Annotated in this window: 48 protein-coding genes (1 of these 48 running past the window's edge); 32 read left to right on the top strand and 16 right to left on the bottom strand. The window is 68.0% G+C overall.

Annotated features, from left to right (window positions below; translation table 11 throughout):
• From OQ789_RS15290 to mptB, 4 genes are all read right to left on the bottom strand, one after another.
• Positions 1-823, bottom strand: the 5' portion of a protein-coding gene (locus tag OQ789_RS15290) for a COX15/CtaA family protein (protein ID WP_420716121.1). It extends 152 nt beyond the left edge of the window; 823 of the gene's 975 nt are visible here — the first part of the coding sequence; the start codon lies at positions 821-823; its stop codon lies beyond the left edge, outside the window.
• A gap of 95 nt (positions 824-918) precedes the next feature.
• On the bottom strand, positions 919-1,698 hold the full coding sequence (locus tag OQ789_RS15285) for an ABC transporter permease (protein ID WP_324686800.1): 780 nt from the start codon (positions 1,696-1,698) through the stop codon (positions 919-921).
• Entirely contained in the window at positions 1,695-2,618 is a 924-nt protein-coding gene (locus OQ789_RS15280) for an ABC transporter ATP-binding protein (RefSeq protein WP_324686924.1), read from the bottom strand. The genes OQ789_RS15285 and OQ789_RS15280 overlap by 4 nt, the downstream gene beginning before the upstream one ends.
• Positions 2,619-2,653: 35 nt before the next feature.
• A complete protein-coding gene (gene mptB, locus OQ789_RS15275) occupies positions 2,654-4,351 on the bottom strand; it encodes a polyprenol phosphomannose-dependent alpha 1,6 mannosyltransferase MptB (RefSeq protein WP_324686799.1) in 1,698 nt (565 codons plus the stop codon).
• Positions 4,352-4,426: 75 nt separating this feature from the next.
• On the opposite strand from mptB, the gene OQ789_RS15270 reads away from it, so the two are divergent.
• The 7 genes from OQ789_RS15270 to OQ789_RS15240 are packed head-to-tail and all read left to right on the top strand — an operon-like array spanning position 4,427 to position 10,779.
• On the top strand, positions 4,427-5,233 hold the full coding sequence (locus OQ789_RS15270; protein WP_324686798.1) for a metalloregulator ArsR/SmtB family transcription factor: 807 nt from the start codon (positions 4,427-4,429) through the stop codon (positions 5,231-5,233).
• A complete protein-coding gene (sufB, locus tag OQ789_RS15265) occupies positions 5,230-6,678 on the top strand; it encodes a Fe-S cluster assembly protein SufB (protein ID WP_324686797.1) in 1,449 nt (482 codons plus the stop codon). Before OQ789_RS15270 ends, sufB begins: the two co-directional genes overlap by 4 nt.
• Positions 6,678-7,871 (top strand): Fe-S cluster assembly protein SufD, encoded by a 1,194-nt coding sequence (gene sufD, locus OQ789_RS15260; RefSeq protein WP_324686796.1) that lies wholly within the window; start codon positions 6,678-6,680, stop codon positions 7,869-7,871. Before sufB ends, sufD begins: the two co-directional genes overlap by 1 nt.
• Entirely contained in the window at positions 7,868-8,704 is an 837-nt protein-coding gene (gene sufC, locus OQ789_RS15255) for a Fe-S cluster assembly ATPase SufC (RefSeq protein ID WP_324686794.1), read from the top strand. The genes sufD and sufC overlap by 4 nt, the downstream gene beginning before the upstream one ends.
• 2 nt (positions 8,705-8,706) lie before the next feature.
• The gene (locus tag OQ789_RS15250; RefSeq protein WP_324686793.1) at positions 8,707-9,960 is read left to right on the top strand and encodes a cysteine desulfurase; all 1,254 of its coding nucleotides are present in this window, start codon (positions 8,707-8,709) and stop codon (positions 9,958-9,960) included.
• Complete coding sequence (sufU, locus tag OQ789_RS15245) at positions 9,957-10,457, top strand: Fe-S cluster assembly sulfur transfer protein SufU (RefSeq protein WP_324686923.1); 501 nt, start codon at positions 9,957-9,959, stop codon at positions 10,455-10,457. Before OQ789_RS15250 ends, sufU begins: the two co-directional genes overlap by 4 nt.
• Entirely contained in the window at positions 10,432-10,779 is a 348-nt protein-coding gene (locus tag OQ789_RS15240; protein WP_324686792.1) for a metal-sulfur cluster assembly factor, read from the top strand. The genes sufU and OQ789_RS15240 overlap by 26 nt, the downstream gene beginning before the upstream one ends.
• A 51-nt stretch (positions 10,780-10,830) precedes the next feature.
• Here OQ789_RS15240 and OQ789_RS15235 read toward each other — a convergent pair whose 3' ends face one another.
• The 3 genes from OQ789_RS15235 to OQ789_RS15225 form a co-directional block, all read right to left on the bottom strand.
• A complete protein-coding gene (locus OQ789_RS15235; protein ID WP_324686791.1) occupies positions 10,831-11,553 on the bottom strand; it encodes a DUF5666 domain-containing protein in 723 nt (240 codons plus the stop codon).
• A gap of 123 nt (positions 11,554-11,676) precedes the next feature.
• The gene (locus OQ789_RS15230; RefSeq protein ID WP_324686790.1) at positions 11,677-12,459 is read right to left on the bottom strand and encodes a DUF5666 domain-containing protein; all 783 of its coding nucleotides are present in this window, start codon (positions 12,457-12,459) and stop codon (positions 11,677-11,679) included.
• An 81-nt stretch (positions 12,460-12,540) separates the two neighbouring features.
• Positions 12,541-14,367 (bottom strand): acyl-CoA dehydrogenase, encoded by a 1,827-nt coding sequence (locus tag OQ789_RS15225; protein WP_324686789.1) that lies wholly within the window; start codon positions 14,365-14,367, stop codon positions 12,541-12,543.
• Between the two features lie 145 nt (positions 14,368-14,512).
• On the opposite strand from OQ789_RS15225, the gene trxA reads away from it, so the two are divergent.
• From trxA to OQ789_RS15205, 4 genes are all read left to right on the top strand, one after another.
• On the top strand, positions 14,513-14,848 hold the full coding sequence (gene trxA / locus OQ789_RS15220) for a thioredoxin (protein ID WP_324686788.1): 336 nt from the start codon (positions 14,513-14,515) through the stop codon (positions 14,846-14,848).
• Positions 14,849-14,929: 81 nt separating this feature from the next.
• The gene (locus OQ789_RS15215; RefSeq protein ID WP_324686787.1) at positions 14,930-15,739 is read left to right on the top strand and encodes an enoyl-CoA hydratase; all 810 of its coding nucleotides are present in this window, start codon (positions 14,930-14,932) and stop codon (positions 15,737-15,739) included.
• A gap of 36 nt (positions 15,740-15,775) precedes the next feature.
• Positions 15,776-17,413: an ABC-F family ATP-binding cassette domain-containing protein gene (locus OQ789_RS15210; protein ID WP_324686786.1), complete on the top strand. Its 1,638-nt coding sequence runs from the start codon at positions 15,776-15,778 to the stop codon at positions 17,411-17,413.
• Positions 17,414-17,517: 104 nt separating this feature from the next.
• Entirely contained in the window at positions 17,518-17,727 is a 210-nt protein-coding gene (locus OQ789_RS15205; RefSeq protein ID WP_324686785.1) for a helix-turn-helix domain-containing protein, read from the top strand.
• 13 nt (positions 17,728-17,740) lie between these two features.
• On the opposite strand, the gene OQ789_RS15200 is transcribed toward OQ789_RS15205, so the two are convergent.
• The gene (locus OQ789_RS15200) at positions 17,741-18,322 is read right to left on the bottom strand and encodes a helix-turn-helix domain-containing protein (protein WP_324686784.1); all 582 of its coding nucleotides are present in this window, start codon (positions 18,320-18,322) and stop codon (positions 17,741-17,743) included.
• An 8-nt stretch (positions 18,323-18,330) separates the two neighbouring features.
• Complete coding sequence (locus OQ789_RS15195) at positions 18,331-21,141, bottom strand: aconitate hydratase (protein ID WP_324686783.1); 2,811 nt, start codon at positions 21,139-21,141, stop codon at positions 18,331-18,333.
• A gap of 259 nt (positions 21,142-21,400) precedes the next feature.
• On the opposite strand from OQ789_RS15195, the gene OQ789_RS15190 reads away from it, so the two are divergent.
• The 10 genes from OQ789_RS15190 to OQ789_RS15145 all read left to right on the top strand — a co-directional run bounded on the left by OQ789_RS15190 (position 21,401) and on the right by OQ789_RS15145 (position 30,814).
• Positions 21,401-21,988, top strand: coding sequence for a DUF6676 family protein (locus tag OQ789_RS15190; RefSeq protein ID WP_324686782.1), 588 nt, complete (start codon positions 21,401-21,403; stop codon positions 21,986-21,988).
• A 240-nt stretch (positions 21,989-22,228) separates the two neighbouring features.
• The gene (gene ripA, locus OQ789_RS15185) at positions 22,229-23,662 is read left to right on the top strand and encodes an NlpC/P60 family peptidoglycan endopeptidase RipA (RefSeq protein WP_324686781.1); all 1,434 of its coding nucleotides are present in this window, start codon (positions 22,229-22,231) and stop codon (positions 23,660-23,662) included.
• Positions 23,663-23,687: 25 nt separating this feature from the next.
• Positions 23,688-24,434: an NlpC/P60 family peptidoglycan endopeptidase RipB gene (gene ripB, locus OQ789_RS15180; protein ID WP_324686780.1), complete on the top strand. Its 747-nt coding sequence runs from the start codon at positions 23,688-23,690 to the stop codon at positions 24,432-24,434.
• Positions 24,435-24,593: 159 nt separating this feature from the next.
• Complete coding sequence (locus OQ789_RS15175; protein ID WP_324686779.1) at positions 24,594-25,724, top strand: MoxR family ATPase; 1,131 nt, start codon at positions 24,594-24,596, stop codon at positions 25,722-25,724.
• Between the two features lie 53 nt (positions 25,725-25,777).
• Positions 25,778-26,689, top strand: a complete 912-nt coding sequence (locus OQ789_RS15170) for a DUF58 domain-containing protein (RefSeq protein WP_324686778.1) — start codon at positions 25,778-25,780, stop codon at positions 26,687-26,689.
• Positions 26,686-27,693: a VWA domain-containing protein gene (locus tag OQ789_RS15165; RefSeq protein ID WP_324686776.1), complete on the top strand. Its 1,008-nt coding sequence runs from the start codon at positions 26,686-26,688 to the stop codon at positions 27,691-27,693. Before OQ789_RS15170 ends, OQ789_RS15165 begins: the two co-directional genes overlap by 4 nt.
• A gap of 58 nt (positions 27,694-27,751) precedes the next feature.
• A complete protein-coding gene (fabG1, locus tag OQ789_RS15160; RefSeq protein ID WP_324686775.1) occupies positions 27,752-28,507 on the top strand; it encodes a 3-oxoacyl-ACP reductase FabG1 in 756 nt (251 codons plus the stop codon).
• A 35-nt stretch (positions 28,508-28,542) separates the two neighbouring features.
• Positions 28,543-29,352: an NADH-dependent enoyl-ACP reductase InhA gene (gene inhA, locus OQ789_RS15155; RefSeq protein ID WP_324686774.1), complete on the top strand. Its 810-nt coding sequence runs from the start codon at positions 28,543-28,545 to the stop codon at positions 29,350-29,352.
• 6 nt (positions 29,353-29,358) lie between these two features.
• Positions 29,359-30,372 (top strand): ferrochelatase, encoded by a 1,014-nt coding sequence (locus tag OQ789_RS15150; protein WP_324686773.1) that lies wholly within the window; start codon positions 29,359-29,361, stop codon positions 30,370-30,372.
• Positions 30,373-30,493: 121 nt separating this feature from the next.
• Entirely contained in the window at positions 30,494-30,814 is a 321-nt protein-coding gene (locus OQ789_RS15145) for a hypothetical protein (protein WP_324686772.1), read from the top strand.
• Here the strand turns inward: OQ789_RS15145 and OQ789_RS15140 are convergent.
• Positions 30,780-31,697 carry a hypothetical protein gene (locus OQ789_RS15140; RefSeq protein WP_324686771.1) on the bottom strand — a complete coding sequence of 306 codons (918 nt, stop codon included), beginning with the start codon at positions 31,695-31,697 and terminating at the stop codon, positions 30,780-30,782. The two genes, OQ789_RS15145 and OQ789_RS15140, sit on opposite strands and share 35 nt — an antisense overlap.
• A 57-nt stretch (positions 31,698-31,754) precedes the next feature.
• Here OQ789_RS15140 and OQ789_RS15135 point away from each other — a divergent pair, with 57 nt between their 5' ends.
• From OQ789_RS15135 to OQ789_RS15125, 3 genes are read left to right on the top strand one after another with little or no spacing between them, the layout of a single operon-like run.
• Positions 31,755-32,192, top strand: coding sequence for an NfeD family protein (locus tag OQ789_RS15135; protein ID WP_324686770.1), 438 nt, complete (start codon positions 31,755-31,757; stop codon positions 32,190-32,192).
• 44 nt (positions 32,193-32,236) lie between these two features.
• Positions 32,237-33,370 carry an SPFH domain-containing protein gene (locus tag OQ789_RS15130; RefSeq protein WP_324686769.1) on the top strand — a complete coding sequence of 378 codons (1,134 nt, stop codon included), beginning with the start codon at positions 32,237-32,239 and terminating at the stop codon, positions 33,368-33,370.
• 9 nt (positions 33,371-33,379) lie between these two features.
• Entirely contained in the window at positions 33,380-33,733 is a 354-nt protein-coding gene (locus OQ789_RS15125; protein ID WP_324686768.1) for a DoxX family protein, read from the top strand.
• Here the strand turns inward: OQ789_RS15125 and OQ789_RS15120 are convergent.
• Both OQ789_RS15120 and OQ789_RS15115 read right to left on the bottom strand, forming a co-directional pair.
• Positions 33,730-34,224 carry a nitroreductase family deazaflavin-dependent oxidoreductase gene (locus OQ789_RS15120; protein ID WP_324686767.1) on the bottom strand — a complete coding sequence of 165 codons (495 nt, stop codon included), beginning with the start codon at positions 34,222-34,224 and terminating at the stop codon, positions 33,730-33,732. The two genes, OQ789_RS15125 and OQ789_RS15120, sit on opposite strands and share 4 nt — an antisense overlap.
• Before the next feature lie 81 nt (positions 34,225-34,305).
• Entirely contained in the window at positions 34,306-34,698 is a 393-nt protein-coding gene (locus OQ789_RS15115) for a hypothetical protein (protein WP_324686766.1), read from the bottom strand.
• A 269-nt stretch (positions 34,699-34,967) separates the two neighbouring features.
• Here OQ789_RS15115 and OQ789_RS15110 point away from each other — a divergent pair, with 269 nt between their 5' ends.
• Positions 34,968-35,675: a response regulator transcription factor gene (locus OQ789_RS15110; RefSeq protein ID WP_324686765.1), complete on the top strand. Its 708-nt coding sequence runs from the start codon at positions 34,968-34,970 to the stop codon at positions 35,673-35,675.
• Positions 35,672-37,132, top strand: coding sequence for a HAMP domain-containing sensor histidine kinase (locus OQ789_RS15105; RefSeq protein ID WP_324686763.1), 1,461 nt, complete (start codon positions 35,672-35,674; stop codon positions 37,130-37,132). Before OQ789_RS15110 ends, OQ789_RS15105 begins: the two co-directional genes overlap by 4 nt.
• Before the next feature lie 515 nt (positions 37,133-37,647).
• Here the strand turns inward: OQ789_RS15105 and OQ789_RS15100 are convergent.
• Positions 37,648-38,415 carry a TVP38/TMEM64 family protein gene (locus OQ789_RS15100; RefSeq protein WP_324686762.1) on the bottom strand — a complete coding sequence of 256 codons (768 nt, stop codon included), beginning with the start codon at positions 38,413-38,415 and terminating at the stop codon, positions 37,648-37,650.
• A 180-nt stretch (positions 38,416-38,595) separates the two neighbouring features.
• Here OQ789_RS15100 and mutA point away from each other — a divergent pair, with 180 nt between their 5' ends.
• The 4 genes from mutA (at position 38,596) to OQ789_RS15080 (ending at position 45,150) form a co-directional block, all read left to right on the top strand.
• Entirely contained in the window at positions 38,596-40,473 is a 1,878-nt protein-coding gene (gene mutA / locus OQ789_RS15095) for a methylmalonyl-CoA mutase small subunit (protein WP_324686761.1), read from the top strand.
• Positions 40,474-40,478: 5 nt separating this feature from the next.
• On the top strand, positions 40,479-42,731 hold the full coding sequence (gene scpA / locus OQ789_RS15090) for a methylmalonyl-CoA mutase (protein WP_324686760.1): 2,253 nt from the start codon (positions 40,479-40,481) through the stop codon (positions 42,729-42,731).
• A 77-nt stretch (positions 42,732-42,808) separates the two neighbouring features.
• The gene (gene meaB, locus OQ789_RS15085) at positions 42,809-43,816 is read left to right on the top strand and encodes a methylmalonyl Co-A mutase-associated GTPase MeaB (protein WP_324686759.1); all 1,008 of its coding nucleotides are present in this window, start codon (positions 42,809-42,811) and stop codon (positions 43,814-43,816) included.
• Positions 43,817-43,863: 47 nt separating this feature from the next.
• Positions 43,864-45,150 carry a serine hydrolase domain-containing protein gene (locus tag OQ789_RS15080; RefSeq protein WP_324686758.1) on the top strand — a complete coding sequence of 429 codons (1,287 nt, stop codon included), beginning with the start codon at positions 43,864-43,866 and terminating at the stop codon, positions 45,148-45,150.
• 12 nt (positions 45,151-45,162) lie between these two features.
• Here OQ789_RS15080 and OQ789_RS15075 read toward each other — a convergent pair whose 3' ends face one another.
• From OQ789_RS15075 to OQ789_RS15065, 3 genes are all read right to left on the bottom strand, one after another.
• Entirely contained in the window at positions 45,163-48,090 is a 2,928-nt protein-coding gene (locus OQ789_RS15075) for an RND family transporter (protein WP_324686757.1), read from the bottom strand.
• A gap of 120 nt (positions 48,091-48,210) precedes the next feature.
• Positions 48,211-51,102: an RND family transporter gene (locus OQ789_RS15070; RefSeq protein ID WP_324686756.1), complete on the bottom strand. Its 2,892-nt coding sequence runs from the start codon at positions 51,100-51,102 to the stop codon at positions 48,211-48,213.
• The gene (locus OQ789_RS15065; RefSeq protein WP_420716125.1) at positions 51,099-51,485 is read right to left on the bottom strand and encodes an MmpS family protein; all 387 of its coding nucleotides are present in this window, start codon (positions 51,483-51,485) and stop codon (positions 51,099-51,101) included. Before OQ789_RS15065 ends, OQ789_RS15070 begins: the two co-directional genes overlap by 4 nt.
• 943 nt (positions 51,486-52,428) lie before the next feature.
• On the opposite strand from OQ789_RS15065, the gene OQ789_RS15060 reads away from it, so the two are divergent.
• Positions 52,429-52,659: an MbtH family protein gene (locus OQ789_RS15060; protein WP_324686755.1), complete on the top strand. Its 231-nt coding sequence runs from the start codon at positions 52,429-52,431 to the stop codon at positions 52,657-52,659.
• A 22-nt stretch (positions 52,660-52,681) separates the two neighbouring features.
• Positions 52,682-57,671: non-ribosomal peptide synthetase (locus tag OQ789_RS15055; RefSeq protein ID WP_324686754.1), on the top strand; the 4,990-nt coding region annotated here is incomplete at its 3' end.

Genomic DNA, 57,671 nt, shown 5'->3' with positions numbered 1-57,671 from the left:
GGGCGAACACCAGCACCAGCAGTGCCGCGAGCCGCGACAGCACGGGTCGCGCGGCGCGCACGGCCAGCAGCCCGAATCCCAGCCCTACCAGCAGCGCCAGGTAGGCGATCAACAGCGACGAGTGCAGGTGCACCAGGGTGTCGACCTCGACCCTGAGCCGCGGGACCGTCCGGGTGGGGCTGCGATCACCCGCATGCGGGCCTGCGGCCGTCACCAGCGTGCCGGTGACCAGCACCGCGGCCAGGTTCAGCGCGGACAGCGCGGTCAGCGCGCGCAGCGGCCCGACCACGCGACGGCCCGGTACTCCGTCGTCGGGCTCGCCGACCTTCACGTAGAGCAGCACCGACAGCCACACCATCGTCATCGACGTGAGCAGGTGGATGGCCACCGTCCACCACAGCAGCCCGGTGCGCACGGTGATGCCGCCGATCACCGCCTGCACGACCGTGGACACCGGCATCAGCCAGGCGTAGACCAGCACCTCGCGCCGACGCCGCGCCCGGGTCACGGCCAGCACGGCCAGCGCGGCCGTGACCACCACGGCGAAGGTGATCATCCGATTGCCGAACTCGACGGCCTGATGGATGCGTGGCACCTCGGCGTGGGCCACCGGAACGAAGCTGCCCGGGAAGCACTGCGGCCAGGTGGGGCAACCCAGGCCCGACGCGGTGACGCGGACGACCGCGCCGGTGACGGCGATGCCGCCCTGGGTGATGATCACCAGCGCCGCGATGGCCCGCTGCACGCCCACGCTGGGCTTGGGAAGCAGGTCCACCACCCGCATCAGCATCCGTCCGACGGCCACCGCCCGATCGTAGGCCAATGAAAACTACGGTCTGTAGTACGGGCCGGGCGCCGGCCGTGGAGGCTGCGGTCGAGGCGCCGACCACGCCCATGGCGGCGATCTCGCCGCATCGACTACGTGAAGCGGAACCAGCGCAGCGCGCCCAGCGCGCCGATAGCGCCCCATGCCGTCAGGACGGCCACCCCGAACCAGTCCACCGACATCGTCATCGCCTGCGAGAGCGCCTCGGTAAGCGCGCCGGACGGGGTCAGCCGGGCGGCCAGCTTGACCGCCGTCGGGGTTATCCCGGTTTCCAGGGTGAGCGCGCCCAGGCCGGCGAAGACGAACCACATCAGGTTGGCGACAGCGAGGACGATCTCGGCGCGCAGCGTCCCGCCCAACAGCAGTCCCAGCGCCGCAAAAACGACGGTGCCCAGCGCGATCACCGCCGCGCCCATCGCCAGGGCCGCGGGAGTAGGTCGCCAGCCCAGCGCAAAACCGATGGCGCCCAACAGAATTGCTTGCAAAAACACCACGGTGACCACGGCCAGCGACTTCCCCGCGATGATGCCCCACACCGGCAGCGGGGTGGCCCCGAGCCGCTTGAGCGCGCCGTAGCGCCGATCGAAGGCGACTGCGATCGCCTGCCCGGTGAACGCCGTCGAAATCACCGCCAGCGCCATGATGACCGGGGTGAAGGTCGCCGCGCGGTGCTGGCCGAACGAGCCGAGCGGCAACAGGGTGAGCCCGACCAGCAGCGTGATTGGGATGAACATGGTCAGCAGCAACTGTTCGCCGTTGCGTAGCAACAGCTTGAGCTCCAAGCCGAATTGAGCGGCAAGCATTTTCGGCACCGCGCTCGGCCGCGGATCCGGAGCGAAGGTGCCCGCGGGGAACAGCGTTTTGTCCGTCAAGGCCGTAACTTCCTGCCGGTGAGGTCGAGGAACACATCCTCGAGACTGCGTTGCTCGACGCGCATGTCGGTGGCCAGTACGTCGATCCGCGCGCACCACGCCGTGACGGTGGCCAGCACCTGCGGGTCGACGTGCCCCTCCACCAGGTACTCGCCCGGCGTCACTTCGGTGGCCTTGTAGTCCTCCGGCAGAGCGGCGGACAACAGCGACAGATCGAGGCGTGGCGGCGCGCTGAACCGCAGCTGGTCCTTCGCCCCGCTGCGCATCAGCTCCGTCGGCGTGCCGGAGGCCACGGTGGCCCCGTGGTCGATGATCACCAGCCGGTCGGCCAGCTCCTCGGCCTCCTTGAGCTGGTGCGTGGTCAGCAGCACCGTAACGCCGTCGCGGCGCAGGGCGTCGATCAGCTCCCAGACCAGCAGCCGGGCGTGGGCGTCCATGCCCGCGGTGGGCTCGTCGAGGAACACCAGTTCGGGGCGACCGACCAGGGCGCAGGCGAGCGCCAGCCGCTGCTGCTGGCCGCCGGACAGGCGCCGGTAGGTGGTGCGGGCGGCGTCGGTGAGGCCCAGCGTGTCCAGCAGCCACGCCGGGTCCAGCGGGTCGGCGGCGTAGGAGGCGACCAGGCCGAGCATCTCTCCCGCCCGGGCCGCGGGGTAACCACCGCCGCCCTGCAGCATCACCCCGATGCGCGCCCGCAGCCGCGCGTTGTCGGCGATCGGGTCCAGGCCGAGCACCTCGATCGAGCCGGCGTCCGGGCGCACGAAGCCCTCGCACATCTCAACCGTCGTGGTTTTCCCGGCGCCGTTGGGGCCGAGCAGCGCCAGCACCTCGGCGGCGTGCACCTCGAGGTCGAGGTTGGCGACGGCCTCGACGGCCGTCGCACCGGATCCGTATTTCTTGGTGACCCCGCGCAGGCGCACCACTGCGCCGGAGGATTCGCGGACGGGAAAGGCCGAGCTCACGTGGAATCAGCGTAGGCGTCACGCGCCGGCGCCGGCCTAGGGGTCGACGGCGGCGCCGTCGCATCGGCGGCGGGTTGGCCGTCGGCGTCGGCGCCCAGGCGCGGCGTGCGGCGCCACGGCAGGCGGGGGTAGGTCAGCGCGATGAGCGCGACAACGATGACGGTGCTGGCCAGCGTGGCGTCGATGATCTGGAACAGCGCGAACCGGTCGCCGTTGGCGGTCGGGCCGAAGATCCCGACGACCAGGCTGACCACGATGGCCGCCACCCGGAATCCGGTGCGGGTCGCCCAGGCGGCCAGCGGGACGATGGCCCACAGCAGATACCAGGGCTGCACGACGGGGAACAGCAGCACGGTGATGCCCAGCGCGACGCCGAGCCCGCCGATCGGGTGCAGGCGGCCGCGGAAGACGGCCAGTAGCAACCAGGCCACCAGGACCGTGATGATCAGCACGCCGATCGCGCGGGTCAGCCCCAGCACCGCGGTGGTGTGATCACCCAGGCCCAGCAGGATGCCGACCTGTCCGGTGCCGAGCGCCAGCAGCGTCGGCGGCGACATCCAGCTGCGCACCACGTTGGCCGTGCCAAGCGTGTAGACCCAGCCGAAGCCCAGGCCGCTGGCCCAGCCCACCAGCGCCATCACCGCCAGCGACAACGCCGCCATGCCGCCGCCCGCCAGCAGCAGGGCGCGCAGCGTGCCGCCGCAGCGGTAGGCCAGCGCCATCGTGACGAAGCCCAGCGCCAGCAGCGACGGCAGCTTCACCTGCGACGACAGCACGATCAGCACGGCGCCGGCCATCAGCATCCCCAGCGGTTCCCAGTCCGGGCCCAGCCGCCGCCACGACGCGGGCAGCAGTTGCGGCGCGTCGATGCCGCGCAACGCGAATTCGGCCCCGGCCAGCATCAGGCCCAGCATCAGCGCCTCGTTGTGCACGCCGGCCACCAGATGCATGATCAGCAGCGGGTTGGCGGCCCCCAGCCACAGCGCGCTGACCTCGGCGACGCCGCAGCGCCGGGCCAGCCGCGGTGTCGCCCAGACGATCAGTGCCACGCCCAGCAGCTCCACCAGCCGGTGGCACAGCACGGCGGCGACGATGTTTTCCCCGGTGATCGCCGAGATGCCGCGCCCGATCCACAAGAACAGCGGTCCATAGGGTGCGGGTGTCTCGCGCCACAGCGTCGGCACCGACAGCGTGAAGATGTGGGACAGGCCCAGCCCCGAGGCCGGGCCCACCCGGTAGGGGTCCAGGCCCTGCAGCGAGATCTGGCTCTGCGCCAGGTAGGAGTAGACGTCCTTGCTGTACATCGGCGGGGCGATCAACAGGGGCAGCACCCACAGCAGCAAGGTGCGGTCCAGCTCGCCGCGCGACATCCGGCGGCGTCCCAGCGCGAACCGGCCCAGCATCAGCCAGGCCAGCGCCATGATGACCGCGCCGGTGGTCGTCATGGTCAAGGACACCGTCTGGATCCGCGACGGCAGGTTGAGCAGCCGGACCCCGAAGGTGGGGTCCTGTACCACGGGCCGGGCGCCGGCGCCGAGCGCGCCGATCGCCATCACCATGGTGCCGGTCGCGCCGAAGAGGCGGGTGCGGCGCAGCGCGGTGAGCTCGGTATTGTTCAGCGGCGAGCCCACTGCCTGCTCGTCGCCGTGCAGACTCGCGATCGATGAGCTCAGCGTGTGGTGGCGGGCTGCCATCAGAGCAGCGTAGCCCCCGCGAGGTGACGCGCAGCGCGCCCGCTGTGAGCAGCGCAACGCCAGCACAGGGCACCCTTGGTAGACCGATCCCAGGAATTGCGTCACACTGGTGTTGTGAAAATCCGAACCAGCCTTGATGGCGCCGCCGTGGGCGGAGTCGTCGCGGACGTCGGCGCGCCGGTGCCGGATGGTCACACCCGCCGCGCGATCGTGCGCCTGCTGCTGGAATCCGGATCTATCACCGCCGGCGAGATCGGTGACCGGCTGGGCCTGGCCGCCGCCGGCGTGCGCCGCCACCTCGACGCCCTGGTCGAGGCCGGTGACGCCGAGTCCGCGGCGGCCGCGGCGTGGCAGCAGGCGGGACGCGGGCGTCCCGCCAAGCGCTATCGGCTGACCGCGGCCGGGCGGGCCAAGCTCGACCACGCCTACGACGACCTGGCGGCGGCGGCCATGCGCCAGCTGCGCGAGATCGGGGGTGACGAGGCGGTGCAGGCCTTCGCCCGGCAGCGCATCGACGCCATCCTGGCCGACGTTCCGGCGGCCGACAGCGCGGCGGATACCGACGTCGAGGCGACGGCGGGCCGGATCGCCGCCGCCCTGACCAAAGCCGGCTACGTCACCACCACCACGCAGGTCGGCGGGCCGATCCACGGCGTGCAGATCTGCCAGCACCACTGCCCGGTATCGCATGTCGCCGAGGAATTCCCCGAGTTGTGCGACGCCGAACAGCAGGCCATGGCCGAGGTGCTGGGCACCCACGTCCAGCGGTTGGCGACCATCGTCAACGGCGACTGCGCCTGCACCACCCACGTACCCCTGACCCAGGCGCCCAGCCCGCGCCACATGACCGACACCACGAGCACCGAAGGAGCGTCTCGATGACACTCACCCCCGAGGCCAGCACGACGGCCACCGCGCCGCTGACTCAGGAAGAGGCGATCGCCTCCCTGGGGCGGTACGGCTACGGCTGGTCCGACTCCGACGTCGCCGGGGCCAGCGCCCAGCGTGGCCTGTCCGAGGCCGTCGTCCGCGACATCTCGGCGAAGAAGAACGAGCCCGAGTGGATGCTGCGGACCCGGCTCAAGGCGCTGCGCATCTTCGATCGCAAGCCGATGCCGAACTGGGGCTCGAACCTGAAGGGCATCGACTTCGACAACATCAAGTACTTCGTGCGCTCCACCGAGAAGCAGGCCGCCACCTGGGATGACCTGCCCGAGGACATCCGCAACACCTATGACCGGCTGGGTATCCCGGAGGCCGAGAAGCAGCGGTTGGTCGCCGGCGTCGCCGCGCAGTACGAATCCGAGGTGGTCTACCACCAGATCCGCGAGGACCTGGAGGCCCAGGGCGTCATCTTCCTGGACACCGACACCGGCCTGCGCGAACACCCCGAGATCTTCCAGGAGTACTTCGGCACCGTGATCCCGGCCGGGGACAACAAGTTCTCGGCGCTGAACACCGCGGTGTGGAGCGGCGGCTCGTTCATCTACGTCCCGAAGGGCGTGCACGTCGACATCCCGCTGCAGGCCTACTTCCGGATCAACACCGAGAACATGGGCCAGTTCGAGCGGACGCTGATCATCGCCGACGAGGGCTCCTACGTGCACTACGTCGAAGGCTGTACCGCGCCCATCTACAAGTCGGATTCGCTGCACTCGGCGGTGGTCGAGATCATCGTGAAACCCCATGCGCGCGTTCGCTACACGACGATCCAGAACTGGTCGAGCAACGTCTACAACCTGGTCACCAAGCGGGCCCGCGCCGAGGCAGGCGCCACCATGGAGTGGGTCGACGGGAACATCGGATCGAAGGTCACGATGAAGTATCCGGCGGTCTGGATGACCGGCGAGCACGCCAAGGGCGAGGTGCTCTCGGTGGCGTTCGCCGGCGAGGACCAGCACCAGGACACCGGCGCGAAGATGCTGCACCTGGCGCCCAACACGTCGAGCAACATCGTGTCCAAGTCGGTGGCGCGCGGCGGTGGCCGCACTTCCTACCGCGGCCTGGTGCAGGTGAACAAGGGCGCGCACGGGTCGCGGTCGTCCGTGAAATGCGATGCGCTGCTTGTGGATACGATCAGCCGCAGCGACACCTACCCCTACGTCGACATCCGCGAGGACGACGTCACCATGGGCCACGAGGCCACCGTGTCCAAGGTCAGCGAGAACCAGTTGTTCTACCTGATGAGCCGTGGCCTGACCGAGGACGAGGCGATGGCCATGGTGGTGCGCGGCTTCGTCGAGCCGATCGCCAAAGAGCTGCCGATGGAGTACGCGCTGGAGCTCAACCGGCTGATCGAGCTGCAGATGGAAGGCGCGGTCGGCTAGTGACAAACCTGACCGAGGCGGTCGAGGGCTCGTCCCTCACCGCCGCCAACAAGGGGGAGCTGTTCGCCTCGTTCGACGTGGAGGCGTTCGAGGTCCCGCACGGCCGCGACGAGATCTGGCGGTTCACCCCGCTGCGCCGGCTGCGCGGCCTGCATGACGGCTCCGCGCCCGCCACCGGCACGGCCGAGATCAGCGTCAGCGACCACCCCGGCGTGCGCGTCGAGACCGTGCGCCGCGGCGACGAGCGCCTGGGGCGGGGTGGTGCCCCCACCGATCGGGTTGCGGCCCAAGCATTTTCGTCGTTCAACTCGGCGACCGTGATCACCGTCGAGCGTGAGACCCGCATCGACGGGCCGATCGGTGTCAGCGTCACCGGCCCCGGTAAGGGCGCGGTGGCTTACGGGCACTTGCAGATTCGGGTGTCCGAGCTCGCCGAGGCGGTCGTCGTCATCGACCACCGGGGCAGCGGAACCCTGGCCGACAACGTCGAATTCGTCGTCGACGACGCGGCCCGCCTCACCGTGGTGTGGCTCGCCGACTGGGCCGACGACGCCGTGCACGTCAGCATGCACCACGCCAAGCTGGGCAAGGACGCGGTGCTGCGCCACGTCGCCGTCACGCTCGGCGGCGAGGTGGTGCGCATGACGGCCAACGTGCGCTACCTGGGCCCCGGCGGCGACGCCGAGCTGCTCGGCCTGTACTTCGCCGACGACGGGCAGCACCTGGAGTCGCGGCTGCTGGTGGATCACGCCCAGCCCAACTGCACGTCGAACGTGCTGTACAAGGGTGCGCTGCAAGGGGATCCGGACTCCGCGCTGCCCGATGCACACACCGTGTGGATCGGCGACGTGTTGATCCGGGCGGAAGCCACCGACACCGACACCTTCGAAGTGAACCGCAACCTGGTGCTCACCGACGGTGCGCGCGCCGACTCGGTGCCCAACCTGGAGATCGAGACGGGCGAGATCATCGGTGCCGGGCACGCCAGTGCCACCGGGCGTTTCGACGACGAGCAACTGTTCTACCTACGCTCCCGCGGCATCCCCGAGGAGCAGGCGCGCCGCCTGGTGATCCGCGGCTTCTTCGCCGAAATCATCTCCAAGATCGCGGTGCCCGAGATACGGGAACGCCTGACCGCTGCCATCGAACACGAACTGGCCTTCACGGAAAAGACGGAAACCACAGCATCATGACCACTCTGGAAATCAAGGACCTGCACGTCAGCGTCGTCAACCCGAACGCCGCCGAGTCCGAGCGCGAAATCCCCATCCTCAACGGCGTCGACCTGACGGTGAAATCCGGTGAGACACATGCCTTGATGGGCCCCAACGGGTCGGGCAAGTCGACGCTGTCCTACGCCATCGCCGGCCATCCGAAGTACACGGTGACCTCGGGCTCGATCACGCTGGACGGTCAGGACGTGCTGTCGATGAGCATCGACGAGCGCGCCCGGGCCGGAATCTTCTTGGCCATGCAGTATCCCGTCGAGGTGCCCGGCGTCTCGGTGTCGAACTTCTTGCGTTCGGCGGCGACCGCGGTGCGCGGCGAGGCCCCGAAACTGCGGCACTGGGTCAAAGAGGTCAAGGCCGCGATGGGCTCGCTGGAGATCGACTCGGCGTTCGCCGAGCGCAGCGTCAACGAGGGCTTCTCCGGCGGCGAGAAGAAGCGCCACGAGATTTTGCAGCTGGAACTGCTCAGGCCCAAGATCGCCATCCTCGACGAGACCGACTCCGGCCTCGACGTCGACGCGCTGCGGGTGGTCAGCGAGGGCGTCAACCGCTACGCCGAATCCGAGCACGGGGGCATCCTGCTGATCACGCACTACACCCGCATCCTGCGCTACATCCACCCGGAATACGTGCACGTGTTCGTCGGCGGGCGGATCGCCGAGTCCGGTGGCCCGGAGCTGGCCGACGAGCTCGAGCAGAACGGCTACGTCCGCTTCTCCCAGACCAATGGCGGCGACCCGCAGCACCTGGCCTCGCCGCACTCGCGATCGCCGCGAGCGGCCGCCGCAGGAGCGTAAGCATGACCGGCTCCGTGACACCCCTGGATGTCGCGGCCATCCGTGCCGACTTCCCGATCCTCAAGCGCGTCATGCGCAGCGGAAACCCGTTGGCGTACCTGGACTCCGGCGCGACGTCGCAGCGGCCGCTGCAGGTCCTCGACGCCGAGCGGGAGTTCCTGCTGACCTCCAACGGCGCCGTGCACCGCGGCGCGCACCAGCTGATGGAGGAGGCCACCGACGCCTACGAGCAGGGCCGCGCCGACATCGCCGCGTTCGTCGGCGCGGACGCGCACGAACTGGTATTCACCAAGAACGCCACCGAGGCACTCAATCTGGTGTCATATGTGTTGGGGGACAGGCGTTTCGATCGAGCCGTCGGGCCCGGCGACATCATCGTCACCACCGAGCTCGAGCACCACGCCAACCTGGTCCCGTGGCAAGAGCTCGCCCGGCGCACCGGGGCTACCCTGCGCTGGTACGGCGCGACGGACGACGGGCGCATCGACCTCGACTCGCTCGAGCTCGACGAACGCGTCAAAGTTGTGGCCTTCACCCATCATTCGAACGTAACCGGCGCGCTGGCCCCGGTGGCAGAGCTGGTGAGCCGGGCCCGGGCAGTGGGCGCGCTGACCGTGCTGGACGCCTGCCAGTCGGTGCCGCACCAGCCCGCCGACTTCCACGCGCTGGACGTGGACTTCGCCGCGTTCTCCGGCCATAAGATGCTTGGCCCCAACGGCATCGGCGTCCTGTATGCACGCTACGAGGTGCTGTCGGCCCTGCCGCCGTTTCTGACCGGCGGCTCGATGATCGAGGCCGTGACCATGGAGGCGTCCAGCTACGCGGCGCCCCCGCAGCGGTTCGAGGCCGGCACCCCGATGACGTCGCAGGTGGTCGGCTTGGGCGCGGCCACCCGCTACCTCGGTGCCCTCGGCATGGCGGCCGTGCAGGCGCACGAGCACCAACTGGTCGCCGCGACCATCGAGGGCCTGTCCGGCATCGAGGCGGTGCGTCTCATCGGGCCGGTGACCATGGAGAACCGCGCCTCGCCGGTGTCGTTCGTCGTCGACGGCGTGCACGCGCACGACGTCGGGCAGGTGCTCGACGACGAGGGCGTCGCGGTGCGCGTGGGGCATCACTGCGCCATGCCGCTGCACCGCCGGTTCGGCGTGGCGGCCACGGCTCGGGCGTCCTTCGGGGTGTACAACACCGCCGAGGAGGTCGAGCGTTTGGTGGCCGGCGTGCGACGCGCCCTGGATTTCTTTGGAAGAGGCTGACATTGCGTCTCGAGCAGATGTATCAGGACGTGATCCTGGATCACTACAAGCGCCCGCAGCACCGCGGGCTGCGGGAGCCGTTCGGCGCCGAGGTCTACCACGTCAACCCCGTCTGCGGTGACGAGGTCACGCTGCGCGTCGCGCTGTCCGAGGACGGCGAAACGGTCGCCGACGTGTCCTACGACGGACAGGGCTGCTCGATCAGCCAGGCGGCCACGTCGGTGCTCACCGACCAGGTGATCGGGCACAGCGTGGGCGACGCGCTCAAGACGGTCACCGCCTTCACCGAGATGGTGTCCTCGCGCGGCGCCGTCGAGGGCGACGAGGAAGTGCTGGGCGACGGGATCGCGTTCGCCGGGGTGGCCAAGTACCCGGCGCGGGTGAAATGCGCGCTGTTGGGGTGGATGGCGTTCAAAGATGCTTTGGCCAAGGCATATTCAGGCCAGGAAGTGGACTTCGAGGAGGCTGCAGATGAGCGAAACCACCGCGCGGGATGACGAATTCCTCGCCGACCTCGAGGAGGCGATGCGTGACGTCGTCGACCCCGAACTCGGTATCAACGTCGTCGACCTGGGCCTCGTCTACGGGCTGAACGTCGAGGCGGGCGACGAGGGCACCGTGGCCCTGATCGACATGACGTTGACGTCGGCGGCCTGTCCGCTGACCGATGTCATCGAAGACCAGTCCCGCAGCGCCCTGGTGGGGGCCGGCCTCGTCGACGACCTGCGGATCAACTGGGTGTGGAACCCGCCGTGGGGTCCGGACAAGATCACCGAGGACGGCCGCGAACAGCTGCGTGCCCTCGGCTTCACCGTCTGAGTCGGGCTTTCCGCTGGCCGTGCGCCGCGTCCCCTGGCCTAAAGGTGGAGCCTAAAGGTGGATGTGCGGGAGGTGCGGCAGGTGCAGGTGGTGCGGGTGCCCCATCGGCGGGCACGTCTCGACACTGATCATCGCCGCGTGTAAGACGACGCCATCCTGATTCCCTTGGGCCCCAATGCATCTGCCGTTTGTGATCGCCTGGGCGTCCGAGGGCGTCTGGCGCTGATATGAGGTCGAGCCGGCGACGGTCACGTCGGTGGAGGCGCCCGGACCGCCGGGGCCCAGGCCACTGACGGCGATGGTGTTGCCCGACACCGAGGACACGGTGCCGTAGAAGCCGGCCGGTGGCGGGCACCTGCCGTCCGCGGACTGGGTGACCGTCACCGCTTGCGCGGTGATCGCGCCGGGGGGCGGCGCGCTCTGCGGGGTGGCTTTGACGTTCACACAGCTCCCGGGCGTCACATCGGCAAGCTTCGCCGGGGTGACGTCCATGACCCTGGTCTGTGGCGTGTAGTCCACGGTCGCGGAGCCGGTCCGCGTCCGAAGCGCGATCGTCTGACCCGAATTCGACCGCACCATGCCCTCGACATAGTCCTTGCCGACCGGAGGCGGCGGGGGCGCAGGCGGTGGTGCCGCGCTGGGTGCCGCGCGCGGCGGGGAGGCCGGTGGCGCGCCGGCGGTCGGCGCGTCGTGCGAGGAGCCGCACATGGCCGCGCACACCGCGACGAAAGCAACGACTACGCCGAGCGCGATCTGCGTGCGCCGGGTCGGCACAGATAAGGCAGGCAGGGGTCTCGTCTCCGATCACATCTTTCGCCGTCGTCAAGGACGGCGCCCGCAGGGCGCGGTTTGCACGCCGCGCCCCGCGGGAATGACGGCAACCTCAGTCAGCCGGGCTCAGCCACCCTGGCCGGGTTGCTTGGGCTTGCCGCATTTACCGTCGACCGCCTGACGCAGCTTGATGCTCGTCGCCTGCAGCGCGCCGGCGTTGTCCTGAGTGCCGCGCGCCATCAGGCATTTGCCCGGTGTGATCGCATCGGTCTTGGCCGCCGCCTGCTTGGTGTACTTGGTCTTGTCATCGACCGTCACGGTCGTTTGCGTGGTGTTCCCGCTGGCATCGGTGTTGGTCAGGTTGATCGTGTTGCCGGACACCGACGCCACCGAGCCGCGGACCCAGGCCGGCTTCGCGGGCGCGGGCGACGGCGGGAGAGACGGCGGCGTGGTGGTCGAAGCGCCGGACTCGGACTGCGGCGGCTTCGGGCAGGCGCCGTTGACGGACTCGCTGATCTTCACCGACGCGGCGGTCACCGGCTGGCCCGGTGCCGAACCCTCCGCCGGCTTCACCGCGACGCAGCTGCCCGGGGTGACGTCCGGCAGCCCGGCGGGGACGGCCTCGGTGATCTTGGTGGTCGAGGTGAAGTTGACCGACGCCGTGGCGTTGTCTTCCTTGGTGACCTGAATGGAGTTGCCCGCCACCGACGCGATCAGGCCGCTGACCCGTGCTTCGGCGTTGGGGGTGGACGACGTGGTCGTCGACGTGACGGTGGACGTCGAGGTCGAGGTCGACGTCGAACTGGAATTGTTCGAAGAACCGCAGGCGGACAGGGACAACGCGGCGGCGCCCGCCACGGCGAGTGCCGCTACGCGGGTGAACCGGGGCGTTTGACAGCTGGCAGACATCAACGTTTCTCCATTCGTCGGTTTGAGCCAACGCACTGGTTTCCCCGTTTGAACTGTGGCTAACCTGTGTATCGGCCGCCCTCAGAATGCCTCTTCGGCCACCTTCATGACGCCGTCGTCGACGGCCTCGACGACGCCGCGCAGCGAGGTCAGCTGCGGCAGCATGTTCTTGGCGAAGAACCCCGCGGTCGCGATCTTGCCCCGATAGAACGCCTCGTCGCGGCCCGCGCCATCGGCCAGCGCGCGGGTGGCGACGTCGGCCTGTACCAGCAACCGCCAGCCGATCAACAGGTCGCCGACCGCGAGCAGGTAACGCACCGAGGCCAGCCCCACCTTGTAGATCTCGGCCGGGTGTTGCGCCGCGGACATCAGATATCCGGTCAGCGCGCCCGTCATCGCCGTCACGTCGTCGTAGGCGGTCTGCACCGACTGGGCGATCGGCTTGACCGCCTCGTCGCAGTTGTCGATGGCCGCGGTGATCTGGGTCGTCAGGAACTGCAGCGCCTGGCCGCGGTCGCGCACGATTTTGCGGAAGAAGAAGTCGAGCGCCTGGATGGCGGTGGTGCCCTCGTACAGCGAGTCGATCTTGGAATCGCGGATGTACTGCTCGAGCGGGTAGTCGGTCAGGAAGCCGGAACCGCCCAGCGTCTGCAGCGACTCGGTCAGCACCTCGTAGGCCCGCTCCGAGCTGACCCCCTTGACGACCGGCAGCAGCAGATCGTCGATGCGGTGCGCCATCTCGTGATCGGCGCCCGAAACCTGTTGCGCCACAGCGTCATCCTGGTGTGCGGCGGCATACATGTAGAGCGCGCGCAGCCCCTCGGCGTACGCCTTCTGCCTCATCAAACTGCGACGCACGTCGGGATGATGGATGATGGTGACCCGCGGCGCGGTCTTGTCCGACATCTGCGTCAGGTCCGCGCCCTGCACCCGCTCCTTGGCGAAGGCCAGCGCGTTCAGATAACCCGTGGACAGCGTGCCGGTGGCTTTGACGCCGATCGTCATGCGCGCGTGCTCGATCACGGTGAACATCTGCGCGATGCCCTTGTGCACGTCGCCGACCAGGTAACCGACGGCGGGCACATCCGTTGCGCCGAAAGTCAATTCGCATGTGGGGGAGGACTTGATCCCCATCTTGTGTTCCACCCCGGTGACGTAAACCCCGTTGCGGGGGCCGAGTTCCAGGGTGTCCGGGTCGAACAGGAAGTTGGGCACGTAGAACAGGCTCAGGCCCTTGGTGCCTGGGCCGGCGCCCTCGGGACGGGCCAGCACCAGATGGAAGATGTTCTCGGCGGTTTCGCCCACGTCGCCGCCGGAGATGAAGCGCTTGACGCCCTCGATGTGCCAGGTGCCGTCGGGTTGTTCGACGGCTTTGGCGCGCCCGGCGCCGACGTCGGAGCCCGCGTCGGGCTCGGTGAGCACCATGGTGGCCGCCCAGCCGCGCTCCACACCCTGGGCGGCCCAACGACGCTGCTGCTCGTTGCCCTCGACGTACAGGGCCTGCGCCATGAACGGGCCCAGGTTGAAGAAGTTCGCCGAGGGGTTGGCGCAGATCAGCATTTCGTTGACCGCCCATGCCAGCGGCGGCGGGGCCGGCATGCCGCCGATCTCTTCCGCCATGCCCAGCCGCCACCAGCCGGCTTCTTTGATCGCCGCCACCGTTTTGACCAACTCGTCGGGCACGGTGATTTTGTGCTCGGCCGGGTCGAATACCGGCGGATTGCGGTCGGCGAACGCGAACGATTCGGCCACCGGGCCTTCGGCGAGGCGCGCGGCTTCGGCCAGAATCGTGCGGACCGTGTCCTCGTCGAGGTCGCTGTAGCTGCCGGCGCCCAGCACCGCGCCGATGTCGAGAACTTCGAAGAGGTTGAACTCGATATCTCGGACGTTAGCGATGTAGTGGCCCAACGCGATTTCCTCACTGGTCCTCGAGGCGGTGGATCGTCAGGCCCAGTCTGTCCGACGCGGGAAAACGTACGCAACCGTAACCAGCGGGGATGGGGGACGGCGCGCCGCGGGGAACATCGTGCCGGACCCGGGCGTTGGAGCACATGTGACAACACTCGATCTCACCGGCGCGAAATTCAACGAAACCATCGAGGGCAACGACATCGTGCTCGTCGACTTCTGGGCGTCCTGGTGCGGTCCGTGCCGGCAGTTCGGCCCCACTTTCGCGGCGTCGTCGGAGAAGCACCCCGACATCGTGCACGCCAAAGTCGACACCGAGGCCGAGCAGGAGCTGGCCGCGGCCGCCCAGATCCAGTCCATCCCCACGCTGATGGCCTTCAAGCAGGGCAAATTGCTGTTCAACCAGCCGGGGGCCCTGCCGCCGGCCGCCCTGGAGGATCTGGTGCAGCAGGTCCGCGCGTTCGACGTTTCGGAGGTCTGAGCCGCCCGGGCCGGGCCGGCCGATCAGCCGCGTACCGCGCTGCGCGCGAGACCACGTTCGGCCAGGCGCTAGGTTGCATGGGTGAGCTTGGTATTGCTGGATCAGCCGCGGCCCGGCGTCGCGCTGATCACCCTGAATCGGCCCGAGCGGATGAACTCCATGGCGTTCGACGTCATGATTCCGCTCAGAGAGGCCCTCGACAAAGTCACCCACGACAACTCGGTGCGGGTGGTGGTGCTGACCGGCGCGGGCCGCGGCTTCTCCTCGGGCGCCGATCACAAGTCCGCGGGCTCGGTACCCCACGTCGAGGGGCTGACCCGCCCCACCTATGCGCTGCGGTCCATGGAGATCCTCGACGAGGTCATTCTGGCGCTGCGCCGGCTGCACCAGCCGGTGATCGCCGCGGTGAACGGTCCCGCCATCGGCGGTGGGCTGTGCCTGGCCCTGGCCGCCGACATCCGGGTGGCCTCGACCAGCGCATACTTTCGCGCCGCCGGCATCAACAACGGGCTGACGGCCAGCGAGCTGGGCCTGTCCTACCTGCTGCCGCGGGCGATCGGCGCGTCCCGCGCGTTCGAGATCATGCTTACGGGTCGCGACGTCACCGCCGAGGAGGCCGAACGCATCGGGCTGGTCTCCTGCCAGGTGCCCGAGGAGCAGCTGCTGGACACCTGCTACGCGATCGCCGCGCGCATAGCGGCCTTCTCGCGGCCCGGAGTCGAGTTGACCAAGCGCACGCTGTGGAGTGGACTGGACGCCGGTAGCCTGGAAGGGCACATGCAAGCCGAGGGCTTGGGACAGCTTTTCGTCCGTCTGCTCACCGCCAACTTCGAAGAAGCGGTTGTCGCGCGCGCAGAACGACGACCACCGGTGTTCACCGACGACAAATAGGCGTCTTTTCCACGTCTTTTCAGAGGAGAGCGATTCGTGATCACGGCCACGGACCTCGAGGTCCGCGCTGGAGCGCGCATCCTGCTCTCCCCGGACGGTCCCGACCTGCGCGTGCAGCCCGGCGACCGCATCGGGCTGGTGGGCCGCAACGGCGCCGGTAAGACGACCACCCTGCGCATCCTGGCGGGGGAGACCGAGCCCTATGCCGGTACGATCACCCGCACGGGCGAAATCGGTTATCTCCCACAGGATCCCAAAGAGGGCGACCTCGACGTGCTGGCCCGCGACCGGGTGCTGTCGGCGCGCGGGCTCGACGTGTTGCTGACCGACCTGGAAAAGCAGCAGGCGCTGATGGCCGAGGTCGCCGACGACGACGCGCGCGACCGTGCGATCCGCCGCTACGGCCAGCTCGAGGAACGTTTCGTCGCGCTGGGCGGCTACGGCGCGGAGAGCGAGGCCAGTCGCATCTGCGCGAGCCTGGGCCTGCCGGAACGGGTGCTCACGCAGCAGCTGCGCACCCTGTCCGGCGGGCAGCGCCGCCGGGTGGAGTTGGCCCGCATCCTGTTCGCGGCGTCGGAGGGCGGCGCGGGCATGTCGGGTTCGTCGACCACGCTGCTGCTCGACGAACCGACCAACCACCTGGACGCCGATTCCATCGGCTGGCTGCGGGATTTTCTGCGCGCCCACACCGGCGGGCTGGTGATCATCAGCCACAACGTCGAACTGCTCGCCGATGTCGTCAACCGGGTGTGGTTCTTGGACGCCGTGCGCGGCGAGGTCGACGTCTACAACATGGGCTGGCAGAAGTATCTCGACGCGCGGGCCACCGACGAGCAGCGCCGGCGCCGCGAACGCACCAACGCCGAACGCAAAGCCGCCGCGCTGCGCTCACAGGCCGCCAAGCTCGGCGCCAAAGCCACCAAAGCCGTTGCCGCGCAGAACATGTTGCGCCGCGCCGACCGGATGATGGCCGCGCTCGACGACGAGCGAGTGGCGGACAAGGTGGCCCGCATCAAGTTCCCCACCCCGGCCCCGTGCGGGCGCACGCCGCTGATGGCCGGCGGGCTGAGCAAGTCCTACGGGTCGCTGGAGGTGTTCACCGGCGTCGACCTGGCGATCGACCGCGGCTCGCGGGTGGTGGTGCTGGGCCTCAACGGCGCAGGCAAGACCACGCTGTTGCGAATCCTGGCCGGCACCGAGGCCCCCGACACGGGAGGACTGGAGCCCGGGCACGGGCTGCGGATCGGCTACTTCGCCCAGGAGCACGACACGCTCGACGACGGCGCGACCGTGTGGGAGAACATCCGCCACGCCGCCCCGGATACGGGTGAGCAGGAGCTGCGCGGCCTGCTGGGCGCGTTCATGTTCAGCGGCCCCCAACTCGACCAGCCGGCGGGCACCTTGTCCGGCGGTGAGAAGACCCGGCTTGCGCTGGCGGGTCTGGTGGCCTCGGCCGCCAACGTGCTGTTGCTCGACGAACCGACCAACAACCTCGACCCGGCCTCGCGCGAGCAGGTGCTCGACGCGCTGCGCAGTTACCAGGGCGCGGTCGTGTTGGTGACGCACGACCCCGGTGCCGCCGAGGCCCTCGACCCGCAGCGCGTCGTGCTGTTGCCCGACGGCACCGAGGACCTCTGGTCCGACGAATACCGGGATCTCATCGAGCTGGCCTGACCTCGCGGCACTGGGCCGTGGGCGATTTGGTGAAATCGGCCCGCGGCCGACGGCGCCTTTCTACTCTGGGTGCTTGCGATCGTGTCCCGCGCGTCGGAGGAGCCATGAAGAGAACACCGCCCAGGTCGGTCAAGACCCGCGAGGAGTTGCTGGACGAGTTGCGCCACGCCTACGAAGGCGGCGCCAGCATCCGCAGCCTGGTCGCGGCGACCGGCAGGTCGTACGGGTCGATTCACAGCTTGCTACGAGAGTCGGGCACCACGATGCGCAGCCGCGGTGGCCCCAACCGGACCGCGAAAACCGTACGGGCGTAACGCCGCTGCGACCTTACGATCGCTGCTCGGAATCGCGGCGGCGCACCGAGCTCTCCACCAGGTCAAGGACCGCGGACAACCGCTGCGGATCCTCGCCGGACGCCAGCCGGGCCACCAGGCCGTCGAGCACCAATTCCAGATAGCACTGCAGCACGTCGCCGGGCACGTCGTCGCGCACCCGGTGCGCCTCGGTCTGCCTGCGCAGCCGATCGGTGGTGGCCGCCGCCAGCTCGGCGGACCGTTCCGCCCAACCCCGGCTGAATGCGGGATCGTTGCGCAGCTTGCGGGCGATCTCCAATCTGGTTGCCAGCCAATCGAACTGGTCCGGCGCGGCCAGCATGTCGCGCATCACCTGAATCAATCCGGCGCGGGATGCCACGTCGGCCATCCGCTCGGCATCCTCGTGGGCGAGGGCGAAAAACAGCGCGTCCTTGTCCCGGAAGTGGTGGAAGATCGCGCCGCGCGACATCCCGATCGCCTTCTCCAGCCGCCGCACCGTGGCTTTGTCGTAGCCGAATTCGGCAAAGCAACGGCGGGCGCCGTCGAGGATCTGGCGGCGCCGGGCCGCCAGATGGTCCTCGCTGACTTTCGGCACGGGGCGGGTCAGGACTTGAGCATGTTGCGCAGCACGTACTGCAGGATGCCGCCGTTGCGGTAGTAGTCGGCCTCGCCGGGGGTGTCGATGCGCACCACGGCGTCGAACTCGATCGGGTCCCCGGAGTCCTTGCTGGCCTTGACCTTTACCGTCTTCGGTGTCTTGCCGTCGTTGAGCTCTTCGATCCCGGTGATGTCGAACACCTCGGTGCCGTCCAGCCCCAGATCCTGGGCGGACTTCCCGTCGGGGAACTGCAACGGGATCACGCCCATGCCGATCAGGTTCGAGCGGTGGATCCGCTCGAATGACTCGGCGATCACCGCACGCACGCCCAGCAGCCGCGTTCCCTTGGCTGCCCAGTCTCGTGACGAGCCGGACCCGTACTCCTTGCCGCCCAGCACCACCAGCGGAATATCTTGTGCCGCATAGTTTTGCGCCGCGTCGTAGATGAACGCCTGGGGTGCGCCGTCCTGGGTGAAGTCGCGGGTGTAGCCGCCGGAGACGTCGTCGAGCAGCAGGTTGCGCAACCGGATGTTGGCGAACGTGCCACGGATCATCACCTCGTGGTTGCCCCGCCGCGAGCCGAAGGAGTTGTAGTCCTTGCGCTCCACGCCGTGCTCGTCGAGGTACTGCGCCGCCGGGGTGCCGGGCTTGATGCTGCTGGCCGGGGAGATGTGGTCGGTGGTCACCGAGTCGCCCAGCAGCGCCAGCACCCGCGCCCCGGTGATGTCGGCGACCGGCTCGGGCTCGGCCGGCATGCCCTCGAAGTACGGGGGCTTACGGACGTAGGTCGAGTCGGCGTTCCACTCGAAGGTGTTGCCGCTCGGCGTGGGCAGGTTGCGCCAGCGCTCGTCGCCCTTGAACACGTCGGCGTAGTTCTTAGTGAACATCTCGGAGTTGATCGCCGAGGCGATGGTGTCGGAGACATCCTTCTGCGACGGCCAAATGTCTTTCAGGAAGACATCATTGCCTTCTTTGCCCTTGCCGAGCGGCTGTGACTCGAAGTCGAAGTCCATCGTGCCGGCCAGCGCGTAGGCCACCACCAGCGGCGGCGACGCCAGGTAGTTCATCTTGACGTCGGGGTTGATGCGGCCCTCGAAGTTGCGGTTGCCCGAGAGCACGGCGGTCACCGAGAGGTCGTTGTCGTTGACGGCCTTCGAGATCTCGTCGGGTAGCGGGCCGGAGTTGCCGATACAGGTGGTGCAGCCGTAGCCGACCAGATAGAACCCGAGCTTCTCCAGATACGGCCACAGGCCGGCCTTGTCGTAGTAGTCGTTGACCACCTGCGAGCCCGGCGCCATGGTGGTCTTCACCCACGGCTTGGACGCCAGCCCCTTCTCGACGGCGTTGCGCGCCAGCAGTGCAGCGCCCAGCATCACCTCGGGGTTGGAGGTGTTGGTGCACGACGTGACGGCGGCGATCACCACCGCGCCGTGGTCGAGCACGAATTCGCCGAGCTCGTCGGACTTCACGGTCACCGGGTTGCTCGGGCGGCCGTTCGCGTGTGCGGCGGCCGAATGCACGACGGGCCGGTCGTCGGCGTGGCCGTTCGACACCGCACCCGGGTCGCTGGCCGGGAAGGTCTCCTCGACCGACTCATCCAGCTTCGAGTAACCCTGCTCGCCGTCGGAGTCCCCGACGTAGCTGGGGATCTGCTCGCGGAAGACGGACTTGGCTTCCGACAACCGGATTCGGTCCTGCGGACGCTTGGGCCCGGCGATGGACGGCACCACATCGGACAGGTCGAGCTCGAGGTACTCCGAGAATGCGGGCTCGTGGCTGGGGTCGTGCCACAGCCCCTGCTCCTTGGCGTAAGCCTCGACGAGCGCCAGCTGCTTCTCGGTGCGCCCGGTGAACTTCAGGTAGGAGATGGTTTCCTCGTCGATCGGGAAAATGGCTGCGGTGGAACCGAATTCGGGGCTCATATTGCCCAGCGTGGCGCGGTTGGCCAGCGGCACCTCGGACACGCCCTTGCCGTAGAATTCGACGAACTTGCCCACCACGCCGTGCTTGCGCAGCATTTCGGTGACGGTCAGCACCACGTCGGTGGCCGTGACCCCCGGCTGGATCTCGCCGGTCAGCTTGAAGCCCACCACTCGTGGGATCAGCATCGACACCGGCTGGCCCAGCATTGCGGCCTCGGCCTCGATGCCGCCGACGCCCCAGCCCAGCACGCCCAGGCCGTTGACCATCGTGGTGTGGCTGTCGGTGCCCACGCAGGTGTCCGGGTAGGCCACCCCGTCGCGTCCCATCACCACGCTGGCCAGGTACTCGATGTTGACCTGGTGCACGATGCCGGTGCCCGGCGGCACCACCTTGAAGTCCTGGAACGCGCCCTGGCCCCAGCGCAAGAACTGGTAGCGCTCCCCGTTGCGCTGGTACTCGATTTCGACGTTGCGCTCGAACGCGTCGGCGGTGCCGAACAGGTCGGCGATCACCGAGTGGTCGATCACCAGGTCGGCGGGTGCCAGCGGGTTGACCTTCTCCGCCTTGCCGCCGAGGTCGCCGATGGCCTCGCGCATGGTGGCCAGGTCGACGATGCAGGGCACGCCGGTGAAATCCTGCATCACCACGCGGGCCGGCGTGTACTGGATCTCAATGCTGGGCTCCGCCTTGGGATCCCAGTTTGCGATCGCCTCGATGTGATCCTTGGTGATGTTGCTGCCGTCTTCGTTGCGCAACAGGTTCTCGGCCAGCACCTTGAGGCTGTAGGGGAGCTTTTCGGTGTTGGGGACGGCGTCGAGACGATAGATCTGGTAGCTCTGGTCGCCGACCTCAAGAGTGTTGCGGGCATCGAACGAGTTCACGGAATCAGTCACTTCAACTCCCAGAGTCTTTAGTTCTCCCACCGCGACGGGCCGTGTCGGCGGTGCAGTTGCCAACTTTAACAGTACGCTTGTCCTGCAATACGGACGCACTCCAGATTTCAGTCTTGTCGCCGCGGCCGCCGGTTTAAACCCCTGCGCGTACGTTGATTGCGCGCCGACAGTCCTGAATGCGCGCCGACAGTCACGCTAGAGTGACCGCCGTGGCCGAGCGTCACGCCAGCGTGACCGCGCAAGCAGGCAGGAGGCGCAGATGACCGGGCGCGATTCGTTCGTCGCACCGCTACCGCAGGACACCGCGTTCTCGCATGCGGTCCTGCCGCTCTACATTCCGGTCGACGTCGACATGACCGTGGTGAAGGCACAGGTCGCCGCGACCGGGGTCAGCGCGCCGCCTGCGGCGATGCCGGGACTGCTCGACGTGGTCAACCAGGCGCACGCCGAGGGCATCAACCTCAAGATCGTGCTGCTCGACCACAACCCGCCGAACGACACCCCGCTGCGCGATATCTCCACGGTGGTCGGCGCGGACTATCACGACGCGACGGTGTTGACACTGAGTCCCAGTTACGTCGGCAGTTACAGCACGCAGTTCGCCCGTGTCACCCTCGAGGCCGGTGAGGACATCGCCAAGACGGGCAATCCGGTGGTCTCCGCGCAACATTTCCTACACGAGCTGCAGACGCCGGAGTTCCCCTGGACCGGCCTGACGATCTTCTTGTTGATCGCGGTCTTCGCGGCGGCGGTCGGCACCCGGGTGCTGCAGTTGCGTAGCAGGCGATCAGCAACGCCGGACGACGCCCCGGCAGCCGGCGAGGCCGACGCCAATACTGCCGTCTAACTAACGGTATTCGCTTCTGCGAGCCCTATCGGCGAACCGCCGCGATCGCCTGCGGCAAACCGGGCAGGTCACTGTTCGGTCACATTAAACGCACGTAGAGAGTGCGATTTCGATGGGGCGTTTGCACGCCCACCCGTGTGACGTACGGTGCAAATGATGCTGGTGTTGTCTTTGGCGCCTTCCGGGGAATCTGTGGCCGGCGCCACCCGTCGCGTTGAGCCGTAGGAGACCTTGAGCCGAATGAGACGCACACGCTGGGGGGCTTCCGCGCGACCGGCCGCGAGGCTGATGCGGCCCGTCGTGCCGTCTGTCTTGAGCCTGGCCCTTCTGCTGGCGACGCCCGGTCTCGCGGACGCCGATCCCACCGCCGACAACCTGGCCGCACTCATCGCCGACGTCGCCAAGGCCAACCAGCGGCTGCAGAACCTGAGCGCCGAGATCCAGACCGAACAGGAGAGCGTCAACAAGGCCCTGGTCGACGTCGAGACGGCGCGGGACAACGCGGCCACCGCCGAACACGATCTCGAGGCCGGCCAGCAGGCGGTCAAAGACGCCAACGTCGCCATCGCCGGGGCGCAGCACCGGTTCGACACGTTCGCCGCGGCCACCTACATGAACGGTCCGTCGAACAGTTACCTGACCGCGAGCAGCCCCGACGACATCATCGCCACCGAAGCCGCCGCCAAGAACCTGACCACCAGCTCTCAGGCCGTGATGGCCAAGCTGCAGCAGGCCCGCACCGAACAGGTGAACAAGGAATCGGCGGCGCGGCTGGCCAAGCAGAACGCCGACAAGGCCGCCGCCGACGCGAAGTCCAGCCAGGACGCGGCCGTCGCGGCGCTGACCAACTCCAAGCAGAAGTTCGAACAGCAACGCGACGAGATCATTCGCCTTGCCGCAGAACGGGATCAGGCTCAGGTGAGGCTCGAGGCGGCCAAGCGCGAGGCCGCGGCCGCAGGCGGCCCCGGAGCGTCGGCGTCGGGTGACCGGTGGGAGACCGGAGCGCCGGGCGGGCCGCCACGCTCGGCCGGGGGCCGCCAGTGGGATGGTGCCTGGGACCCCACGCTGCCGATGATCCCCAGCGCCAACGTTCCCGGCGACCCGATCGCGGTGATCAACCAGGTGCTCGGCATCTCGGCCACCTCGACTCAGGTCACCGCCGGTCTGGGCCGCAACTTCCTGCAGCAGATGGGCATCCTCAAGCCCGACGACACCGGCATCACCAACGCGACGCCCGGTGGGGCCGGGGGGCGCATTCCCCGCGTCTACGGTCGGCAGGCCAGCGAATACGTGATCCGGCGCGGCATGTCGCAGATCGGCGTGCCCTACTCCTGGGGCGGCGGCAACGCGGCCGGACCAAGCAAGGGCATCGACTCCGGTGCCGGCATCACCGGCTTCGACTGTTCGGGTCTGGTGCTGTACTCGTTCGCCGGGGTGGGCATCAAACTGCCGCACTACTCGGGCTCGCAGTACAACCTCGGCCGCAAGATCCCGTCCTCGCAGATGCGCCGCGGCGACGTCATCTTCTATGGCCCGGGCGGCAGCCAGCACGTGACCATCTACCTCGGCGACGGGCAGATGCTCGAGGCACCCGACATCGGGTTGAAGGTGCGCGTCGCCCCGGTGCGCACCAGCGGCATGACGCCCTACGTGGTCCGGTACATCGAGTGGTGATCGAGTGAACGCTGAACGAGGAGCCATGCGCCGCAATCGGTTCCGTCACTGCAACTTTGCCTGGATCGCCACTTGCGCCTGGATCACCGCGGTGGTGACCGGGCTGATGTTTTCTGTGGCCGCCCCGGTGGCCGGGGCCGACCCAGGGGAGTGGGACCCCACCCTGCCGGCCCAGATCAGTGCAGGCGCGCCCGGAGACCCGCTCGCCGTCGCCAACGCCTCGCTGCAGGCCACCGCCCAGGCCACCCAGACCACGATGGACTTGGGCAAACAATTCCTGAGCGGGCTCGGGATCAACCTCGGTGGCGACCCGCCCGCGGCGGCGGCCTCGCCCAGCAACCCCGGCGGCAAGATTCCCCGGGCGAACGGCCGGCAGGCCATCGAGTACGTGATCCGCCGGATGGGCTCCCAGATGGGAGTGCCGTACTCGTGGGGCGGTGGTTCGCTGGAAGGCCCCAGCAAGGGCGTCGGCGACGGCGCCAACATCACCGGGTTCGACTGCTCGGGTCTGATGCGCTACGGGTTCGCCGGCGTCGGCGTGCTGATCCCGCGGTTCTCCGGTGACCAGTACAACGCCGGGCGGCACATCCCGCAGGACCAGGCCAGGCGCGGCGACCTGATCTTCTACGGCCCGAACGGAAGCCAGCACGTCACCATGTACCTGGGCAACGGCCAGATGCTGGAGGCATCGGGCAGCGCCGCGAAGGTCACCGTCAGCCCGGTTCGCAGGCCCGGCATGACCCCGTTTTTGACCAGGATCATCGAGTACTGATCCCGGGTGCGGTTTGCGGGCGGGCCCCCGGGCCGGTGCACCAGCGTCGACGGAATTCGGTGGGCCTGGAATAGTTGGACGCGGGCACGTCGCTGCCCCACGACATCCGTCGTGCCAGCAGTCGTGTTTTGTCGGTAGAGCGGTGGAAGGTAGCAGTTCATGACAGCAGCAGGTGGGCCGCCGCCAGGCGCCAGCGGTTACTCGGGCCCGGGCGGGCAATCCGGCCCGGCTCACGAAGCGCCGGCGGGCGGGGGCAACGGGCTGGCCGCCGAGGTGCAGACCCTGGAACGGGCCATCTTCGAGGTCAAACGCATCATCGTCGGCCAGGACCAGCTCGTGGAGCGCATGCTGGTCGGCCTGCTGTCCAAGGGGCACGTGCTGCTCGAGGGTGTCCCCGGGGTCGCCAAGACGCTGGCCGTCGAGACCTTCGCCAAGGTCGTCGGCGGGACGTTCGCGCGTATCCAGTTCACGCCCGACCTGGTGCCCACCGACATCATCGGTACCCGCATCTACCGGCAGGGCAAGGAGGAGTTCGACACCGAGCTCGGCCCGGTGGTGGTCAACTTCCTGCTCGCCGACGAGATCAACCGCGCGCCCGCCAAGGTGCAGTCGGCGCTGCTTGAAGTCATGCAGGAGCGCAAGGTCTCGATCGGCGGCAAGAGCTATCCGCTGCCCAACCCGTTCCTGGTGATGGCGACCCAGAACCCGATCGAGCACGAGGGTGTCTACCCGCTGCCCGAAGCCCAGCGCGACCGCTTCCTGTTCAAGATCAACGTGGGCTACCCGTCGCCGGAAGAGGAGCGGGAGATCATCTACCGGATGGGCGTGCGCCCGCCGGAGCCCAAGCAGATCCTGAACACCGGCGACCTGCTGCGGCTGCAGGAGATCGCGGCCAACGTCTTCGTACACCACGCGCTGGTCGACTACGTGGTGCGCGTGGTGACCGCCACCCGGCACCCCGAGCAGCTCGGCATGAACGACGTCAAGACCTGGATCTCGTTCGGCGCCTCGCCTCGTGCCTCGCTGGGCATCATCGCCGCTTCCCGGTCGCTGGCGCTGGTCCGTGGCCGCGACTACGTGATCCCGCAGGACGTCGTGGACGTCATTCCCGACGTGCTGCGCCACCGGCTGGTGCTCACCTACGACGCGCTGGCCGACGAGATCTCGCCGGAGATCGTCATCAACCGGGTGCTGCAGACGGTGGCCCTGCCTCAGGTGAATGCCGTTCCGCAGCAAGGTCATTCGGTGCCCCCGGTGATGCAACCCGCCGGCGCGGCCAGCGGTCGGTGACCGACGCTCGACCCGCCGCGGGCGGCCCCACGGCTCCTGTTCATCCGCCGTCGATGCAGCGGGGTCAGATCGATGACCCGAAGCTGTCGGCCGCGCTGCGCACGCTCGAGCTCACCGTCAAACGCAAGCTCGACGGCGTGCTGCACGGCGATCACCTCGGCCTGATCCCGGGCCCGGGCTCCGAGCCGGGCGAGTCGCGCGAGTACCAGCCCGGCGACGACGTCCGCCGCATGGACTGGGCCGTCACCGCGCGTACCAGGCATCCGCACGTGCGGCAGATGATCGCCGACCGCGAGCTGGAAACCTGGCTGGTGGTCGACATGTCGGCCAGCCTGGACTTCGGCACCACCGTGTGCGAGAAGCGGGACCTGGCCGTCGCGGCCGCGGCCGCGATCACCTTTCTCAACAGCGGGGGCGGCAACCGGCTGGGCGCCGTCGTGTCCACCGGCGCCACGATCACCCGGGTGCCCGCCCGCTCCGGGCGGCAGCACGAGCAGACGCTGCTGCGCACCATCGCGACGACGCCCCAGGCCCCGGTCGGGGTGCGGGGCGATCTGGCGACGGCGATCGACGCGCTGCGCCGTCCGGAACGCCGCCGCGGCATGGCGGTCATCATCAGCGACTTCCTCGGGCCGATCAACTGGATGCGCCCGCTGCGGGCCATCGCCGCGCGGCACGAGGTGCTGGCCATCGAGGTGCTCGACCCCCGTGACGTCGAGCTGCCCGACATCGGCGACGTGGTGCTGCAGGACGCCGAGTCCGGCGTCACCCGCGAGTTCACCATCGACGCGCAGCTGCGCGACGATTTCGCCAAGGCCGCCGCGGCCCATCGCGCCGATGTGGCGCGCACCATCCGCAGCTGCGGGGCCCCGATCCTGACTCTGCGCACCGACCGTGACTGGATCGCCGACATCGTGCGGTTCGTCGAGTCCCGACGGCGCGGCGCATTGGCAGGGCGGCAGTGACACTGCCGCTACTCGGCCCGATGTCGTTGTCGGGCTTCGAACATTCGTGGTTCTTCCTGTTTCTGCTCGTCGTCGCCGGGCTGGCCGCGCTCTACATCCTGATGCAGCTGGCGCGGCAGCGGCGCATGCTGCGGTTCGCCAACATGGAGCTGCTGGAAAGCGTTGCGCCCAAACGGCCTTCGAACTGGCGGCACGTTCCGGCGATACTGTTGGTGGCGTCGCTGGTGCTGTTGACCATCGCGATGGCGGGCCCGACGAACGACGTCCGGATTCCGCGCAACCGCGCGGTGGTGATGCTGGTGATCGACGTCTCGCAGTCCATGCGCGCCACCGACGTCCAGCCCAACCGGATGGCGGCCGCGCAGGAGGCCGCCAAGCAGTTCGCCGACGAACTCACCCCGGGCATCAACCTCGGGCTGATCGCGTATGCGGGGACCGCGACGGTACTGGTGTCGCCGACCACCAACCGGGAATCGACCAAGGCCGCGCTGGACAAGCTCCAGTTCGCCGATCGCACCGCGACCGGGGAGGGTATCTTCACCGCGCTGCAGGCCATCGCGACGGTTGGGGCGGTGATCGGCGGTGGCGACAAACCGCCGCCGGCGCGCATCGTGCTGTTCTCCGACGGCAAGGAGACGATGCCGACCAACCCCGACAACCCGAAGGGCGCCTTCACCGCCGCCCGCACCGCCAAGGACCAGGGCGTGCCGATTTCGACGATCTCGTTCGGCACCCCCTACGGCTTCGTCGAGATCAACGACCAGCGTCAGCCGGTTCCCGTCGACGACGAGACGCTGAAGAAGGTCGCGCAGCTTTCGGGCGGAAACGCCTACAACGCGGCGTCATTGCAGGAACTGAAGTCCGTATACGCGACGCTGCAGCAGCAGATCGGCTACGAGACCATCAAGGGCGATGCCAGCGTGGGCTGGGTGCGGCTGGGCGCGCTGGTGTTGGCGCTGGCGGCACTCGCCGCCTTGCTGATCAACCGGCGGCTCCCGACGTAGCGTTCGCGTGGGGCCAGCCCGTTTCAGCCGCGCCGCACCGAGGCGATAGGTTGGCCGGGTGACTGACACAGCCACCGACCCCGCTGCCGGCGGCGGCAAACCCGCATTCGTATCCCGTTCAGTCCTGGTGACGGGCGGAAACCGGGGGATAGGTCTCGCGATTGCCCGGCGACTGGCGGCCGACGGCCACAAGGTGGCCGTCACCCACCGCGGATCCGGGGCGCCCGAGGGGCTGTTCGGGGTGGTGTGCGACGTCACCGACAGCGACGCCGTCGACCGCGCCTTCACCGAGGTCGAGGAGCACCAGGGCCCGGTCGAGGTGTTGGTGTCCAACGCCGGCGTCTCCGCGGACGCCTTCCTCATCCGGATGACCGAGGAGAGATTCGAAAAGGTCATCGACGCCAACCTCACGGGGGCGTTCCGGGTGACGCAGCGGGCATCGAGGAGCATGCAGAAGAAGCGGTTCGGCCGGATCATCTACGTCGGATCGGTCTCCGGCAGTTGGGGTATCGGCAATCAGTCGAACTACGCGGCCTCCAAGGCCGGCCTGATCGGCATGGCCCGCTCGATCTCCCGTGAGCTGTCCAAGGCCGGGGTGACCGCGAATGTGGTGGCCCCCGGCTACATCGACACCGAGATGACCCGCGCGCTCGACGAACGGATTCAGGCGGGCGCGCTGGAGTTCATCCCGGCCAAGCGGGTCGGCACGGCCGAGGAGGTCGCCGGCGTGGTCAGCTTCCTTGCGTCGGAGGACGCGAGCTACGTCGCCGGTGCGGTCATCCCCGTCGACGGCGGCATGGGCATGGGCCATTAGCGGACTTGGCTGAAATCACGACATTAAGGACGGACATGGCAGGACTGCTCGAAGGCAAACGGATCCTGGTCACCGGGATCATCACCGACTCCTCGATCGCGTTTCACATCGCCAAGGTGGCCCAGGAAGCGGGGGCGCAGTTGGTGCTGACCGGGTTCGACCGGTTGCGGCTGATCCAGCGCATCGCCGACCGGCTGCCGGAGAAGGCCCCGCTGATCGAGCTCGACGTGCAGAACGAGGAGCACCTGGCCACCCTTGCGGACCGGATCACCGACGAGATCGGCGAGGGCAACAAGCTCGACGGCGTCGTGCACTCGATCGGCTTCATGCCGCAGACCGGGATGGGCATCAACCCGTTCTTCGAAGCGCCCTACGAAGACGTGTCCAAGGGCATCCACATCTCGGCGTATTCCTACGCATCGCTGGCCAAAGCGGTTCTGCCGATCATGAATTCGGGTGGCTCCATCGTTGGCATGGACTTCGACCCGACCCGTGCGATGCCGGCTTACAACTGGATGACGGTCGCCAAGAGCGCGCTCGAATCGGTCAACCGGTTCGTGGCACGCGAGGCCGGCAAGTTCGGTGTGCGCTCGAATCTCGTTGCCGCCGGACCGATCCGGACGCTCGCGATGAGCGCGATCGTCGGTGGCGCACTCGGCGAGGAAGCCGGCGCGCAGATGCAGCTGCTCGAGGAGGGCTGGGACCAGCGCGCCCCGATCGGGTGGAACATGAAGGACCCCACCCCGGTCGCCAAGACGGTGTGCGCCGTGTTGTCGGAATGGCTGCCGGCGACCACCGGAACGATCATCTACGCCGATGGCGGCGCCAGCACGCAACTCCTCTAGGAAGCAATGGAGTTCGACGCCGTCCTGCTGCTGTCCTTCGGTGGGCCGGAGGGCCCCGAGCAGGTGCGGCCGTTCCTGGAGAACGCTACCCGGGGCCGCGACGTGCCGCCGGAGCGGCTGGATGACGTCGCGCAGCACTACCTGCATTTCGAGGGCGTCTCGCCGATCAACGGCATCAACCGCGCGCTGATCACGCAGCTGGAAGCCGAGCAGGGCCTGCCGGTCTACTTCGGCAATCGCAACTGGGCGCCGTACGCCGAAGACGCAGTAAAGGCGATGCGCGACAACGGTGTTCGTCGTGCGGCGGTGTTCGTCACGTCGGCGTGGAGCGGCTATTCGAGCTGCACGCAGTACGTCGAGGACATCGCCAGGGCGCGCCGCGCGGCCGGACCGGACGCGCCCGAGCTGGTGAAACTGCGAACCTATTTCGACCATCCGCTGTTCGTCGAGATGTTCGCCGACGCCGTCACCGCGGCCGCCGAAACCCTGCCCCCCGGGCAAGGGGGTGCCGCGCGGCTGGTCTTCACCGCGCATTCGATCCCCGTCGCCGCCGACCGGCGCTGCGGGCCGAACCTCTACAGCCGCCAAGTCGGTTACGCCGCAAGCCTGGTCGCCGCCGCGGCGGGGTACCGCGACTACGACGTGGTGTGGCAATCGCGATCGGGGCCGCCGCAGGTGCCGTGGCTGCGGCCCGACGTCGGCGACCATCTGGCGACGCTGGGTAGTCAACCAGTAATCGTGTGTCCCATCGGATTTGTCGCCGATCACATCGAAGTGGTGTGGGATCTCGACCACGAGCTGCGCCTGCAGGCCGAAGGCGCCGGCATGCCGTTCGCCCGCGCCGCCACGCCCAACGCGGACCGGCGATTCGCCCTGCTGGCCGTGAGTTTGATCGACGAGCTGCGCGACGGCCGCGCCCCTGCCCGGGTCAGCGGACCCGATCCGGTGCCCGGCTGCCTCGCCAGCATCGACGGCCAGGCGTGCCGCCCCCCGCACTGCGCGGCACCGGAAAGCGATTAGCGCCGCGCGGCTCCCACCATTCTGATTTCGCTCTGTTACCGCGGCGTGGCCGTCACGTGCCCATTGCTCGGCTAAGTTCGCGGTGCGGCCGCGTGAGAAGCGGTCATAAGCAAGGAGTTTCATGGATTTCGAGGGCCCCCACACCCGCGACCTTGTGTCGCGGGTGCACCGAGCGCTGCAGGAAGACGATCCCGACAAGGGTTCGCTGTGCACGGCTGCGATCAAAGTCATCGACAACCCGCCGCGCGACGGCATCCTGCGCAGCCTGGCTGACCACGTCTGCCAAGCCGTGTTCGACTGGGCCTGCTACGAGGGATCGTCGGCGCGGCTGGAGGGCGTCGTCAACGGTTATCAGGCGGCCGCCGGTGCGCTACAAGCGCTGCAGACGGAAGAGCGGCTGGACGCGGCTAGGCCGGCCAGGCCGAGTCGAGGATCGTATTGACCGCGGCCATCCGCGCCGAACGCACCACCGCGGCCAGCGGCCGCAACGCATCCCCGGCGATGCGGGCCTCCGAGGACGACCGCGCGCCGAGCGGTTCCACGCCGGCAACCATGGGTGCCGCCAGGCGATCCGGCGATTCCGGCGACCGGCTGAGCCCCGCGCTGACCGTGATGATCGCGTCGACGTGTGCGGCGTTCTCCAGCACGCGCAACGCACGCGTTGGCGCATGGTCGGGAATGCGGTGTTGCCGTGCGGATTCCATGAGCTGCTCGACGAGTCCCCGGGGATCGTCGACGTCGGAGGCCGACCTCAGCCCGATCGCGCCGAGCGTGTCGGCGGCCGAGCGCACCGCTGACTTCAGCGCGTATTCGGCGTCGCCCAACTCGTAGTGGTCGAACACCGGCGCCCCGGGCAGTGAGTACACCGTCCACGTCAGCGCGCACAGATCCGCCTCGTGATCGGCCGAGCCCTCGTCGTCATAGGCGAATTCGGGAACCAGGCCGACTGCGGTGGCGGGGCTGCGGGGATTCGCGATGATGACCGCCTCGCCGGCGGCCAGGGCGTCCCGCCCGAACTGCGTCCCGGGCGCGAGCCCGCGCACGTCGCCCGGCACGGGCAAAACCACGTTGATCGTCCCGCGCATCAATCCGGCGCCTTCGGGCCTCGGCGTCGCGGCACGCAGCGTCTGCAGCAGCGTGACCGTTCCGGCGTCGTGCACGTCGGGCCAGGGCAGCCCGGTGTGGCCCGCGGCGACCGCATCATACGCGGTCACCGATTGCATTGGCGCCCATACGGATAACGCGTCGAGGACGTCGTCGGGCGCGGCCTTTCCGGCGAGCCACGCATTGGCCCACAGGGACAGCGAAACACTGGGACACCACACGATCACGCAGTGTAGTTGCTTTACCCGGCAAAGGCGGATCACGCGTATTCTTGCCGCATGCCCGCCGCGCTGCTTTGGCTAATATTCGCGCTGTTCCTAGCCGGTGCGGAGGCGCTCACCGGCCATTTGTTTTTGGTGATGCTTGGCGGTGGCGCACTGGCCGCGGCACTGACCAGCTGGGTAACCGACTTTCCGGTGTGGGCCAACGGGGCGGTGTTCCTGGTCGTCTCGGTGCTGCTGCTGGTGCTGGTTCGCCCGCCCCTGAAGCGGCGGCTGACCCCCGCCGGCGGGCCGCCCTTGGGAATCGAGGCGCTGCAGGGCAAAACCGCTCTGGTGCTCGAACGCGTCGCTCGCGACGCGGGTCAGGTCAAACTCGACGGCCAGGTGTGGACGGCGCGCCCGCTCAACGACGTCGATGTCTACGAACCGGGGGAGCCGGTCACCGTCATGCAGATCGACGGCGCCACGGCGGTGGTGTTCAGGAGCAGTCTGTAGCGGCGAGACGAAGCTGACAAGGACTGGGAGAGAGAGGAATTCCGATGCAAGGTGCGGTAGCCGGCCTGGTGCTGCTGGCCGTATTGGTGATCTTCGCCATCGTCGTGGTGGCCAAGTCCGTGGCGCTGATACCGCAGGCGGAGGCGGCGGTGATCGAACGGCTGGGACGCTACAGCCGCACGGTCAGCGGGCAGCTGACGTTGTTGGTGCCGTTCATCGATCGGATTCGCGCCCGGGTGGATCTGCGTGAACGGGTGGTGTCGTTCCCGCCGCAGCCGGTGATCACCGAGGACAATCTGACCCTGAACATCGACACGGTGGTCTACTTCCAGGTCACCGTTCCCCAGGCGGCCGTCTACGAGATCAGCAACTACATCGTCGGCGTCGAGCAACTCACCACCACCACGCTGCGCAACGTCGTCGGCGGCATGACGCTCGAGCAGACGCTGACGTCGCGCGATCAGATCAACGGGCAGCTGCGCGGCGTGCTCGACGAGGCGACCAACCGCTGGGGATTGCGGGTCGCCCGGGTCGAGTTGCGCAGCATCGACCCGCCACCGTCGATCCAGGCGTCGATGGAAAAGCAGATGAAGGCCGACCGCGAGAAGCGGGCGATGATCCTGACCGCCGAAGGTATGCGCGAGGCCGCGATCAAGGAGGCCGAGGGCCAGAAGCAGGCGCAGATCCTGGCCGCCGAGGGCGCCAAGCAGGGAGCGATCCTGGCCGCCGAGGCCGATCGGCAGTCCCGCATGCTGCGCGCCCAGGGTGAACGCGCCGCGGCCTACCTCCAGGCGCAGGGGCAGGCCAAGGCGATCGAGAAGACGTTCGCCGCGATCAAGGCCGGCCGGCCCACCCCGGAAATGCTGGCCTACCAGTATCTGCAGACGCTGCCCGAGATGGCGCGCGGGGACGCCAACAAGGTCTGGGTGGTGCCCAGTGACTTCAGCGCGGCGCTGCAGGGGTTCACCAAGCTGTTGGGAACTCCAGGCGAGGACGGGGTGTTCCGCTTCCAGCCGTCGCCCGCCGAGGACGCGCCCAAACACAGCGCCGACGACGATGCCGAGGTCGCCGATTGGTTCTCCACCGAGACCGACCCCGCGATCGCCCAGGCGGTGGCCAAGGCCGAGGCGATCGCCCGCCGGCCGGCGGATGGCCCGGGGCGCGAACTCACTCCCTAGGATTGCGGGATGAGTGTGTTGACTTCCCCCAAGACCTATGCGGCGCTAGGCGTGTTCCACGCCGTCGACGCGGTGGCGTGCGGCGTCCAGGTGGCTCCCATCAAGAAAGCGCTGGACGACGTGGGCCTGCCAGAGAGCGTCCGGCCCGTCCTGCCGGTGGTCAAAGCGGCCGCGGCGGTCGGATTGCTGTCGGTGCATCGCTTTCCGGCACTCGCGCGCCTCACGACGGCGATGCTGACGCTGTACTTCGTGCTGGCGCTCGGCGCGCACGTCCGGGTGCGCGACAAGGTTGTCAACGGCCTTCCGGCCGCGCTGTTCTTGGCGCTGGTGGCCGCGATGACGATCAAGGGGCCGGAGCGCTAGTCGAGCCGTAACTCGACCAGCGGCAACGGAGTAGAGGTGTCGGTGAGCGGGGCGCCGAGCGTGTCTTCCAGCACCGGGCGCATCCGCTCCCACGCCTTGGGATGACGGGTACGGTAGGCCGCCAGCGTGCGATCCGCCTCCGGTTGGTCGAGGACGCGCGCGCTGGCGGGCCTGGGTGCGTGGCTGCCCGCGTAGACCCGCACCCGCGGATTGGCTTCAATGTTGCGGAACCACTGGGCTTTTCGGCCGAATCCGGAGGCGACGACGAAGGTATCGGGCAACGAGTGGTCGATGACCTCCAGCGCCGCGTAACGCCGCAGCCCCGACTTGCGGCCGGTGTGCTCCAGCAACAGGATGCGCGAGCCGAACAGCGCGCCCGCGCGGGCCTTGTAGATCCAGATCGGTGCTCGCATCAGGCGGCGCGACCGCAGCAGTCGTCCGGCAACCCGGGCCGGCAGTGACGAGGATTGGGGTGGGGACACCCTTCCCATCCTGCACCGGGGGTACGGGCCGGCGCCCGTCGCCGTCACGATTTCAGGCATCGTGCCGGCGACGAACTCGGCCATTGCGTGTCAGGGACGCGGCGTGGGAGATGCCGGTGGCGGCGCTGTCGGAGATCCCTCGGCCGGGGGCGGCGGCCAGAAGCCACGCGGGGGCCCGGGCGGCCCGGGCGGCGGAGCGAATCCGAAACCGCCCGGCCCGGGCCCGCCCATCGGAGGGGGTGGGGGCCCGTGGAACGGGGGCGCCGCGAGCATCGGCGGCGGGCCGGGAGGCGGCGGCGGGGGCGGCCCGACGCTGACGATCCAGGCGAAGGCGATCGCCGCGACGGTGCCGACCGCGCCGAGCAGCGCGCCCGCCACCGCGGCGCCGATCACCACGCCGCTGGGGTAGCGGCGCCGCTCAGGTGCCGGCTGGGCGGCTGGCGGCGCGGGCGGATTGGTGTTGATGTCGTCGTTCGTGGTCATGTCACGAACGTTAAGGGCCGGGGCTGAAATGGATCTGAAGAAAATGGACGGCTGACGGGCGAACCTCATCCGTCACAGCGGCCACTGGCGAAGGGCAACACCCTTGTGCCCGCCTCTGCGCGACAACGCGCGGCCGTCAAGGCGCGGAGCCGAGGTTGTCGCTCGAAAGCGGGCGATTGGCACATCCCTTCCGCCCTGTTGACTCAGCAGATGGCCGGCACGCCACCCGCCTTCAGGCTCGTTTCAGCACCTGCGCCGACAATGGGTGTATGAAGGATTGCCCCCGTGCGGATCGGTTCAGCGTCGGCACGCCGCGGGTGCTGGTCGTCGAGGACTCCGAGACCATCCGGGAGATGGTCGGCGAAGCGCTCGCCGACTTCGGCTATCACACCGACGCCCGCTGCGACGGCGACGGCCTGGAAGAAGCCCTCGACGGGATACGGCCCGACCTGGTGGTGCTCGACGTGATGCTGCCCGGGCGCGACGGGTTCGAGCTGATCGACGTTGTTCGCGAATGGGGCGACATCGGGATCGTGCTGATCACGGCGCGCGACGGGTTGCCGGATCGGCTGCGCGGGCTGGACGGCGGGGCCGACGACTACGTCATCAAGCCGTTCGAGCTGGCCGAACTGGTGTCGCGGGTCGGCGCGGTGCTGCGCCGTCGCGGACGGCTGTCCCAGGTGATTCAGGTCGGCGACGTCACGCTGGATCTCGGCGCCGGGGTGGCGGCGCGCCGCGGTCACCGGCTGGATCTGACCGCGACCGAGCTTCGGGTCCTGGCATTTCTGGTGGAACAGCGTGGACGGTTTGTCAGCGCGGGCCAGATCCTGAACGGGGTGTGGGGCTACGACGCCTACGACCCCAACCTGGTGCAGGTCCATGTGAGCGGGCTGCGGCGCAAACTCGAGGCGCACGGGCCGCGGATCCTGCACACCGTGCGCGGCATCGGCTACCGCCTGCAGGCCGAGCGATCATGACGGCCGCGCCGACGACGCCGACGCCGTCGCTGCAACGCCGCGTGACGCTGGTGGTGCTGGCGCTGCTGACCGTCTTGCTGGTGGTGCTCGGAGTCACCGTCGATATCACCATGGGTGTGCTGGCCCGGCGCAATCTGCACGATCGGCTACTGGCCGCGACCTCGCGCGCCGACGCGTTGAGCGCCGCGCACACCTCGCCCGACCTGCTCGCGGCCGAACTCAACGGCGGCGGCATCCGTGCGCTGGTCGTCACCGCCGACGGCTATGCCTATGGCGACCGCGGGATCAGTCCCGACGAGACCGGCGGGGAGGTCCAACCACCGCCGCCGCCGCCGTACCCGCCCCCGTACCCGCCCCCGCTCTATCCGCCCCCGCCCTATCCGCCCCCGCCCTATCCGCCCCCGCCCGTCCCTCCGCCGGATGCCAGCGCGACGGCGGTCGTGCACCCGCTGTCCGGCGGCGCCCGGGTGATCCTGGTCGCCGACACGACACAGGCCACCCAGGTCGCTCACCAGCTGCGCGCCCTGATGCTCGCGGCCGGGCTGGTGACCCTGCTCTTTGCCGCGCTGCTCCTGGTCGCGGTCAGCCGGGCCGCGCTGCGCCCGCTGGATCGGCTCACCGCGCTGGCCAACGCCATCACCACCGGGGACCGCGGCCGGCGGCTGCGTCCTGACCGGGCCGACACCGAACTGGGCCGCGCCGCAAGCGCTTTCGACAACATGCTGGACGCGCTGGAAGCGTCGGAGTTCCGGGCCCGGCACGCCGCCGACAGCGCGCGGCGCGCGGAGACGGCAACCCGGCGGTTCCTGGTCGACGCCGCGCACGAGTTGCGCACCCCGATCACCGGCGTCCAGGTCGCCGCCGAGCAGATCGCGCACACCGCCTCCGAGCACCGCGACGACGGGCAGTATCGGCGGGCCACCCTGTTGCTCTCCGACGCTCGCCGCGCCGGACGGCTCGTCTCCGACATGCTCGACCTGAGCCGTATCGACGCCGGGCTTGCGCTCGAGGTGCACGCCGTCGACGTGGCCGCCGTCCTCGGCGGTGAAGCGGACAGAGCGGCCATGCTGGCACCACACATCAGCGTCCGCCGCACCGGTTTGACCACGCTGACGGTCGACGCCGACGCGACCCGGCTGGCGCAGATCGTGTCCAACCTGCTCAACAACGCCCGCCGCTACACACCGGCAGGCGGGGCCATCGACGTCGACCTTCGCGCAACGGAGGGTCTCGCGGAAATCACCATCACCGACACCGGCCCGGGCATCCCGGATGACCAGCGGGACAACATCTTCGAGCGGCTGGTGCGACTGGATCCCGGCCGCGCCCGCGACCACGGCGGTGCTGGTCTGGGCCTGGCGATCGCGCGGGCTCTGGCGCGCGCCCACGGGGGCGAACTCGTGTGCCTGTCGCACCGCGGCGGCGCGCGATTCAGGCTCACCCTGCCGCGGGCCTGAGGCCGAACGGTGGCCGCCCACGCGGGCGGCCACCGACTCGACGCCGCTAATGCACCGACGGCATCAGAAGCCCGGCGGTGGCGGCGGTCCACCCGGAGGCGGCGGGCCCAACGGTCCACCCGGCGGCTGGGGCGGCCCCCAGGGTCCACCCGGCCCACCGGGCCCCGGTCCACCGGGCCCCGGTCCCCAGGGCTGGCCTGGCCCCGGCGGCGGTGGCGGGTCCGCGCTCGCCACCGCCGCACCGAAACCGGCCGCCGCAACCCCCAGGGCTCCCGCGATCAACGAACCAGCGATTACCTGCCTGATCTTCACTGGGCGTGTCCATCCTCTCTGTCGACGGTTCCTTCATCCGGTCGGCGCGAAATCGTCTGAATCGCACCGCGTTACCGGCCAGGGCGCCTTCTCGGCGTGGAGTCGAAGGCGATGCCACGACGGTAGCAAGCCGGCCTGAAGCGAACCTGAAGGTGCAGCGCCGGCCGCGATCGGCGCGTCAGCGCGGGGCAGCCCGTCGGTGCTCAGCCGATGGCGGCCGGTTCGGGGGAGGGCTCGTCTTCGGGGGAACGGTGGGCGCGGCGGTGGTGCCTGCGGAAGTGACGGATCTCGATGACCAGCCCCGTCAGACCCAGAGCGCTGGTGACCGCCGACACCAGATACAGCAGCGCGCTGATGTGACCGGCCAGCGCGTCACCGAGAACCACCACGGCGGTGGTGCCCGGCAGCAGCCCGACCAGCGTCGCCACCGCGTACGGCAGCACCCGCACACTCGACGCGCCCGCGGCGTAGTTGAGCGCCGAGAACGGCACCGCGGGAATCAGCCGCAGCGACAAGATGGCCAGCCAGCCCCGTTGGCGCAGGCGCTGTTCCACCGTGTCGAGCGATCGGTGGCGCACCAGCCGGTTCAACCGCCACCCGGCGGCGCGCACCAGCAGCATCGCGATCATCGCGCTCGCGGTGCTGGCGACCACCGCGATGGCGATGCCCAGCAGCGGGCCGAACAGCAGTCCCGCCGCCAGCGTGAACGCCGTGCGCGGAATGGGCACCACCGTCACCACGATGTGCGCGACCAGAAACGCCAACGGAAACCACGGCCCGACGGACTGCGCCCAGTCGCGCATCTGCACGGGCGACGGCAGCGGCAGCCACGACACCAGCACCACCAGCGCTGTGATGCCCACCACTGTCCAGACGATGCGCGAACGGGACACGCCACGCGCCGCGACGCCGATGGCGCCGCCGAGGTCGCGAAGCGCTTCGTTGATTCTGCTGGTGGCGGAACCCGTCACGCTTTCCCAGGGTACGGGGCGCGGATGAATATGCCGTTTCCCGGGGCTGGCGTTTCCGCGACAATCGGGCCCGCTGCCCGCACCTGGCGGTTTTCTGCGACGCGCTGTCATCAATTAGCCTCAATAGCCAAGTGGTATCCCCAGAGCTGTAGCCCAATTGCTGGGAAAAGGGAGCAATCGGTGTCCATTGATGTACCCGAGCTCGCCGACCTAGAACAGGTTCGCGGGCGGTGGCGCAGTGCGGTCGCCGGCGTGCTGGCCAAAAGCACCCGGCAAGACCCTGAGCAGTTGGGGGACGCGCCCGAGCGGCTGCTGGAAACCCCGACGTATGACGGGCTCGCGATCCGCGCGCTCTACACCGCCCTCGACGAGCTGCCCGAACCGCCGCTGCCCGGCCAATGGCCCTATGTCCGCGGCGGCGACGCGCTGCGGGACGTCAAATCCGGCTGGAAGGTCGCCGAGGCCTTCCCGGCCACCCCGGTGCCCGGCGTCGCGGCCAAGGACGTCAACTCCGCGGTGCTGGACGCGCTCGGCAACGGGGCCGGCGCCCTGGTCCTGCGGATCGGGGAATCAGGCCTGGCACCCGATCAGCTCCAGGAAGTGCTCGAGGGCGTCTACCTGAGCATGGCGCCGCTGATCCTGGAAGCCGGAGCCGACTACCCGGTGGCCGGCGAGGTGGCGCTTGCGCTGGCGGACGCCGTGGAACCCGATCAGCGCGCCACCCTGTCGATCGACCTGGGTGGTGACCCGCTGAGCGCGGCGCTCAGTGCACGACCCGCGCCGAAGATCGAGGACGTGGTCGCCATGGCCAAGCGGGCGGCCGGTCACACCGGCGTGCGCGCGATCACCGTCGACGGGCCCGCGTTCCACAACCTCGGTGCCAACGCGACATGGGAGCTCGCCGCCGGCGTCGCGGCCGCGGTGAGTTATCTGCGGGTGCTCACCGAGTCCGGCTTGTCGGTCGGCGAGGCGTTGCGGCAGATCAGCTTCCGGTTCGCCGCCGACGATGACCAGTTCATGACGATCGCGAAGTTCCGTGCCGCGCGCAATCTTTGGGCGCGAGTCGCCGAAGTCGTCGGCGATCCGGATGCCGGCGCGGCCGTGGTGCACGCGGAGACGTCGCTGCCGATGATGACCCAGCGCGACCCGTGGGTGAACATGTTGCGTTGCACGCTGGCCGCCTTCGGCGCCGGTGTCGGTGGCGCCGACTCTCTGCTGGTGTACCCGTTCGACATAGCGATCGATGGCGGATTCCCCGGCGTTGCAACGAATTTCACCCGGCGGATCGCGCGCAACACACAGCTGCTGCTGCTCGAAGAGTCGCATGTCGGTCGCGTGCTGGACCCGGCAGGCGGCGCGTGGTTCGTGGAGGACCTCACCGCCCGCCTGGCCGGGCGGGCCTGGGAGCAATTCCAGGCCATCGAGTCGCATGGCGGGTTCGGCCAGGCCCGCGACTTCGTCGCCGGCCAGATCGCGGAGGTGGCCGCACGCCGCAGCGACGACATCGCGCACCGCAGGACCGCGATCACCGGCATCAACGAGTTCCCCAACGGCGCCGAAGCGGCTCTGCCGCAGACGGACTCGGCGCATTCGCCGCTCGCGGCCGGCAACCTGATGCGGTACGCCGCAGGGTTCGAGGCGATGCGGGATCGGTCGGACGCCTACCTGGCCCGCACCGGATCGCGCCCCCAGGTGCTGTTGCTGCCGTTGGGCCCGTTGGCCGAGAACAACATTCGCGCAACCTTCGCCTCGAACCTGTTGGCTTCCGGCGGCCTCGAGACGATCAACCCGGGAACGGTCGACGCCGACGGTGTCGCCGCGGCGGTGGCCGATGCCGGCCCGGCGACGGTGGCGGTCATCTGCGGCACCGACAAGCGGTACCAGGATGAGGCCTCGAACGTCGTGCGGGCGGCGCGCGACGCGGGCGTCAAGCGGGTCTATCTGGCCGGGCCGGAAAAGGCCGTGGCCGGCGCCGAGCACCAACCGGACCAATTCCTGACCGCGAAAATCAATGCGGTCCAGGCTCTGTCGGATCTGCTGACAAGGCTGGGGGCGTAGCCACGATGACAACCACTGCACCTGCGGTTGGCAGCTTCGCCGATGTGCCGTTGCACAGCGAGCGGGCCATCGCACCGGCGACCGAGGCCGCCGTCGGGCAACACGTGGCCGCCGCCGCGGCCGCCCACTGGTACACGCCCGACCAACTGACTTGGCAGACACCCGAAGACATCAACGTCAAACCCGTCTACATCGGCGCAGACCGTGCGGCCGTGGAAGCCGACGGGTATCCGCTGCACAGTTTCCCCGGCGAACCACCGTTCCTGCGCGGACCATACCCGACGATGTATGTGAACCAGCCGTGGACCATTCGGCAGTACGCCGGTTTCTCCACCGCCGCGGAGTCCAACGCCTTCTACCGGCGCAACCTGGCCGCCGGCCAGAAGGGCCTGTCGGTGGCCTTCGACCTGGCCACCCACCGCGGATATGACTCCGATCATCCCCGCGTGCAGGGCGACGTCGGAATGGCCGGTGTGGCAATCGATTCCATCCTCGACATGCGTCAGCTGTTCGACGGCATCGACCTGTCGACGGTGTCGGTGTCGATGACGATGAACGGCGCGGTGCTGCCGATCCTGGCGCTGTACGTGGTGGCCGCCGAGGAGCAGGGCGTTCCGCCGGAGAAGCTGGCCGGCACCATTCAGAACGACATTCTCAAAGAGTTCATGGTGCGCAACACCTATATCTATCCGCCCAAGCCGTCGATGCGCATCATCTCCGACATCTTCGCCTACACCAGCGCGAAGATGCCGAAGTTCAACTCCATCTCCATCTCCGGGTATCACATCCAGGAAGCCGGTGCCACAGCCGATTTGGAGCTGGCCTACACGCTGGCCGACGGGGTCGACTACATCAAGGCCGGCCTGGACGCCGGGCTGGACATCGACAAGTTCGCGCCCCGGCTGTCCTTCTTCTGGGGCATCGGGATGAACTTCTTCATGGAGGTCGCCAAGCTGCGGGCGGGCAGGCTGTTGTGGAGCGAGCTGGTGTCCCAGTTCGGCCCGAAGAACGCCAAATCGCTATCGCTGCGCACACATTCGCAGACCTCCGGGTGGTCGCTGACCGCGCAGGACGCGTTCAACAACGTCGCGCGGACTTGCATCGAGGCGATGGCCGCGACGCAGGGGCACACGCAGTCGCTGCACACCAACGCGCTCGACGAGGCGCTGGCGCTGCCCACCGACTTCTCCGCCCGCATCGCCCGCAACACGCAGCTGGTGCTGCAGCAGGAGTCCGGCACCACGCGGCCGATCGACCCGTGGGGTGGCTCCTACTACGTCGAATGGCTGACCCACCAGCTCGCGCAGAAGGCCCGCGCCCACATCGCCGAGGTCGCCGAGCACGGCGGCATGGCGCAGGCGATCAGCGACGGCATCCCCAAGCTGCGCATCGAGGAGGCGGCCGCACGGACCCAGGCCCGCATCGACTCCGGGGTCCAGCCGGTGATCGGCGTCAACAAGTACCAGGTGGAGGAGGACCAGGAGGTCGAGGTTCTCAAGGTCGAGAACAGCCGGGTGCGCGCCGAGCAGCTGGCCAAGCTCAAGGACCTGCGGGAAAGCCGTGACCAGTCGGCGGTGGAAGCCGCGCTTGCGGAGCTTACGCGTGCCGCGGCCGCCCACGGTCGCGCTGGGGAGGACGGGCTGGGCAACAACTTGATGGCGCTGGCCATCGACGCGGCGCGGGCCAAGGCCACCGTCGGCGAGATCTCCGACGCGCTGGAGAAGGTGTATGGCCGTCACCAGGCGGAGATCCGTACCATCGCCGGGGTCTACCGCGACGAAGCCGGAAAGGCCGGAAACATGGCCAAAGCCACCGAACTCGTCAAGAAGTTCGCGGAAGCCGACGGTCGCCGCCCACGGATCCTGGTCGCCAAGATGGGCCAGGACGGCCACGACCGCGGGCAGAAGGTGATCGCGACGGCCTTCGCGGACATCGGATTCGACGTCGACGTCGGTTCGTTGTTCTCCACCCCCGAAGAGGTGGCCCGCCAGGCCGCCGACAACGACGTGCACGTGGTCGGGGTGTCCTCGCTGGCCGCCGGCCATCTGACGCTGGTGCCCGCGCTGCGCGAGGCGATGGCCGAAGTGGGGCGGCCCGACATCATGATCGTGGTCGGCGGTGTCATTCCGCCGGGCGACTTCGACGAGCTGTACGAGGCCGGGGCCGCCGCCATCTTCCCGCCCGGGACGGTGATCGCCGATGCCGCAATCGGCCTGCTGCACAAGCTCGCCGAGCGACTGGGTTACACACTCGACTAAATGGCTGACGATCTCTACCGCGAGCGTAAGCGGACTGCGGAATCGGCCGGGATTTTCCACAGTGTGCTTCCGCTCGCATGCCAGGGGAGCTGGACATGAGATCGGTGGAGCAGCTGGCCGAGGCGGTCCGCACCGGCGACCGCGCGGCGCTGCCGCGAGCCATCACGCTGCTGGAGTCCACCCGCGCCGACCATCGCGAGAGGGCACAGCAGCTCCTGCTGGCGCTGACGCCGGACGCCGGTAACGCGTATCGGGTCGGCATCACCGGAACCCCGGGCGTGGGCAAGTCCACCACCATCGAGGCCCTCGGCATGCGTCTGATCGAACTGGGCCATCGCGTGGCGGTGCTGGCCGTCGACCCGTCGTCGACCCGCACCGGCGGCTCGATCCTGGGCGACAAGACCCGGATGGCGCGCCTGGCGATGCATCCCGATGCCTACATCCGGCCGTCGCCGACCTCGGGCACCCTCGGCGGGGTGGCCAAGGCCACCCGCGAGACCGCGGTGCTGTTGGAGGCCGCCGGCTTCGACGTGATCCTGATCGAGACCGTCGGGGTCGGCCAGTCCGAGGTGACGGTGGCCAACATGGTCGACACCTTCGTCTTGCTGACCTTGGCGCGCGGCGGCGATCAGCTGCAGGGCATCAAAAAAGGTGTGCTGGAGCTGGCCGACATCGTCGTCGTCAATAAGGCCGACGGGGATCACCTCACCGAAGCCCGGTCGGCGGCGCGCGAGCTGTCCGGTGCGATCCGGTTGATATACCCCCGCGAAACACTATGGCGGCCACCGGTTCTCACGATGAGCGCGGTCGAGGGAACCGGCCTCGACGAACTGTGGGACACCATCGAACGTCATCGGCAGGTGCTCAGCGAGGCGGGGGAGTTGGAGGAGCGCCGCCGCGCCCAGCTCGTCGACTGGACCTGGCAGATGGTGCGCGACACTGTGCTGGACAGGGTGCTGTCCAATCCGGAGGTGCGCACGATGCGGGCCGACGTCGAACGCCGGGTCAAGGCGGGGGAACTGACCCCCGCGCTGGCCGCGCAACACATTTTGCAGGCAGCGTCAATTAACGGAAAGGTAACATAACTAGTGTTTGCCCACGACAGCTGTCAATTCGACGTAAATTCAGATTTGTGACGGGCGAAACCCGGGTCGATCTTCGTGCGGTCTCCTCGCGCGATGCCCACGGCACAGGGCATCGCGTGTCCGGCACGGCGGACCCCAATTTCTCTTGTGCCGCTCGCGCCTTCGCGACCACGTTCCCCGGGCACCGATTCGGCGGCGGGGCGCTGGCGGTCTATCTCGACGGCCAGCCCGTCGTGGACGTATGGACGGGCTGGTCGGACCGGCGGGGGCAGGTGCCGTGGCACGCCGACACCGCGCCCATGGTCTTCTCGGCGACCAAGGGAATGGCGTCCACCGTCATTCACCGGCTCGCCGATCGAGGGCTGATCGACTACGACGCTCCGGTCGCCGAGTATTGGCCCGAGTTCGGCGCCAACGGCAAGGCGGCCCTCACCGTCCGTGAGGTGATGCGACACCGGGCCGGCCTGTCCGGCTTGCGCGGCGCCACCAGGGAGGACCTGCTGGATCACCTCGGCATGGAGGAACGGCTCGCTGCGGCGGCCCCGGGGCGCCTGCTCGGCAAACCGGCCTACCACGCGCTGACCTACGGCTGGCTGATGTCCGGACTGGCCCGCGCGGTGACCGGACAGGGCATGCGCACGCTGATCCGCGAGGAGCTCGCCCAGCCGTTGGGCACCGACGGCTTGCACCTGGGCCGCCCACCCGCCAAAGCGCCGACGCGCGTCGCCGAGATCATCACGCCTCAATCCATGCCCGGCGTCCCGGCCGCCAACTACGCGGCGACCAAGCTCGCATCGCGGCTTTCCGGCGGCTTCCGCTCGATGTACTTCGACGGCATCATGGCCGCGGTTCAGGGCAAGATCCCGTTGCTGGACGCCGAGATGCCGGCCGCCAACGGTGTGGCGACCGCCCGCGCGCTGGCGCGGATGTACGGCGCGATCGCCAACGGCGGTGAAATCGACGGCACCCGGTTCCTGTCGCGCGACCTGGTCGCCGGGCTGACCGGCCGCAAGAGCCTCAAGCGAGACCGAAACATTGTGGTGCCGTTGGCATTTCACCTCGGCTACCACGCCCTGCCCATCGGCAACGTGATGCCCGGTTTCGGTCACGTCGGCATGGGCGGATCGTTCGGCTGGGCCGACCCGCAGACCGGAGTGGCGTTCGCATTCGTGCACAACCGGCTGCTCTCGCCGTTCCTGATGCTGGACCACAGCGGCGTGGCCACCCTGGGGAACCTGATCCGTCGGGGCGTCATGCTGGCCCGCAAACACGGCTTCCGGCCGGTGACCGCGTTCGGATCGCCGTACCCCGAGTCGGGAGCCGTCGCCGGCTGACCCGCGCGGCCGCTACAGGGACGGCCGCGGCAGGGGGAGCGGAAGCGGGGTCGTGATCGCGTCGTCGGCGTAGTCCTCGCTGCGCACGAAGGTACGGCCCAGCGGCTGCGGCTGGCGAGTTCGACGCAACCGGCTGACCGGGCGCGTGCGCACGATCTGCGGCCACCAGAACCAGCGCCCGAGCAGCGCGGCGATGGACGGGGTCATGAAGGCCCGCACGATCAAGGTGTCGAACAACAGACCCAGGCCGATGGTCGTGCCGACCTGACCGATGATGCGCAGGTCGCTGACCACCATCGAGGCCATCGTGAAGGCGAACACCAGGCCCGCGTTCGTCACGACCTTGCCGGTACTCGCTATCGCACGGATGATGCCGGTGTTGATGCCGCCGGCCACTTCCTCTTTCATTCGGGACACCAGTAGCAGGTTGTAGTCAGACCCGACCGCCAACAGGATGATGACCGACATCGGCAACACCATCCAGTGCAATTTGATGCCCAGAATGTATTGCCAGATCAGCACCGACAGCCCGAATGACGCGCCCAGCGAAAGGGCCACCGTGCCCACGATCACCAGCGAGGCCACGAAGCTTCGGGTGATCACCAGCATGATGATGAAAATGAGGCAGAGCGAACCGATTCCCGCGATCAATAGGTCGTACTTCGAACCGTCCCGGAAGTCCTTGAACGTGGATGCGGTGCCGGCAATGTAGATCTTGGAGTTCTCCAGAGGTGTCGTCTTGAGCGCCTCCTCGGCCGCCGACTTGATCTGGTCGATGCGCGCGATGCCCGCCACCGTCGCGGGGTCGCCCTTGTGCGAAATGATGAAGCGCGCGGCCTTTCCGTCCGGGGAAAGGAACGAATTCATCGCCCGCTTGAAGTCCGGGTTCTCGAAAACCTCCGGGGGCAGATAGAACGAGTCGTCATTCCTGGCCGCGTCGAACGCCTGCCCCATGGCGGTGACGTTCTGCGTCGAATCATCCGTTTCGCTGATGATCCCGGACATCGTGCTGTGCATCTTCAGCATCATCGTCCGCATGGTCTCCATGGTGGCGATGAGCGGCGGAAACGACTCGAGAAGCTGGGGCAACAAGATGTCCATCTTGTCGAGGTCTTTTACCATCTCATGGAGCTTGTCGGTTTCCTCGTCGACACCGTCGAGCAAGTCGAAAATGGACCTCAGCGAAAAGCAGATCGGGATGTCATAGCAGTGCTTCTCCCAGTAGAAGTAGCTCCTGATCGGCCGCCAGAAATCCTCGAAATCCGAGACGTGCCCCCGGAGGTCGTCGACGACGTCCGCCGTCTGCCTGGTCAGCACGATCGAGTTGTGGGTGATGCTGGTGATCTGCTTCTGCAGCTCGAACATGCGCTTCATGATGGCGATCTGCGTCGACAGGTCGTCCGCCTGTTTCAGCATGTCGTCGATACGCGGCTTCACGTACTTCATGTTTTGAACCTGCGCCGCGTTCTGCATGCTCAGCAGGAACGGTATCGAGGTGTGCTGGATCGGCGTCCCTTCGGGCCGCGTCACACCCTGCACCCGGGAAATCCCCGGGACCTTGAAGATCGACTTGGCCAGCTTGTGCAAGACCAGGAAGTCGGCCGGATTGCGCATGTCGTGATCGGATTCGATCATCAAGATTTCCGGCATCATTCGCGACTGGGAGAAGTGGCGATCGGCGGCCGCGTACCCCTTGTTGGCCGGGATGTCGGTGGGCATGTAGAGCCGGTCGTTGTAGCTCGTCTTGTAACCCGGCAGCGTCACCAGACCGACCAGCGCGATCGCGACTGTCGCGATGAGGATGGGCCCGGGCCAGCGCGCGATCGCGGTGCCGATCCGGCGCCACCGACCGACCCTGATCCGTCGCGTGGGATCGAACAGCCCGAAGCCGCTTCCGAGCGCGAGCACCGCCGGGACCAGCGTCAACGCGACGGCGACCGCGACGAACATGCCCACGGCGCAGGGAACGCCGATGGTCTGGAAGATCGGCATCCGGGTGAAGCTCAGGCACAACATCGCGCCGGCGATCGTCAACCCGGAACCCAGCACCACGGGGGTGACCCCGCGGAAGGTGGTGTAGTAGGCCGTCGCCGTGTCCTGGCCGGACTGCCGAGCTTCCTGATATCGGCCCAGGAAGAAGATGGCGTAGTCGGTTCCGGCCGCCATTGCGAGGGCGACGAGCAGGTTTGTGGCGAAGGTCGAGAGCACGAACATGTTGTGGTCGCCGAGAAATGCGACGATCCCCCGCGCGGCGAACAACTCGACCCCGACGGTGAGTAACAGCAGTACCACGGTGACGATCGAGCGGTACACGAAAAACAGCACCGTGAAGATGATGACGGCGCCAATCGCCGTCATCTTCAGAATCGATCGGTCACCGCTGCGCTGCATGTCCGTGATGAGCGCAGCCGGGCCGGTGACGTAGGCCTTGACACCTGGAGGCGGCGGCGTCCGGTCGATGATCTTGCGGACCGCGACGACGGAGTCCTGCCCCAGCGTCGTGCCCTGGTTGCCGGCCAGGTTCAACTGCGCATAGACGGCCTTGCCATCGGCGCTCTGGGCGCCCGACGCGGTGAGGCGGTCGCCCCACAGGTCCTGCACGTGTTCGACGTGCTTCGGGTCGGCCCTCAAGTCCTGGACCAGTCCGTCGTAGTACCTGTGCGCATCGTCCCCGAGTGGCTGCTGGCCCTCGATGACGAGCATGGCGAAACTGTCCGAATCGGACTCCTTGAAGTCCTTGCCCATGCGCTGCATGGCCTGCACGGCCGGCGCGTCCTGCGGAGCCAACGGAACGGAATGCTCCTGGCCGACGTGTTCCAGCGACGGAACCAAGAAGGTCACGGCCAGGGTCAGCGCCACCCAGCCCAGGATGATGAGCACCGAGAACCTGCGGATGCCCCGCGCCACCAGGGACGGCGCCTGACGGTGTTGGGTGCTCATGTGGCCTGCGATCGGCGCAAGGTGTGGGCGGTCACGGCGTGGTTATCCAATCCTGCCGCGATCGCTGTGTGCCACGATGTCTCCACGTTGCCAGCCCTGTCCTAAACCGAAGTTCGCCACTCAACGCTGCTGTTTCAGCAGCGCGCGTACCAACGGACGCGGAAGTTCTCCCGAGGGCTGCTGGAACGGGCTCACCGGCCGCGGTCGCACTCGTTGCGGCCACCAGAACCAGCGGCCCATCAACGCGGCGATCGACGGCGTCATGAACGCGCGCACCACCAACGTGTCGAACATCAGGCCCATCCCGATCGTCGTCCCCACCTGACCGATGGTGACCAAGTCGCTGACCACCATGGACGCCATGGTGAACGCGAACACCAGGCCGGCGTTCGTCACGACCTTGCCGGTGCCGCCCATCGCCCGGATGATGCCGGTGTTGATGCCGGCGTGGATTTCTTCTTTCATGCGGGAGACCAGCAGCAAGTTGTAGTCGGAACCCACTGCCAGCAGGACGATCACCGACATCGCCAGCACCACCCAGTGGATCTGGATGCCGAGGAGGTATTGCCAGACCAGAACAGACAGCCCGAAGGACGCGCCCAGCGACAGCAACACCGTGCCCACGATGACGAGCGCGGCGACAAAGCTGCGCGTCATCAGGAGCATGATGATGAAGATCAGGCAGAGCGCGGAGACTCCCGCGATCATCAGGTCGTATTTAGACCCGTCCACCATGTCTTTCACCATCGCCGCGGTGCCGGTGAGGTAGGTCTTCGAGTCTTCCAGCGGCGTGCCCTTGAGCGCCTCCTCCGCCGCGGTCTTGATCGCGTTGACCTGTTTGATGCCCTCAGGCGACGCGGGATCCTCCCGTTGCGAGATGAGGAACCGAACGTTCTTCCCGTCGGGGGACAGGAACACCTTCATGAGCCGCTTGAAGTCCTCGTTCTTGAAGACCTCCGGGGCGAGGTAGAAGGAATCGTCGTTCTTGGAATCGTCGAACGCCTTGCCCATGGCGGTCGAGTTGCCGCTCATGTTGTCCATCTGGCCCATGACACCGGCCATGGTGCTGTGCATGGTCAGCATCATCGTGCGGGTGCTCTGCATGGTCGCGATCATCGGCGGGAACTGGGTGAGCAGCTGCGGCATGAGCATGTCCAACTGGTCGAGGTCGGTCACCAGCAGGCGCAACTGATCACTCAGTTCGTCGACACCGTCGATGGAATCGAAGACGGATCGCAGCGAGAAGCAGATGGGGATGTCGTAGCAGTGCTTCTCCCAGTAGAAGTAGCTGCGGATCGGTCGCCACATGTCCTCGAAATCGGCGATGTGATTACGCAACTCGTCCGTGGTCTCCTCCAGTTCATGCGTCTTGCCGACCATGTCATGGGTCGTCGCGACGAGCTGCTGGATCAGGCCGTACATGTGCTGCATCAGGGCGATCATCTTCGCCAGGTCGTCGGCCTGCTTGAGCATGTCGTTCATGCGCTCTTGCTGGAACGGCAGGTTCTGTATCTGGCTGGCCTGGGACATGCTGAGCATGAACGGAATCGTGGTGTGTTCGATCGGGTTTCCGGAGGGTCGGGTGATGGCCTGCACCCTGGACACACCCGGAACGGCAAGGATCGCCTTGGCGAGCTTGTTCAACACCAGGAAATCTGCCGGATTGCGCAGATCATGGTCGGATTCGACCAACAGAATTTCCGGCGTCGCCATTGCCGACTGGGGGAAATGTCGCTGTGCGGCGTCATAGCCGAGATTGCCCGGGATGTCTTTCGGAATGTACTTCTGGTCGTTGAAGCTCGGTCGATAGCCCGGCAGTGTCAACAGCCCGATCAGCGCCGCGGCCAGCGTCGCAAGCAGGATGGGCACCGGCCACCGTACGATCGCCGTCCCTATCCTGCGCCAGCCGCGATCTCCGATCCTGCGCTTCGGCTCGAACAGACCGAATCGGCCTCCCACGGCGAGGGCCGCCGGAATGAGCGTGAGTGCGACGATCACCGCGACGGACACGCCGACGGCACAGGGGATGCCCAGGGGCTGGAAGTAGGGCAGACGGGTGAAGGTCAGGCAGAAAATCGCCCCGGCAATGGTCAAACCGGACGCCAGGACAACCTTGGCGACCCCGCGGTAGGTGGTGTAATAAGCCGTTTCGCGATCTTCGCCGGCCTGACGGGCCTCTTGATATCGCCCGATGAAAAAGATGCCGTAATCTGTTCCGGCCGCAATACCGATCGATGTAATCAGATTGACCACGTAGGTGGTAAGACCCACCGCGCCGTGATCGCCGAGAATCGCAACGATGCCCCGGGCCACCTGCAATTCGATCCCGACCATTATCAACAAGAGAATGACGGTCGTCACCGAGCGGTAGACCAGAAGCAACATGATGAAAATCACCGCGAGGCTCACGCCGGTGATCAAAATGACGGTCTTGTCGCCGCTGGTGGACATATCCGCGATAATCGCGGCCGGCCCGGTGACATAAGCCTTGACTCCGAGCGGCGGCGGTGTCCGCCCCACGATGTTGCGAACCGATTCGGTCGATTCGTTAGCCAGGGCCGAACCCGGCATGCCGGCGAGGCTTAATTGCACATAGGCGGCTTTGCCGTCCGCGCTTTGCGCCGCGGAGGCGGTGAGCGGATCGCCCCAGAAGTTTTGAATGTGCTTGACATGTTTGGTGTCGGCTTCGAGTTGGTGAATCAACCCGTCGTAGAATTTGTGCGCGTCATCGCCGAGGGTTTGTTGACCCTCCAATACGATCATCGCGACGCTGTCGGAGTTGCTTTCGTTGAAGTCCTGCCCCAGGCGTTTCATCGCCTTGAACGACGGCGCATCGGGCGCACTGAGCGATACCGAATGCTGCTTTTCGACCTTCTCCAGCGAGGGCACGGCGACGCTCAGGATGAAAGCGATCGCCAACCAGCCCAAGATGATCGGCACCGAGAATCGATGTATTGCCCGCGCCAGGAATGGTCGGGTGACGGGTTCGTTTTCCAACTGTTGGTAGCTCATGCGGCCTTCAATAGACAGAAGGTAAATGCGTTGGTTTCGTGGACGGTCTTTTCCGATTTCACTTCGCCGTCCACCACGATGCGGCAGCCGATGCTCGAACCATCGCTTTGCGCCACAATGTTCCCCACGAGTGCCGGAAGGGTTGTCGAGATGTCATACGACCACGGCAGCCGTGCTCCGTCAACATGTTGCGGATCGCCGTTGACGTCGAAATAGCTGATGCTGGCGGTGGACCCGGGCGGCCCGAACACCTCGTACACCAGGTGCTTGGGGTTGAACGGCTTGGCCTCGCCGGTCCTGGTGTCGGCGTAGCTGGTTCGTTTCTCGGTGCCGAAGATGCCGTGCAGTCGCGACACGGCAAAGCCGCCGGCGCCGATCACCATCAGGATGACGAGTGGGATCCACAGCCGTTTCAAGATTGTGAAAATGCCAACCCCCTGACGCCGACGATTCGTTGCGGATCCCGGCGGCGCCTGGGGTTCCGGTGCGGACCGACGAGCACGGCCCATCAGATTAGGTCGGCGAGCAGCCCCTTGGCTAACGTCTGGATCACCGGCGCCGTCAACTTCGGACCGGACTAACACATCGCGTTCGACCACCGCACCCCCTTCCATCCGCTTCCGCATCTGCTGTTACGTGAACTGCTCGAACATCTCACTACACATCGGCCGCGACACGCCATACGACAACCCTCGAATGCGGTGCGCGTGACGGTTAGCCACGCTGCGTTCACCTCATCCGAAAGGCGCCTGGGGAGGCGCAATCGATTTGGTGAGTAAACCATGCCGGTCGCATCCGTGTTGGCGCTTTGGTAAGCGAGATTGGATCGTAATCGATCCCGCGCGCGCGGAAGCAACGGTACCGACAGTCTCGTCCCAGCAAATCCTGCCACCTGCCGTTGTCCTCGGGCGGTGTGCAGCCGGGCCTGCACTGAAGCGGGCCCGGAAGAGGCGCGCCGTGTGTGCTCGCCTTGCCCGACTGGCCAGCACGTTCGCCTCGCTTGTCTGCATCCCCCCGAGCGAACGGTACACGTGCCAACGAGATCGGGTGGGGGCCGGTTCACGCCGTCCGGGCAGGCGGGCCGGCGGATCCGGGCTCCCCGAGCCGGGAAACCGCACGTCCGGCCGGTACTTGCTGCCTTGAGGGTGGGCCCGTTTCTGCGGAGCGACGCGGTGGGACCTCCGCGGCATCAGGCGTCCGCCGCGACCGCGTCAGGGACCCGCCGCTGTCGCCAGGAAATTTGCTCAAATCGCGTACAAACCAGGGGCCTCTGAACTACCGTTCGCAACGGTTTCACTCATCTCGCCTAGACGGTCTGGAGAACTTTTGAGCATCAATCCGTTCGACGACGACAGTGGCAGCTTTCTCGTCCTGATCAACGACGAGCAGCAGCACAGCCTGTGGCCGGCCTTCGCCGACGTTCCAGACGGATGGCGGGTGGTTCACGGCGAGACCGGCCGTACCGCTTGCCTTGACTACATCGAACAGAACTGGACCGACATACGGCCGAAGAGTCTGCGCGAGAGGCTGGCCGCGGGCCTGGCCTTTGATAACTGACGCGTGGCTTGGGGGAGTTCAAATGGAGCTTTTTAACCGGGCGCTTCCGCTGACGCGCGGGCAGTTAGACGTATGGCTCGCGCAGGAAACTGGCCATTCCGGTGCCGAGTGGCAACTCGGCCTATTCGTAAAAATTGACGGTCCAGTAGAAAGGGACCGCCTGGAGTGGGCGATTCGGCGCGCCGTGCGAGAGGCCGAACCCGTACGGGTCACGTTTTTCGAGCAGGATGGCCAGGTTTACCAGCGGACAGTTGATTATCCGAATGTCGAGCTGGCCTTTTATGACCTGAGTGAATCGCGCCAGCCCGTCAAAGAAGCGCGCTCCATTGCCGCATCGATCCAAAGTACGCCGATGCCGTTCGATGGGCCGTTGTTTAAATTCGCGCTGTTCCAAACCTGGCAGGATGAATATTATCTGTTCGCCGCCGGCCACCATATCGTCATCGACGGCTCCGGCATTGCGCTGGTCGGGCACCGGATCGCGACAATTTACTCCGCAATTGTATCGGGTGAGCCCATCCCGCAGGACTTCTTCGGCTCGTTACAGGACCTGATCGATTCCGAACGCGAATACGAAGCGTCCGGCGATTATTCCGAGGACGAGGCCTATTGGACTCGAAACCTGCCGACCAAGAGCACGCCGCTCGTTCAACTACCCCAGGACGAGGGCACGCAGGACCTGTATTGGCCTTCCGGACCGGTTCGATTGGACTCGACGGTGGTCCGCCGGGTCGAAGAGCTGGCCGAAAGCTGGGGCGTGCCCCGGCCGTCCGTCCTCGCCGCGGCGTGCGCACTTCTGGTGCGCGCCTGGTCCGCCGAGAACTCAGAAGTGGTGCTGGACTTCCCGGTCAGCAGGCGTGTGGTCCCGGACTCCAAGAGAATTCCCGGGATGTTCGCCGGGGTGGTGCCCCTGGTCCTGGACGTCTCGCCGGATTCCACCGTCGCCGATTTCTGTGCCTACGTCGACACACGGATCCGCGAACTGCTGCAGCACCAGCGATTCCCCGTGCACACCCTGGAACGCAAAGCCGGCCTGCGCGGCCTGGGGCAGCCGGCCGGGAGGGTGAGCGTCAACTTCCTGCCCTCGACGTTCACCGTGCAATTCGGCGGCGTCGCGGCGTCGGCGTCGTTGACCAGCGATGCCCTCATGGACGGCTTCGGACTGTACTTCTCCGGCGCCGGCGACCAGCTCTCGCTCAGCACATCCGGTGCCGGGCAACCGTTTTCGAATTTCGACGCGGAAGACATCGCGCGCCGGCTGCAGCGCGTCCTGGTCGCGATGACGTCCGATCCCGCGCGGCGTTTGTCGTCGATCGATCTGCTCGACGGCGGTGAGTCCGCCAGCCTGGACAGTTGGGGCAACCGGGCGGTGCTGACCGGGCACACCCCACCGGCCGTGTCGGTCCCGGCGGTGTTCGCCGAGCAGGTGGCGCGCGCCCCGGAGGCGACGGCACTGACATCCGGCGAGCGTTCGTGGACCTACCGCGAGCTGGATGAGGCGGCCAACCGCTTGGCGCACCTCCTGGCCGCCGAAGGGGCAGGACCCGGCGAGCGTGTGGCACTGCTGTTTTCGCGGAGCGCCGAGGCGATCGTGGCGATGGTGGCCGTGCTCAAGACCGGGGCCGCCTATCTGCCCATCGACCCGGCACACCCGGCCGGGCGCATCGAGTTCATGCTCTCCGACGCGGCGCCGATGGCCGCCATCACGACATCCGGGCTGGCCGACCGGCTCGAGGGGTTCGACCTGCCGGTCATCGACGTCGACGATCCCCGCATCGATGGCTACCCGTGCACGGACCTATCGGTGCCGGCACCCGATGACATCGCCTACATGATCTACACGTCGGGCACCACCGGTGTGCCCAAAGGCGTTGCCATCAGCCACTACAACATCACCCAGCTGATGGGATCGCTGAACCCGGACCTGGCGGCGCCGGGGCAGGTGTGGTCGCAGTGGCACTCGTACAGCTTCGACATCTCCGGCTGGGAGGTTTACGGTTCCCTGCTGCACGGCGGGCGCCTGGTGGTGATACCCGAGTCGGTCGCCAGCTCGCCGGACGCGTTCCATGCCCTGCTCATCGCCGAAAAGGTGAGCATCCTGTGCCAGACCCCTTCGGCGGCCGGGATGCTGTCGCCCGAAGGTCTGGACTCGGTGACCCTCCTGGTGGGCGGCGAGGCGTGCCCGCCCGACCTGGTCGACCGCTGGGCCCCCAGCACCGTGATGATCAACGAGTACGGCCCGACCGAGGCGACGATGTGGGTGGCTCTCAGCGCGCCGCTGACCGCGGGCTCAAGTGTGGTGCCGATCAGCCCGCCGGTGCCGGGGGCCGCGTTCTTCGTGCTGAACGGGTGGTTGCAACCGGTGCCGGCCGGCGTGGTCGGCGAGCTGTATTTGGCCGGTCCCCAGCTGGCCTACGGGTACGTGCGCCGGGCGGGGTTGACCGGCTCGCGATTCGTCGCCTGCCCCTTCGGGGGTCCCGGAGCGCGGATGTATCGCACCGGTGACCTGGTGTCCTGGAACGCCGACGGGCAGCTGATCTATTTGGGCCGTACCGACGAGCAGGTCAAGATCCGCGGGCATCGCATCGAGCTGGGCGAGGTGCAGGCCGCGCTGGCCGGGCTGGACGGTGTGGAGCAGGCGGCCGTGATCGCCCGCGAGGACCGCCCCGGGGACAAGCGCCTGGTGGGTTACGTCACCGGCGCCACGGACCCGGCCGGGCTCCGCAGCGCACTGGCCGAGCGGCTGCCTGGCTACATGGTTCCGTCGGTGGTGGTGGCGCTGGACGCGCTGCCGTTGACGGTCAACGGCAAGCTCGACAAACGCGCCCTGCCGGCCCCGGAGTATCAGGATTCCGATCGCTATCGCGCGCCGGCCACCCTCACCGAGGAGATCCTGGCCGGCATCTACGCCGACGTGCTTGGCGTGGAGCGGGTCGGCGTCGACGAGTCGTTCTTCGAGCTGGGCGGCGATTCGCTGCTGGCGATGCGGGTGATCGCGGCTGTCAACACCAGCCTGGATGCCGGGCTCGCGGTGCGCACCTTGTTCGAGGCGCCGTCGATCGCCGAGCTGGCGACCCGCGTCGGCGGGGAAGGCGGCCGGCTCGAGCCGTTGGTGCCCGTGGAGCGGCCCGAGGTGGTGCCGCTGTCGTTCGCCCAGAACCGGCTGTGGTTCCTCGACCAACTGCAGGGGCCGTCCTCCATCTACAACATGGCGGTGGCGTTGCGGCTCGGCGGGCGCGTCGACGAGGGCGCGTTGGGCGCGGCGCTGGCCGACGTGGTCGGCCGCCACGAAAGCCTGCGCACGCTGTACGCGGCGCCCGAAGGCATCCCGCAGCAGCTGATCGTTCCGGTCGAGCGCGCAGATTTCGGCTGGCAGATCGTTGATGCCACCGACTGGCCGGCAGGCCAACTGGAGCAGGCCATCGACGCCGCGGCCCGCTACACGTTCAACCTGGCGACCGAAATCCCCATGCGGGCAACACTATTCCGCGTCAGCGACGAGGAGCACGTGCTGGCGGCGGTGGTGCACCACATCGCGGCCGACGGCTGGTCGATCACCCCGCTGCTGCGCGACCTGAGTGTGGCCTACGCCAGCCGTAGTGCGGGGCAGGCGCCCGGCTGGGCCACCCTGCCTGTGCAATACATCGATTACACGCTGTGGCAGCGCGCGCAGTTCGGCGATCTCGACGACAGCGAGAGCCTCATCGCCACGCAGCTCGCCTACTGGCAGGACGCCCTCGCCGGGATGCCCGAGTGCCTGCAGCTGCCGACGGACCGGCCCTACCCGCCCGTCGCCGATGAGCGCGGCGCCAGCGTGGAGGTGAACTGGCCGGCGGAGCTGCAGCAGCGGATCGCCCGGGTGGCCCGCGAGCACAATGCGACCTGCTTCATGGTGATGCAGGCCGCGCTGGCGGTCCTGTTGGCCAAAGTCGGCGCCAGCGACGAGGTGGCCGTCGGCTTCCCGATCGCCGGGCGCAGCGACACGGCACTCGACGGGTTGGTCGGCTGCTTCGTCAACACCCTGGTGCTGCGCGTCGACGTCGACGGCGACCCCAGCGTCGGCGAGCTGCTGGGCCAGGTGCGGCGACAGAGCCTGGCCGCCTACGAGCACCAAGACGCGCCCTTTGAGGTCCTCGTCGACCGGCTCAACCCCACCCGCAGCCTGACCCACCACCCGCTGGTCCAGGTGTTGTTGGCGTGGCAGAACTTCCCAGGACAGATCAACGGTCCCACCGGCGGGCTGGCTTTGGGCGATCTCGAGGTCACCCAGCTGCCGGTGGACACCCAGACCGCCCGCATGGACCTGACTCTTTTCCTCGGGGAGCACTGGACCGCTGCCGGTGAGGCCGCCGGGATCAGTGGAACAGTCGAGTTCCGCACCGATGTGTTCGACGCCGCCACCATCGAGACGTTGTTGGAGCGGTTGCGGCGGGTGTTGATGGCGATGACGGCCGATCCTGGGCGGCGGTTGTCGTCGATCGGTCTGCTGGATGACGGTGAGCGGGCCCGTCTCGACGCGTGGGGTGGCCTGGCGTTGGATCGTCCGGTGTCGGCCGGGGCGTCGATTCCGGCGTTGTTCGCCGAGCAGGTGGCGCGTACGCCCGAGGCGCCGGCGTTGACGTGCGCGGGGCGGTCGTGGACGTATCGCGAGCTGGACGAGGCGTCCAACCGGTTTGCCCATCTGCTGGTGGCCCACGGCGCGGGGCCGGGGCAGTGTGTGGCGCTGCTGTTTTCGCGGTCGGCGGAGGCGATTGTGGCGATCCTGGGGGTGCTCAAGTCGGGGGCGGCGTATATGCCGATCGACCCGGGGCATCCGGCGGCGCGGGTCGGGTTCATGCTCGCGGATGCGGCGCCGGTGGCCGCGGTCAGCACCGCGGAGTTCGCCGACCGGTTCGCCGGGCATGACGTGGTGGTCCTCGACGTCACCGATCCCTTGGTGGATGCCCAGCCCAGTACCGGGTTGGCGGCGCCGGGCGCCGAGGACCTGGCGTATCTGATCTACACCTCGGGCA

Source organism: Mycobacterium sp. 94-17 (assembly GCF_035617725.1).
Lineage (GTDB): Bacteria > Actinomycetota > Actinomycetes > Mycobacteriales > Mycobacteriaceae > Mycobacterium.
This window is presented reverse-complemented; position numbering and strand designations above follow the sequence as displayed.

What these genes read in the sequence shown, in the direction of transcription:
- mptB (WP_324686799.1), bottom strand. Translation starts at nt 4,351, where the DNA reads ATGGCAGCCCGCCACCACACGCTGAGCTCATCGATCGCGAGTCTGCAC.
- sufB (WP_324686797.1), top strand. Translation starts at nt 5,230, where the DNA reads ATGACACTCACCCCCGAGGCCAGCACGACGGCCACCGCGCCGCTGACT.
- sufC (WP_324686794.1), top strand. Translation starts at nt 7,868, where the DNA reads ATGACCACTCTGGAAATCAAGGACCTGCACGTCAGCGTCGTCAACCCG.
- OQ789_RS15250 (WP_324686793.1), top strand. Translation starts at nt 8,707, where the DNA reads ATGACCGGCTCCGTGACACCCCTGGATGTCGCGGCCATCCGTGCCGAC.
- OQ789_RS15240 (WP_324686792.1), top strand. Translation starts at nt 10,432, where the DNA reads ATGAGCGAAACCACCGCGCGGGATGACGAATTCCTCGCCGACCTCGAG.
- OQ789_RS15230 (WP_324686790.1), bottom strand. Translation starts at nt 12,459, where the DNA reads ATGTCTGCCAGCTGTCAAACGCCCCGGTTCACCCGCGTAGCGGCACTC.
- OQ789_RS15205 (WP_324686785.1), top strand. Translation starts at nt 17,518, where the DNA reads ATGAAGAGAACACCGCCCAGGTCGGTCAAGACCCGCGAGGAGTTGCTG.
- OQ789_RS15190 (WP_324686782.1), top strand. Translation starts at nt 21,401, where the DNA reads ATGACCGGGCGCGATTCGTTCGTCGCACCGCTACCGCAGGACACCGCG.
- ripA (WP_324686781.1), top strand. Translation starts at nt 22,229, where the DNA reads ATGAGACGCACACGCTGGGGGGCTTCCGCGCGACCGGCCGCGAGGCTG.
- ripB (WP_324686780.1), top strand. Translation starts at nt 23,688, where the DNA reads ATGCGCCGCAATCGGTTCCGTCACTGCAACTTTGCCTGGATCGCCACT.
- OQ789_RS15175 (WP_324686779.1), top strand. Translation starts at nt 24,594, where the DNA reads ATGACAGCAGCAGGTGGGCCGCCGCCAGGCGCCAGCGGTTACTCGGGC.
- OQ789_RS15170 (WP_324686778.1), top strand. Translation starts at nt 25,778, where the DNA reads ATGCAGCGGGGTCAGATCGATGACCCGAAGCTGTCGGCCGCGCTGCGC.
- inhA (WP_324686774.1), top strand. Translation starts at nt 28,543, where the DNA reads ATGGCAGGACTGCTCGAAGGCAAACGGATCCTGGTCACCGGGATCATC.
- OQ789_RS15150 (WP_324686773.1), top strand. Translation starts at nt 29,359, where the DNA reads ATGGAGTTCGACGCCGTCCTGCTGCTGTCCTTCGGTGGGCCGGAGGGC.
- OQ789_RS15145 (WP_324686772.1), top strand. Translation starts at nt 30,494, where the DNA reads ATGGATTTCGAGGGCCCCCACACCCGCGACCTTGTGTCGCGGGTGCAC.
- OQ789_RS15135 (WP_324686770.1), top strand. Translation starts at nt 31,755, where the DNA reads ATGCCCGCCGCGCTGCTTTGGCTAATATTCGCGCTGTTCCTAGCCGGT.
- OQ789_RS15130 (WP_324686769.1), top strand. Translation starts at nt 32,237, where the DNA reads ATGCAAGGTGCGGTAGCCGGCCTGGTGCTGCTGGCCGTATTGGTGATC.
- OQ789_RS15125 (WP_324686768.1), top strand. Translation starts at nt 33,380, where the DNA reads ATGAGTGTGTTGACTTCCCCCAAGACCTATGCGGCGCTAGGCGTGTTC.
- OQ789_RS15120 (WP_324686767.1), bottom strand. Translation starts at nt 34,224, where the DNA reads ATGGGAAGGGTGTCCCCACCCCAATCCTCGTCACTGCCGGCCCGGGTT.
- OQ789_RS15115 (WP_324686766.1), bottom strand. Translation starts at nt 34,698, where the DNA reads ATGACCACGAACGACGACATCAACACCAATCCGCCCGCGCCGCCAGCC.
- OQ789_RS15110 (WP_324686765.1), top strand. Translation starts at nt 34,968, where the DNA reads ATGAAGGATTGCCCCCGTGCGGATCGGTTCAGCGTCGGCACGCCGCGG.
- OQ789_RS15105 (WP_324686763.1), top strand. Translation starts at nt 35,672, where the DNA reads ATGACGGCCGCGCCGACGACGCCGACGCCGTCGCTGCAACGCCGCGTG.
- scpA (WP_324686760.1), top strand. Translation starts at nt 40,479, where the DNA reads ATGACAACCACTGCACCTGCGGTTGGCAGCTTCGCCGATGTGCCGTTG.
- meaB (WP_324686759.1), top strand. Translation starts at nt 42,809, where the DNA reads ATGCCAGGGGAGCTGGACATGAGATCGGTGGAGCAGCTGGCCGAGGCG.
- OQ789_RS15075 (WP_324686757.1), bottom strand. Translation starts at nt 48,090, where the DNA reads ATGAGCACCCAACACCGTCAGGCGCCGTCCCTGGTGGCGCGGGGCATC.
- OQ789_RS15070 (WP_324686756.1), bottom strand. Translation starts at nt 51,102, where the DNA reads ATGAGCTACCAACAGTTGGAAAACGAACCCGTCACCCGACCATTCCTG.
- OQ789_RS15065 (WP_420716125.1), bottom strand. Translation starts at nt 51,485, where the DNA reads ATGGTGATCGGCGCCGGCGGCTTTGCCGTGTCGCGACTGCACGGCATC.